57 protein-coding genes, 2 tRNA genes and 1 other RNA gene (1 of these 60 cut by a window edge) are annotated in these 54,000 nt (G+C 64.1%); 30 read left to right on the top strand and 30 right to left on the bottom strand.

What is annotated here, in order from left to right:
• Window positions 1-227 carry the 3' portion of a GlcG/HbpS family heme-binding protein gene (locus ACVNHC_RS20985; protein WP_050473862.1) on the top strand. Its footprint begins 205 nt before the window's first position, so only the last 227 of its 432 coding nucleotides appear in the window; its start codon lies beyond the left edge, outside the window; the stop codon is at window positions 225-227.
• Window positions 228-571: 344 nt separating this feature from the next.
• On the opposite strand, the gene phaR is transcribed toward ACVNHC_RS20985, so the two are convergent.
• Window positions 572-1,174, bottom strand: a complete 603-nt coding sequence (gene phaR / locus ACVNHC_RS20980; protein WP_050473863.1) for a polyhydroxyalkanoate synthesis repressor PhaR — start codon at window positions 1,172-1,174, stop codon at window positions 572-574.
• Between the two features lie 332 nt (window positions 1,175-1,506).
• Between phaR and ACVNHC_RS20975 the strand changes: the two genes are divergently transcribed.
• The 3 genes from ACVNHC_RS20975 (at window position 1,507) to ACVNHC_RS20965 (ending at window position 4,354) form a co-directional block, all read left to right on the top strand.
• Window positions 1,507-2,688 carry an acetyl-CoA C-acetyltransferase gene (locus ACVNHC_RS20975; RefSeq protein ID WP_019965308.1) on the top strand — a complete coding sequence of 394 codons (1,182 nt, stop codon included), beginning with the start codon at window positions 1,507-1,509 and terminating at the stop codon, window positions 2,686-2,688.
• 123 nt (window positions 2,689-2,811) lie between these two features.
• Complete coding sequence (gene phbB, locus ACVNHC_RS20970; RefSeq protein WP_457169242.1) at window positions 2,812-3,540, top strand: acetoacetyl-CoA reductase; 729 nt, start codon at window positions 2,812-2,814, stop codon at window positions 3,538-3,540.
• Window positions 3,541-3,703: 163 nt separating this feature from the next.
• A complete protein-coding gene (locus tag ACVNHC_RS20965) occupies window positions 3,704-4,354 on the top strand; it encodes a septation protein A (protein ID WP_058898532.1) in 651 nt (216 codons plus the stop codon).
• A 132-nt stretch (window positions 4,355-4,486) separates the two neighbouring features.
• Here ACVNHC_RS20965 and ACVNHC_RS20960 read toward each other — a convergent pair whose 3' ends face one another.
• The 3 genes from ACVNHC_RS20960 to mtgA form a co-directional block, all read right to left on the bottom strand.
• Window positions 4,487-4,906 (bottom strand): hypothetical protein, encoded by a 420-nt coding sequence (locus ACVNHC_RS20960; protein ID WP_050473865.1) that lies wholly within the window; start codon window positions 4,904-4,906, stop codon window positions 4,487-4,489.
• 183 nt (window positions 4,907-5,089) lie between these two features.
• Entirely contained in the window at window positions 5,090-5,275 is a 186-nt protein-coding gene (gene rpmF / locus ACVNHC_RS20955; protein WP_026355869.1) for a 50S ribosomal protein L32, read from the bottom strand.
• 145 nt (window positions 5,276-5,420) lie between these two features.
• Entirely contained in the window at window positions 5,421-6,119 is a 699-nt protein-coding gene (mtgA, locus tag ACVNHC_RS20950; protein ID WP_050473970.1) for a monofunctional biosynthetic peptidoglycan transglycosylase, read from the bottom strand.
• A 308-nt stretch (window positions 6,120-6,427) separates the two neighbouring features.
• On the opposite strand from mtgA, the gene ACVNHC_RS20945 reads away from it, so the two are divergent.
• Complete coding sequence (locus tag ACVNHC_RS20945; RefSeq protein ID WP_457169239.1) at window positions 6,428-7,330, top strand: polyprenyl synthetase family protein; 903 nt, start codon at window positions 6,428-6,430, stop codon at window positions 7,328-7,330.
• A 44-nt stretch (window positions 7,331-7,374) separates the two neighbouring features.
• Here ACVNHC_RS20945 and ACVNHC_RS20940 read toward each other — a convergent pair whose 3' ends face one another.
• Complete coding sequence (locus ACVNHC_RS20940) at window positions 7,375-9,303, bottom strand: putative bifunctional diguanylate cyclase/phosphodiesterase (protein WP_457169237.1); 1,929 nt, start codon at window positions 9,301-9,303, stop codon at window positions 7,375-7,377.
• A 435-nt stretch (window positions 9,304-9,738) separates the two neighbouring features.
• On the opposite strand from ACVNHC_RS20940, the gene ACVNHC_RS20935 reads away from it, so the two are divergent.
• Complete coding sequence (locus ACVNHC_RS20935; RefSeq protein ID WP_457169235.1) at window positions 9,739-10,920, top strand: hypothetical protein; 1,182 nt, start codon at window positions 9,739-9,741, stop codon at window positions 10,918-10,920.
• Between the two features lie 112 nt (window positions 10,921-11,032).
• Here the strand turns inward: ACVNHC_RS20935 and ACVNHC_RS20930 are convergent, their stop codons facing one another.
• From ACVNHC_RS20930 to pheA, 3 genes are all read right to left on the bottom strand, one after another.
• Entirely contained in the window at window positions 11,033-11,968 is a 936-nt protein-coding gene (locus ACVNHC_RS20930; protein WP_050473869.1) for a prephenate/arogenate dehydrogenase family protein, read from the bottom strand.
• Between the two features lie 77 nt (window positions 11,969-12,045).
• On the bottom strand, window positions 12,046-13,152 hold the full coding sequence (hisC, locus tag ACVNHC_RS20925; RefSeq protein ID WP_457169233.1) for a histidinol-phosphate transaminase: 1,107 nt from the start codon (window positions 13,150-13,152) through the stop codon (window positions 12,046-12,048).
• Window positions 13,153-13,215: 63 nt separating this feature from the next.
• The gene (gene pheA / locus ACVNHC_RS20920) at window positions 13,216-14,085 is read right to left on the bottom strand and encodes a chorismate mutase (protein ID WP_058898538.1); all 870 of its coding nucleotides are present in this window, start codon (window positions 14,083-14,085) and stop codon (window positions 13,216-13,218) included.
• Between the two features lie 248 nt (window positions 14,086-14,333).
• Here pheA and metX point away from each other — a divergent pair, with 248 nt between their 5' ends.
• Window positions 14,334-15,584, top strand: a complete 1,251-nt coding sequence (metX, locus tag ACVNHC_RS20915; RefSeq protein ID WP_457169230.1) for a homoserine O-acetyltransferase MetX — start codon at window positions 14,334-14,336, stop codon at window positions 15,582-15,584.
• Window position 15,585: 1 nt separating this feature from the next.
• A complete protein-coding gene (gene metW / locus ACVNHC_RS20910; RefSeq protein WP_058898539.1) occupies window positions 15,586-16,218 on the top strand; it encodes a methionine biosynthesis protein MetW in 633 nt (210 codons plus the stop codon).
• 3 nt (window positions 16,219-16,221) lie between these two features.
• Here metW and ACVNHC_RS20905 read toward each other — a convergent pair whose 3' ends face one another.
• A complete protein-coding gene (locus tag ACVNHC_RS20905; protein WP_055455823.1) occupies window positions 16,222-17,004 on the bottom strand; it encodes a class I SAM-dependent methyltransferase in 783 nt (260 codons plus the stop codon).
• A gap of 135 nt (window positions 17,005-17,139) precedes the next feature.
• Here ACVNHC_RS20905 and gloB point away from each other — a divergent pair, with 135 nt between their 5' ends.
• Window positions 17,140-17,913, top strand: coding sequence for a hydroxyacylglutathione hydrolase (gene gloB / locus ACVNHC_RS20900; RefSeq protein WP_163001455.1), 774 nt, complete (start codon window positions 17,140-17,142; stop codon window positions 17,911-17,913).
• Between the two features lie 3 nt (window positions 17,914-17,916).
• Window positions 17,917-18,354 (top strand): cupin domain-containing protein, encoded by a 438-nt coding sequence (locus ACVNHC_RS20895; protein WP_457169227.1) that lies wholly within the window; start codon window positions 17,917-17,919, stop codon window positions 18,352-18,354.
• A gap of 216 nt (window positions 18,355-18,570) precedes the next feature.
• On the opposite strand, the gene recQ is transcribed toward ACVNHC_RS20895, so the two are convergent.
• The 4 genes from recQ to ACVNHC_RS20875 form a co-directional block, all read right to left on the bottom strand.
• Entirely contained in the window at window positions 18,571-20,457 is a 1,887-nt protein-coding gene (gene recQ / locus ACVNHC_RS20890) for a DNA helicase RecQ (RefSeq protein WP_457169225.1), read from the bottom strand.
• 111 nt (window positions 20,458-20,568) lie between these two features.
• Window positions 20,569-21,465, bottom strand: a complete 897-nt coding sequence (locus ACVNHC_RS20885) for a GNAT family N-acetyltransferase (protein ID WP_122522758.1) — start codon at window positions 21,463-21,465, stop codon at window positions 20,569-20,571.
• Window positions 21,466-21,629: 164 nt separating this feature from the next.
• Complete coding sequence (locus ACVNHC_RS20880; RefSeq protein WP_374629086.1) at window positions 21,630-22,007, bottom strand: MAPEG family protein; 378 nt, start codon at window positions 22,005-22,007, stop codon at window positions 21,630-21,632.
• A gap of 64 nt (window positions 22,008-22,071) precedes the next feature.
• Complete coding sequence (locus ACVNHC_RS20875; protein ID WP_094463641.1) at window positions 22,072-22,971, bottom strand: LysR family transcriptional regulator; 900 nt, start codon at window positions 22,969-22,971, stop codon at window positions 22,072-22,074.
• A 125-nt stretch (window positions 22,972-23,096) separates the two neighbouring features.
• On the opposite strand from ACVNHC_RS20875, the gene ACVNHC_RS20870 reads away from it, so the two are divergent.
• The gene (locus tag ACVNHC_RS20870; protein WP_457169222.1) at window positions 23,097-24,023 is read left to right on the top strand and encodes a DMT family transporter; all 927 of its coding nucleotides are present in this window, start codon (window positions 23,097-23,099) and stop codon (window positions 24,021-24,023) included.
• A 3-nt stretch (window positions 24,024-24,026) separates the two neighbouring features.
• Here the strand turns inward: ACVNHC_RS20870 and ACVNHC_RS20865 are convergent, their stop codons facing one another.
• Window positions 24,027-24,962 (bottom strand): LysR substrate-binding domain-containing protein, encoded by a 936-nt coding sequence (locus ACVNHC_RS20865; protein ID WP_457169220.1) that lies wholly within the window; start codon window positions 24,960-24,962, stop codon window positions 24,027-24,029.
• Window positions 24,963-25,097: 135 nt separating this feature from the next.
• Here ACVNHC_RS20865 and ACVNHC_RS20860 point away from each other — a divergent pair, with 135 nt between their 5' ends.
• On the top strand, window positions 25,098-26,306 hold the full coding sequence (locus ACVNHC_RS20860) for an acyl-CoA dehydrogenase (RefSeq protein WP_457169218.1): 1,209 nt from the start codon (window positions 25,098-25,100) through the stop codon (window positions 26,304-26,306).
• A 140-nt stretch (window positions 26,307-26,446) separates the two neighbouring features.
• Here ACVNHC_RS20860 and ACVNHC_RS20855 read toward each other — a convergent pair whose 3' ends face one another.
• The gene (locus ACVNHC_RS20855) at window positions 26,447-27,292 is read right to left on the bottom strand and encodes an N-formylglutamate amidohydrolase (protein WP_457169216.1); all 846 of its coding nucleotides are present in this window, start codon (window positions 27,290-27,292) and stop codon (window positions 26,447-26,449) included.
• 286 nt (window positions 27,293-27,578) lie between these two features.
• Between ACVNHC_RS20855 and ACVNHC_RS20850 the strand changes: the two genes are divergently transcribed.
• From ACVNHC_RS20850 to ACVNHC_RS20830, 5 genes are all read left to right on the top strand, one after another.
• Entirely contained in the window at window positions 27,579-28,769 is a 1,191-nt protein-coding gene (locus ACVNHC_RS20850; RefSeq protein WP_457169214.1) for a pyridoxal-phosphate-dependent aminotransferase family protein, read from the top strand.
• 121 nt (window positions 28,770-28,890) lie between these two features.
• An RNA gene (gene ffs, locus ACVNHC_RS20845) (signal recognition particle sRNA small type) lies at window positions 28,891-28,988 on the top strand.
• Window positions 28,989-29,194: 206 nt separating this feature from the next.
• Window positions 29,195-31,111 carry a DNA polymerase III subunit gamma/tau gene (locus ACVNHC_RS20840; RefSeq protein ID WP_457169292.1) on the top strand — a complete coding sequence of 639 codons (1,917 nt, stop codon included), beginning with the start codon at window positions 29,195-29,197 and terminating at the stop codon, window positions 31,109-31,111.
• A gap of 17 nt (window positions 31,112-31,128) precedes the next feature.
• On the top strand, window positions 31,129-31,944 hold the full coding sequence (locus tag ACVNHC_RS20835; protein WP_457169212.1) for a helix-turn-helix transcriptional regulator: 816 nt from the start codon (window positions 31,129-31,131) through the stop codon (window positions 31,942-31,944).
• Between the two features lie 99 nt (window positions 31,945-32,043).
• On the top strand, window positions 32,044-32,592 hold the full coding sequence (locus ACVNHC_RS20830) for a YbhB/YbcL family Raf kinase inhibitor-like protein (protein ID WP_457169210.1): 549 nt from the start codon (window positions 32,044-32,046) through the stop codon (window positions 32,590-32,592).
• 82 nt (window positions 32,593-32,674) lie between these two features.
• Here ACVNHC_RS20830 and typA read toward each other — a convergent pair whose 3' ends face one another.
• On the bottom strand, window positions 32,675-34,495 hold the full coding sequence (gene typA, locus ACVNHC_RS20825) for a translational GTPase TypA (RefSeq protein WP_123195339.1): 1,821 nt from the start codon (window positions 34,493-34,495) through the stop codon (window positions 32,675-32,677).
• Window positions 34,496-34,716: 221 nt separating this feature from the next.
• On the opposite strand from typA, the gene ACVNHC_RS20820 reads away from it, so the two are divergent.
• The 4 genes from ACVNHC_RS20820 (at window position 34,717) to folK (ending at window position 37,889) form a co-directional block, all read left to right on the top strand.
• Window positions 34,717-35,157 (top strand): MarR family winged helix-turn-helix transcriptional regulator, encoded by a 441-nt coding sequence (locus ACVNHC_RS20820; protein ID WP_457169207.1) that lies wholly within the window; start codon window positions 34,717-34,719, stop codon window positions 35,155-35,157.
• Window positions 35,158-35,264: 107 nt separating this feature from the next.
• A complete protein-coding gene (locus ACVNHC_RS20815; RefSeq protein WP_457169205.1) occupies window positions 35,265-36,461 on the top strand; it encodes a multidrug effflux MFS transporter in 1,197 nt (398 codons plus the stop codon).
• Between the two features lie 102 nt (window positions 36,462-36,563).
• Window positions 36,564-37,385, top strand: a complete 822-nt coding sequence (gene folP / locus ACVNHC_RS20810) for a dihydropteroate synthase (protein WP_457169203.1) — start codon at window positions 36,564-36,566, stop codon at window positions 37,383-37,385.
• Entirely contained in the window at window positions 37,386-37,889 is a 504-nt protein-coding gene (folK, locus tag ACVNHC_RS20805) for a 2-amino-4-hydroxy-6-hydroxymethyldihydropteridine diphosphokinase (RefSeq protein ID WP_122522782.1), read from the top strand.
• A gap of 2 nt (window positions 37,890-37,891) precedes the next feature.
• Here folK and ACVNHC_RS20800 read toward each other — a convergent pair whose 3' ends face one another.
• The 3 genes from ACVNHC_RS20800 to ACVNHC_RS20790 are packed head-to-tail and all read right to left on the bottom strand — an operon-like array spanning window position 37,892 to window position 39,251.
• Window positions 37,892-38,206, bottom strand: coding sequence for a HigA family addiction module antitoxin (locus ACVNHC_RS20800; RefSeq protein ID WP_094463648.1), 315 nt, complete (start codon window positions 38,204-38,206; stop codon window positions 37,892-37,894).
• On the bottom strand, window positions 38,178-38,462 hold the full coding sequence (locus tag ACVNHC_RS20795; protein WP_094463649.1) for a type II toxin-antitoxin system RelE/ParE family toxin: 285 nt from the start codon (window positions 38,460-38,462) through the stop codon (window positions 38,178-38,180). The genes ACVNHC_RS20800 and ACVNHC_RS20795 overlap by 29 nt, the downstream gene beginning before the upstream one ends.
• A gap of 54 nt (window positions 38,463-38,516) precedes the next feature.
• Window positions 38,517-39,251, bottom strand: a complete 735-nt coding sequence (locus tag ACVNHC_RS20790; protein ID WP_082206042.1) for a glycoside hydrolase family 25 protein — start codon at window positions 39,249-39,251, stop codon at window positions 38,517-38,519.
• A 236-nt stretch (window positions 39,252-39,487) separates the two neighbouring features.
• Here ACVNHC_RS20790 and xth point away from each other — a divergent pair, with 236 nt between their 5' ends.
• The 3 genes from xth to ACVNHC_RS20775 all read left to right on the top strand — a co-directional run bounded on the left by xth (window position 39,488) and on the right by ACVNHC_RS20775 (window position 42,902).
• Window positions 39,488-40,297, top strand: coding sequence for an exodeoxyribonuclease III (gene xth / locus ACVNHC_RS20785; RefSeq protein ID WP_457169199.1), 810 nt, complete (start codon window positions 39,488-39,490; stop codon window positions 40,295-40,297).
• Between the two features lie 63 nt (window positions 40,298-40,360).
• Window positions 40,361-41,800 carry an oligosaccharide flippase family protein gene (locus ACVNHC_RS20780; protein WP_457169197.1) on the top strand — a complete coding sequence of 480 codons (1,440 nt, stop codon included), beginning with the start codon at window positions 40,361-40,363 and terminating at the stop codon, window positions 41,798-41,800.
• Window positions 41,793-42,902 carry a GNAT family N-acetyltransferase gene (locus tag ACVNHC_RS20775; protein WP_457169195.1) on the top strand — a complete coding sequence of 370 codons (1,110 nt, stop codon included), beginning with the start codon at window positions 41,793-41,795 and terminating at the stop codon, window positions 42,900-42,902. Before ACVNHC_RS20780 ends, ACVNHC_RS20775 begins: the two co-directional genes overlap by 8 nt.
• Window positions 42,903-42,964: 62 nt before the next feature.
• Here the strand turns inward: ACVNHC_RS20775 and ACVNHC_RS20770 are convergent, their stop codons facing one another.
• Window positions 42,965-43,867, bottom strand: a complete 903-nt coding sequence (locus tag ACVNHC_RS20770; protein WP_186392388.1) for a hydrogen peroxide-inducible genes activator — start codon at window positions 43,865-43,867, stop codon at window positions 42,965-42,967.
• 105 nt (window positions 43,868-43,972) lie between these two features.
• Here ACVNHC_RS20770 and ACVNHC_RS20765 point away from each other — a divergent pair, with 105 nt between their 5' ends.
• The 3 genes from ACVNHC_RS20765 to ACVNHC_RS20755 all read left to right on the top strand — a co-directional run bounded on the left by ACVNHC_RS20765 (window position 43,973) and on the right by ACVNHC_RS20755 (window position 46,031).
• Window positions 43,973-44,620 carry a peroxiredoxin gene (locus ACVNHC_RS20765; protein ID WP_457169193.1) on the top strand — a complete coding sequence of 216 codons (648 nt, stop codon included), beginning with the start codon at window positions 43,973-43,975 and terminating at the stop codon, window positions 44,618-44,620.
• A gap of 67 nt (window positions 44,621-44,687) precedes the next feature.
• Window positions 44,688-45,125, top strand: coding sequence for a TIGR01244 family sulfur transferase (locus ACVNHC_RS20760; RefSeq protein ID WP_457169191.1), 438 nt, complete (start codon window positions 44,688-44,690; stop codon window positions 45,123-45,125).
• 24 nt (window positions 45,126-45,149) lie between these two features.
• Window positions 45,150-46,031: an MBL fold metallo-hydrolase gene (locus ACVNHC_RS20755; protein WP_457169189.1), complete on the top strand. Its 882-nt coding sequence runs from the start codon at window positions 45,150-45,152 to the stop codon at window positions 46,029-46,031.
• Between the two features lie 43 nt (window positions 46,032-46,074).
• Here ACVNHC_RS20755 and ACVNHC_RS20750 read toward each other — a convergent pair whose 3' ends face one another.
• The 6 genes from ACVNHC_RS20750 to ACVNHC_RS20725 all read right to left on the bottom strand — a co-directional run bounded on the left by ACVNHC_RS20750 (window position 46,075) and on the right by ACVNHC_RS20725 (window position 50,204).
• Window positions 46,075-47,703 carry an AMP-binding protein gene (locus tag ACVNHC_RS20750; RefSeq protein ID WP_457169187.1) on the bottom strand — a complete coding sequence of 543 codons (1,629 nt, stop codon included), beginning with the start codon at window positions 47,701-47,703 and terminating at the stop codon, window positions 46,075-46,077.
• A gap of 100 nt (window positions 47,704-47,803) precedes the next feature.
• Window positions 47,804-48,265, bottom strand: coding sequence for a TspO/MBR family protein (locus ACVNHC_RS20745; protein WP_457169185.1), 462 nt, complete (start codon window positions 48,263-48,265; stop codon window positions 47,804-47,806).
• Window positions 48,266-48,356: 91 nt separating this feature from the next.
• Complete coding sequence (locus ACVNHC_RS20740; RefSeq protein ID WP_457169183.1) at window positions 48,357-48,761, bottom strand: YchJ family protein; 405 nt, start codon at window positions 48,759-48,761, stop codon at window positions 48,357-48,359.
• A 76-nt stretch (window positions 48,762-48,837) separates the two neighbouring features.
• On the bottom strand, window positions 48,838-49,425 hold the full coding sequence (locus tag ACVNHC_RS20735) for a mobile mystery protein B (RefSeq protein WP_457169181.1): 588 nt from the start codon (window positions 49,423-49,425) through the stop codon (window positions 48,838-48,840).
• Window positions 49,425-49,907 carry a mobile mystery protein A gene (locus tag ACVNHC_RS20730; RefSeq protein WP_058898561.1) on the bottom strand — a complete coding sequence of 161 codons (483 nt, stop codon included), beginning with the start codon at window positions 49,905-49,907 and terminating at the stop codon, window positions 49,425-49,427. The genes ACVNHC_RS20735 and ACVNHC_RS20730 overlap by 1 nt, the downstream gene beginning before the upstream one ends.
• Before the next feature lie 221 nt (window positions 49,908-50,128).
• Window positions 50,129-50,204: transfer RNA gene (locus ACVNHC_RS20725), tRNA-Ala, on the bottom strand.
• 237 nt (window positions 50,205-50,441) lie between these two features.
• On the opposite strand from ACVNHC_RS20725, the gene ACVNHC_RS20720 reads away from it, so the two are divergent.
• On the top strand, window positions 50,442-50,732 hold the full coding sequence (locus tag ACVNHC_RS20720; protein WP_186392395.1) for a YggT family protein: 291 nt from the start codon (window positions 50,442-50,444) through the stop codon (window positions 50,730-50,732).
• Window positions 50,732-51,055 carry a DUF167 family protein gene (locus tag ACVNHC_RS20715; RefSeq protein ID WP_050473900.1) on the top strand — a complete coding sequence of 108 codons (324 nt, stop codon included), beginning with the start codon at window positions 50,732-50,734 and terminating at the stop codon, window positions 51,053-51,055. Before ACVNHC_RS20720 ends, ACVNHC_RS20715 begins: the two co-directional genes overlap by 1 nt.
• Window positions 51,056-51,076: 21 nt before the next feature.
• On the opposite strand, the gene ACVNHC_RS20710 is transcribed toward ACVNHC_RS20715, so the two are convergent.
• The 4 genes from ACVNHC_RS20710 to ACVNHC_RS20695 form a co-directional block, all read right to left on the bottom strand.
• Window positions 51,077-51,280, bottom strand: a complete 204-nt coding sequence (locus ACVNHC_RS20710) for a Trm112 family protein (RefSeq protein WP_019965359.1) — start codon at window positions 51,278-51,280, stop codon at window positions 51,077-51,079.
• Window positions 51,281-51,304: 24 nt separating this feature from the next.
• Window positions 51,305-51,982 carry an LON peptidase substrate-binding domain-containing protein gene (locus tag ACVNHC_RS20705; RefSeq protein WP_457169290.1) on the bottom strand — a complete coding sequence of 226 codons (678 nt, stop codon included), beginning with the start codon at window positions 51,980-51,982 and terminating at the stop codon, window positions 51,305-51,307.
• Window positions 51,983-52,041: 59 nt separating this feature from the next.
• Complete coding sequence (gene trxA, locus ACVNHC_RS20700) at window positions 52,042-53,040, bottom strand: thioredoxin (RefSeq protein WP_457169178.1); 999 nt, start codon at window positions 53,038-53,040, stop codon at window positions 52,042-52,044.
• A 98-nt stretch (window positions 53,041-53,138) separates the two neighbouring features.
• Window positions 53,139-53,660, bottom strand: a complete 522-nt coding sequence (locus ACVNHC_RS20695; protein WP_019965362.1) for a prolyl-tRNA synthetase associated domain-containing protein — start codon at window positions 53,658-53,660, stop codon at window positions 53,139-53,141.
• Window positions 53,661-53,919: 259 nt separating this feature from the next.
• Here ACVNHC_RS20695 and ACVNHC_RS20690 point away from each other — a divergent pair.
• Window positions 53,920-53,994: transfer RNA gene (locus ACVNHC_RS20690), tRNA-Gly, on the top strand.
• Window positions 53,995-54,000: the final 6 nt, after the last annotated feature.

Genomic DNA, 54,000 nt, shown 5'->3' with positions numbered 1-54,000 from the left:
GCTCGCGCTGGCTCAACACGGCAGCTGCCGAGCGGCCGCATTTCGTCCAGGCGCTCAACGGCATTTCGGGCGGTGCCATCGTGCCGGTGCCCGGCGGCGTGCTGATCCGCGATGGCGCAGGGGAAATCCTCGGCGCCGTGGGCATCTCCGGCGACACTTCGGACAATGACGAGGCCTGCGCCGTGGCAGGCATCGAAGCAGCCGGTTTCAAGCCGGACTGCGGCTGAGGAGCCGGCTCTTACCATCGGACGTAAGGGGGAGCACCGCATTCTCCTTTTGCCGCAGAGCCCCTCTCCCCCCTTGAGGGGGAGATGTCTGCGCCAGCAGACAGAGGGGGGTATCAGCGTCTCAACTGGGTTCTGCCTCTCGCATAAATGGACAGTCCGTTACCCCCCTCTGCCCCCTGCCGGGGGCATCTCCCCCTCAAGGGGGGAGAGGAGTTGGTGCCTGGCCGGCAGCCCGGTTCAAACACTGCCGTCTGAGAGGTACCCGCGGCCCTTGCCGTCTCACGTCCAGGGTATTTCGCGGACGTGAGCGCGGTCTGGTGAGACGGCGCGCCGGGGGGGCTGCCTCAGTCCTTGCTGCCGCTGATCGCGTCGAGCTTTTTCTGCATGGCGGCCAGCTGCTTCTTCATGTCGTCCAGATCCGATCCGGCGGAGGCGGCCGGTTTTTCCGGTGCGGCGGCGGGCGCTGCGGCCGTGCCGGGGGTGGCTGCGCCGGGCAGCGAGAAGGGCATGAACATCTTCATCGCCCGCTCGAACATTTCGGTGTTGCGCTTCACCTGCTCTTCCATCATCTCGAAGGCGCTGGCGCCGAAGGCTTCGCTCATCTGGGCGCGCAGCTTGTCCTGCTCCTTGGTCAGGGAGGAGATCGAGAACTCGAGATAGCTCGGCACCAGGCCCTGCATGCTGTCCCCGTAGAAGCGGATCAGTTGGCGCAGGAAAGTGATCGGCAGCAGATTCTGCCCGCCCTTGCCTTCCTGCTCGAAAATGATCTGGGTGAGGACGGAGCGGGTAATGTCTTCGCCGGTCTTGGCGTCAAAAACCACAAAATCCTCTTCGCCCTTCACCATCACGGCCAGATCCTCAAGGGTCACATAGGTGCTGGTGCCTGTGTTGTAGAGGCGGCGGTTGGCGTATTTCTTGATGATCGTGGGCTCGGTCGTCTTGGCCATCTCGTCTGTCGCTCCCGGTTGCCTTTCCTGCCTGCCCGGACATGCGGGGCCGGTGGCGGCAAGTTCCTCTTTTGCTGCAACATCTTCCCCGTGTTGCAGCGTCCTCCGCGACAAGACTATGCCAAAGCCGGGCACCCATGCCAGCCTTTTCCTGCTGCGGGGCGAAAGCGGGTGTGCGGTGCACGCTATACGGGTTGTTGCGGGCGCGAAGAGCGGTTGACTTGTCGCGTTTCACAGTCTCTAGTCTGACGGAGCGGGGAGTGTGGTCCTGTCAGAAAAAACAAGCGGCGGACCCGCCATATCCCGGGAGGAATCAGTTTCAGGAGGTCTTCATGAGCGCTTCTACAGACGTCGTTATTGTCAGTGCCACCCGCACGGCCGTGGGTTCATTCAACGGGTCTTTCGCCAATACACCGGCCCATGAGCTGGGTGCCACCGTCATCAAGGCAGCGCTGGCAAAGGCAGGCGTGGATGCCGCCGACGTCAACGAACTGATCTTCGGCCAGGTGCTCACCGCCGGTCAGGGGCAGAACCCGGCCCGTCAGGCCGCCATTGCCGCCGGCCTCTCCCAGGATTCCACCGCGTGGCTGCTCAACCAGGTCTGCGGCTCCGGCCTGCGCACGGTGGCCATTGCTGCCCAGCAGATCATGTGCGGCGACGCCAGCATCGTGATTGCAGGCGGCCAGGAAAACATGTCGCTCTCGCCGCACTGCGCACCGATGCGCGCCGGCTACAAGATGGGCGACTACAAGATGATCGACACCATGATCAAGGACGGCCTGTGGGATGCCTTCAACGGCTACCACATGGGCCAGACGGCGGAAAACGTCGCCCAGAAGTGGCAGATCAGCCGTGACGAGCAGGACGCCTTCGCCCTCGCCTCGCAGAACAAGGCGGAAGCTGCCCAGAAGGCCGGCCGCTTCAAGGACGAGATCACGCCCGTCACCATCGCCGACCGCAAGGGCGACAAGGTGATCGAGGATGACGAATACATCCGCCATGGCGCAACGCTGGAAAGCATGTCCAAGCTGCGCCCGGCCTTCAACAAGGAAGGCTCCGTCACCGCAGGCAATGCCTCGGGCATCAATGACGGCGCTGCGGCGCTGGTGGTGATGAGCGCGGCCGAAGCTGCCCGCCGCGGCCTTACCCCGCTCGCCCGCATTGCGTCGTGGGCAACGGCAGGCGTTGATCCGGCCGTCATGGGCTCCGGCCCGATCCCGGCCTCGCGCAAGGCGCTGGAGAAAGCCGGCTGGAGCGTTGCCGACCTCGATCTGGTGGAAGCCAACGAAGCCTTCGCGGCGCAGGCCTGTGCCGTCAACAAGGACATGGGCTGGAACCCGGACATCGTCAACGTCAACGGCGGTGCCATCGCCATCGGTCATCCGATTGGTGCATCGGGTGCGCGCGTTCTCGTCACGCTGCTGCACGAAATGGGCCGCCGTGACGCCAAGAAGGGCCTTGCGACGCTCTGCATCGGCGGCGGCATGGGCGTGGCGCTCTGCGTCGAGCGCTAAGCCTTTGCTGTGAAGCGGGCCGCAAGAGCCTGCATGTCCAGTTTCTTCCCGGCGGGCTATCTGCCGGGAAGTTCAATCGGGAACAGGGCTGAAGAAACAGGCCCGTAGTCTGGGGAGAGATGAATGAGCAAGGTTGCGTTGGTCACCGGGGGCACCCGCGGTATCGGTGAGGCCATTTCTCTGGGTTTGAAGGCGGCAGGCTACACGGTTGCCGCCACCTATGCCGGCAACACGGAAAAGGCCGAAGCCTTCAAGGCGGCCACGGGCATTCACGTCTACAAGTGGGACGTGGCCAATGAGCAGGAATGCGCCGAAGGCATTGCCAAGGTGGAAGCAGAGCTCGGCCCGGTCGAGATCCTGGTGAACAACGCCGGGATCACCCGTGACGGCATGTTCCACAAGATGACGTTCGACCAGTGGCGCGCGGTGATGTCCACCAACCTCGACAGCATGTTCACCATGACCCGCCCGGTCATCGAGGGCATGCGCAACCGGGGCTGGGGCCGCATCATCAACATTTCCTCGATCAACGGCCAGAAGGGCCAGATGGGCCAGGCCAACTACTCCGCCGCCAAGGCCGGTGTGATCGGCTTCAGCAAGGCGCTGGCGCAGGAAAATGCCTTCAAGGGCATCACCGTCAACACGGTCTGTCCGGGCTACATCAACACCGATATGGTCGCCGCCATGCCGGAAAAGGTGCTGCAGCAGATCGTCTCGGGCATCCCGGTCGGCCGTCTCGGCCACCCGGAGGAAATCGCCCAGACGGTGGTCTATCTCGCTTCCGACGCGGCTGCCTTCATGACCGGCGCGGTGATGACCATCAACGGCGGCCAGTACATCGCCAACGGCTGATAGAGCGTGATGTTTTGACCCAGCCCCGCCGTGGCCCTGAAGGCTGCGGCGGGGTTTTCTATTCCGAAACTCCACCGGCAGGGCGCTGCGCCCTTGACCTTGTGACCCTGCTGTTCCTATCTGCAGGCAGGCATAATTACAGCCGGTGGCTGGTGGAGTGAGCATGGAATTTGAACGGGCCCCGAACGACCCTGCACACAAGGACATGGCGCCGCTGCTGAAGCTGGCGCTGGAACTGGGGCCGCTGGCGGTCTTCTTCCTGTTCAACACGCGCGGCGAGCAGATCGCGGCGGCCTTTCCGGCGCTCAGCGTCTTTGGTGCGCCGATCTTTCTGGCGACCGCCGCCTTCATGGTGGCCATTGCCATTTCGCTGGCCGTGTCGCTCTATCTGACGCGGCGCCTGCCGGTCATGCCGCTCGTCTCCGGTATCATCGTTTTCGTCTTTGGTGCGCTGACCCTGTGGCTGCATGATGATCTCTTCATCAAGCTGAAGCCGACGATCATCAATACCCTGTTCGGCGTCATCCTGCTGGGCGGGCTTTTCTTCGGCAAATCGCTGCTGGGTTATGTCTTCGACAGCGCCTTCCGCCTGACGGACGAGGGCTGGCGCATTCTCACCCTGCGTTGGGGGCTGTTCTTTCTGGCGCTGGCGGTGCTGAATGAAGTGATCTGGCGCAGCTTCTCGACGGATTTCTGGGTCAGCTTCAAGGTGTTCGGCATGATGCCGATCACGCTGATCTTCACCATGACCCAGCTGCCGCTGATCCAGCGCCATGCCTTGCCCGAAGAGGGCAGCGGCAAGACGGACGCCTGACAGCCAGTCCGGAGCGCGTGCTGGCGGTTTATGCCAAGGCTCTGAGATGCTGACGCACCACGCCTTGAAAAGGCTCAAAGGCCGCACGGGCTTCACCAATGCTCGATAAGTCAAGCTCATCGAGCGTTGGTGTTAGTCCCGCCCGTCGAGGCTGATGTCCCGGCGGGCGCCGGTGAGACTGACCGTGAAGCCTGCAATCACGTCGATCATCGCGATCACCGTCAGGATGAAGAAAACCGAGCTGGCGGCCTGCGGCACGGTCAGGAACTCCACCAGATAGACGGCAAAGACCATCATCGACAGGATGTGGTCGGAGAGAGCTGCCGTGCCGGTGCGGGTGGCCTTGAGGATTTCAAGGAACAGCACCACCAGCCCGCAAAGGATCATCAGGTCACCCGAGACCAGCGAGAACCTTGCGCCCGATACCAGCTCCAGCGTCAGCATCGGCTGGAACCACGGATCCCCGGCAGGGCTCCCGAAGAAGCCGAAGGCGGTCAGATTGTAAAGCGCGAGGGGGATGAGCGTCAGGGGAAGGGACAGGAACCTGGACATGCGCCTCTCCTTGGAGACTCGATTCTGCAGTGATGCAGCCTGTCTTATACCAACTCTTTCGCTGCCGGCGCATCACGCCTTGCATTGCCGGCGTCAGCCGGCCTGATCCGCTCTCCGGTGCACACGAAAAAGGCCGGTGTTGCCACCAGCCTTGATCTTGAGATCGCAGTCGCGATCCTTGCCTCAGACGTCGGCCTTCGGCTGCAGGATCTGACGGCCCCGGTACATGCCGGTCTTCAGGTCAACGTGATGCGGGCGGCGCAGTTCGCCCGAATCCTTGTCCTCGACGTAGGTCGGCTGCTTCAGGGCGTCCGCGGAACGGCGAAAACCGCGCTTCATGCGCGAGGTTTTTCTCTTCGGAACGGCCATTTTTTTGTTCTCCGTGGTCCATAGTCAGCGCGGCCCGGACCGGGATTGCCCGGGGCGTGGCATCACGCAGCGTGTAAGAATGGGCGGGGTTATACAGGCAACTGAAGGCTTTTGCCAGTCCATAACAGAATTTTTCTTCACCGCCTCAGCGGCTGGCCAGAACGCAGCCGAAAATGTTGCCCGCATTCGCGATCCGGCGCTGATTCGTGTCGGCCAAGCGGGCGTGTCCCCGGCCGGGTCTGGCGGGATTCCTGAGGATCGGATTGGGCAGGGCCGTGGCAAGGCGCGAGGCCTCGGCCTGCGTCAGGTCTGCGGCTGACTTGCCGAACCAGGCCTGCGCGGCCGCTTCCGCCCCGAAGATGCCTTCGCCCCATTCGGCGACATTGAGATAAAGCTCCATGATCCGGCGCTTGGTCAGGATCTGGTCGATCATCAGCGCGGTGGGCAGTTCCAGCCCTTTGCGGATGAAGCTGCGGTCGCCCCAGAGAAACAGGTTCTTGGCCAGCTGCATGGTGATGGTGGAGGCCCCGCGTGCTTCCTGGCCGGCATTGAGCTTCTGGATCTGCCCATGCAGGGCATCCCAGTCCACGCCCCGGTGCTCGCAGAAGCGGGCGTCCTCGGAGGTGATCACGGCCCGCACCAGATGCGGGGAAATCTGATCGAGAGACCGCCATTGCCGGTCCACCCAGAGGCCTTGCGCATAGCGGCCGATCATCAGCGTGCTGATGGGCGGGACAACGGAATAAATGACTGTCAGCAGCGGCGGCGCTAGGACAAGCAGCAACAGCGTCCAGACGATGATCCGGGTGATCTTCAGGCTGCGTCTTGTCCGGTTGCGCGGCATTCTTGCGGCCTCATTCCCATCACTGGTTCCGGGCGCGTCTGTCTCGCGCACACCCGTGTCCAGCGTGCCCGGATGCCGCGTTTCCGGCGGACTGGTCGTGCTGCCTGGCAAGCCATCTTCCTGGGCCAAAGGAACGCTGCTCCTCACCATTGCGGCGGGTGCATGCCGCCTCGTGCCTTCCTGCCGTTTCTACATGCGGTTGGGTCCTGCGTCAAAGCCGGGCGGAAGATGTGCAAGCCGTCTTGACGGCGGACCGGTTTCGGGTGACGAGGGCATCCGGTTGGAGCCTTGCGTGAAGGGCAGATGCAATGACGTGGCTTGAGGACAGCCTGCGCCAGATGGTGCAGCAGATGGATGCGGTTCTGGGCAAGGTGCTGTCGGACGCGCCGCGGCCGGGCGAGGTTCTGCGGCCGGAGCGCCTGCTTGCGGCCATGCGCCATGGCTCGCTCAATGGCGGCAAGCGTCTGCGTCCGCTGCTGGTTGCCGAAACCGCCGCTGCCTTCGGCCGCAGGGACGAGGGCGTTCTACTGGCGGCTGCCGCGCTGGAATGCGTGCATTGCTATTCACTGGTGCATGACGATCTTCCGGCGATGGATGATGACGACCTGCGCCGGGGCCAGCCGACCGTTCACAAGGCCTTTGACGAGGCAACCGCCATTCTGGCGGGCGATGCCTTGCTGACGCTGGCCTTTGATCTGATTGCGGCTCCTGAGGTCCATGCCGATCCTTCGGTGCGGCTGCAGCTGTCGCAGGAACTGGCGCGCGCGTCCGGTGTTGGCGGCATGGCGGGCGGGCAGATGCTGGATCTGGCGGCAGAGCACCGGCAGTTGTCCGAGGACGAGATCCGCACCCTGCAGGCGATGAAGACCGGCGCGCTGCTGCGCTATGCCTGCCGTGCCGGTGCCATTCTGGCCGGGGCAGCCCCTGACGATGTGGCGCGCATGACCCGGTTCGGGGAGATCATCGGCCTGGCCTTCCAGCTGGCGGATGATCTTCTGGACCTGGAGGCCTCGCCGGAAGTCATGGGCAAGGCGACGGGCAAGGATGCCGAGGCGGGCAAGGCCACCTTGGTCAGCCTCTATGGGCCCGAGCGCACCCGCGCCATTCTCAAAGGCCTTGTCGCCGAGGCGGAGCATCTGGTGGCGGGCGCCGGCGAGGGCGGCAGGCGTCTGGCGGAAGTCGCAGCTTTCGTTGCCTTCCGCGACCGCTGATCGTCAGGCCTGAGCCGTGCCCGGCCCCCGCAGGTTGCGGGGCCTCAGCTTGAGGCCGTTTTGGGGCAGGCTTTTGGGCCGGGCGCGGCGCTGGAGGCCGTATCCTGACCCGTGTTCATCGCCTTGGCCATGTCCCGCAGCATCACACCGGGAATTTCCGCTGCGGTGACGGGCCTGCCGAACAGGTAGCCCTGCACATTGTCGATCTCCAGATCCCGGATGACACGGGCCTGAAATACGGTCTCGATGCCTTCGATCGTCACCTGCAGCTTCAAGGCCCGGCCAAGGGCCACGATGGCCTTGAGGATCTGCTGGATGGTCTCGCCCGAATGGGAATAGGCCTCCATGAAGCTGCGGTCGATCTTGAGTTTGTCGAAGGGGAAGCGCCACAGATAGCTGAGGCTGGAATATCCGGTGCCGAAATCATCCATGACGATGCTGACACCGAGCGCTTTCAGATCGGTCAGCTGCTGCAGGATGGCGCCGGTGTCTTGCAGCAGGATGCCTTCGGTGATTTCCAGTTCCAGCCGGCTGGCCTGAAGCCCGGAGGCCTGAAGAGCGTCAGCCACCTTCTGCGGCAGGTTGCCAGAGGCAAACTGCGTGGGAGACAGGTTCACGGCGACGGCAATGTCACCGCCCCAGCCCACCGCTGCTCCGCAGGCCTGCCGCAGGGCCCACTCGCCAAACTCCGGCAGCAGGCCCAGTTCTTCTGCAACGGGAATGAAGAGTGCAGGCGAGACAGGGGCGCCGCTCCCGTCGCTCATCCGCATCAGGGCTTCAAAGCCTGAGATCCGGTTCTGTGACAGACTGAGGATCGGCTGGAAATTGAGGCTGAGGAGATTGTTCTGGATTGCGGAGCGCAACAGCTGCTCCAGCTGGCGGCGGCTGTTCAGCTCCTCTTCCATCGTGTCGCTGAAGAAGCCCGAGCCACGGCTGCCGGTGGACTTGACGAACTGCAGCGCCATGCTTGCCTTTGTCATCAGCTCATTGGCAACAGTCGTGTCCGCCGGGGCGAGGCTGGTTCCGGCGCTGACAGAGATCTGAACTTCACGGCCCTCCAGGGCGTAAACTTCAGAAAGCTGTTCAACGAGCCGCGCGGCCATGGCTTCTGCCTGTTGCGCCGACGTGATGCCGCATTGGGCCACGATCAGTTCATCACCGCCCAGACGGGCAACGAAGTCGCCCGGCCGCACCATTTCGCTCAGGCGCAGCGCCACCAGCCGGATCAGCCCATCGGCGCCATCTTCCCCCAGTTCGTCGTTGATCCGCTTGAACCGGTCGATGTCGAGATGATGCAGCGCGATTGAACGGCCCCGGTCCAGTTCCGACAAGGCTGTTTCCAGGCGGGCCTGGAAGGCCGTGCGGTTCAACAACCCGGTCAGCCGGTCGTGGCTGGCCAGGAATTCGGCCCGTTCTTCCGAGGCATTGCGGGCGCGCACCGCAGTCATGATCCAGGAAAAGCAGATGGCAAAGGCCAGCCCCAGCAGGCATGCCAGCACGAGGCTTGCAAGGATCAGATCCTTGCGGAAGCCTGCCGCCAGTTCGGATTCGTCGATGACTGTCTCAAGCAGTGCAACCGTCCGGCCTTCCTGCTGAACGGGCAAGGTCGTTACCGCCGTGATCGATATCCGGCCTGCCAGCAAATTTCTTTCGACCGTTGTGTGAAGACGGTCCGGGGTCTTGGCGGCCGTCAGCCGGGTCTCTGGCGCGGATGGGCCACGCAGAAGCTCGACCCGCCGGTCTTCGACCCGCAGGACAGGATCTCCATCCGGCGTTGCCAGAATGATACGTGTGGTCCGGCCGAGAGCCTGCATCAGCGCAAGGGCTTGAGTTTCCTGTTGTGAGGGGGCCGTGCCGCTGACAATTCCGGCAAGATCAGGCAGCTTACCGGCCAGTGCTTCTGCAAGTGCTGCGCTCTGGATCCTGGCATCCTGCCGGACCCAGTGGCTGACCGCCGTTCCCAGCACAGACATCGCGATTGCGACAAAGATGAGTGCAATAAGTATAGACCCGCCAATCAGCTGAAAATCTGCAGATCTTTCCGGCTTTCTCATCATCACCCCCGCTCCACCCCGGAAGAAGCTAGACAGAAACTCCCTAATTTTCCCTATCCAGAGCGTGATGCCTAGAGTGGTAAATGCCGAGGCCTTCCTCTGCCCATGGTTGTAAAAAGTTAATGCTTTGTTAAGAATTGGATTGATACAATTCAAGATGGTTTCAGTTGCCAGGCTGCCGCAAATTTCTGCTGTTGCGCCGGAATTATGACTGGTCCTGCTTCCATCCTCCAGCCGCAGCCTTTGGATGAATGAACGCGGTTCCAAGGAGAAGACGCAATGCTTGCATCTCTCGCCGCCACTGCCAGCCCGGCGGCTGGGCTTTCTCAGCGGGCACCGTCCAGGCCTCAGTCCATGACGATCATGGAGCAAAAGGGCGGGACGTCCAGCAATGTGGCGCAGGGCCGTCTCGACAAGCAGGATGCGAAGCTCCTGTCGATCGCCAAGGACGGGATTCTTGGTGAGTTCTCCGAGGAGTTCCTCAAGGAGGTCGAGGGCTCCCTGCAACTCGGCAACTCGCTGCAAGACGCCATGGCCAAGGCCAAGGACGACCAGCGTGCGGACAAGATCGCCCGATTGCAGCAGCGCATCGATGCCCTCAAGGAACGGCTGAAGTTTGCAAGCCCGGCGCAGGCCAAGGCCCTGATCCGCGAGTTGAAGAAACTGGGCCAGGATTTCAAGCTGGCCGCCCAGTCCCTGTCGGATGGCGGCAGCAAGGCGGTGGCCGGACAGGCCACGGCCGGTTCTTCCATCACCCTGTCTGCATCCTCTTCCGAAGCTTCTTACTCCGAAGCATCGGCTTCAGCTGTCCTGCTGGAGGGCTCTGCCGCATTGGAAGTGGCGTCCGTTCTGACGGGAAAGCCCATAGAACAGAGTGCTTCTGCGAAGGCGCAATCCGGCACGGCTGCTGCAACCGGCAAACCGGCGGAGCAGGCAGATGCAGCATCCGGGCAGGACGCTCCGGCCACGGACAAGACTTCCGGCCATGCCGCCGCTGGCCAGCAAGCCGCCGGGGAAGATTCTGCAGAAGATTCGGGAGAAGAGTCTGGCGCAGAACAGGAGCCCTCGGCCCGGCTTTTGCTGGAAGTGCGCGAGGCCATCGCCTCCTACAACAGCACGCAGGTGACGGTGAAGGCCTATGGCAGCGCCTATGACGGCAGCGCCCGCAAGCAGGCCGACTATGACAAGCTGCGCGACATGGAAAAGCAAATCGATCTTCTGGCGAAGCAGATCGAAGGCCTTGCCGACAAGAATGACAGGGAAGAGCGCAAGGAACTGGCCAAGGCCAAGCGCGAGATCGAGGAAGGCCGCAAGGCGCTGAACGAGTTCCGCGCGTCGCAGCTTCAAGAGCAGGGCATGCCGGGCGTTGAGGGAAGCGCGGGCGGCATTGCCAATCTCTTCCCCGGAATGGGCACACCTGCGGACAGCGCGATGCCGGCCGGAACGGTGGGCGTTTCGGTGTCCATCAACACGACGGCCGTCAACCTGTCGTCCACATCCGTCAGCCTTGTGCTGCAGACGGATGTGACGGTCTGAGGACGTGCCCTTAGACCAAGTCTGACGATGCTGACGCATCACGCCTTGAAAATGCTCAAACGCCGCACGGGCTTGACCAAACCTGGATGAGACATCTCATCAAGGTCTGGTCTTATTCGCCTGCGCCGGGGGCTGCGGCCTGACGGCCGAAGTCCGGCGCCGGGGTTTCCTGGCCGGCCTCGATGATCGAGCGGCGGATGCCGCGCGTGCGGGTGAACAGGTCGAACAGAGCCTGTCCGTCGCCCCAGCGGATGGCCCGCTGCAGGGCGGAGAGATCCTCCGAAAACCGCGACAGCATTTCAAGGATCGCATCCTTGTTGTGCAGGCACACGTCGCGCCACATGGTGGGGTCGGACGCAGCCAGACGGGTGAAGTCGCGGAAGCCGGAAGCGGAATATTTGATCACTTCCGACTTGGTGACCGTCTGGAGATCATCGGCGGTGCCGACGATGTTATAGGCGATGATATGCGGCAAGTGCGACACGATCGCGAGCACCAAGTCATGGTGCTGCGGGTCCATGGTGTCCACATTGGAGCCGCAGGCGGTCCAGAAGGCCGCGAGCTTTTCAATCGCCCCGGCATCCGTGTCCGGCATCGGCGTCAGAATGCACCAGCGGTTCTGGAACAGCGCGGCAAAGCCTGCATCCGGGCCGGAATGCTCCGTACCTGCAATCGGGTGGCCGGGGATGAAATGCACACCCTCCGGCACATGCGGGGCCATCTGCGACACGACCGAACCCTTGGTCGAGCCCACGTCCGTCAGGATCGCGCCCGGCTTCAGATGCGGCGCGATGGTTTTCGCCACCTCTTCCGAAGCGCCGACCGGCACGCTGACCACCACCAGATCCGCATCCTTCACCGCATCCGCTGCCGAGAGGCAGTATCGGTCCCCAAGCCCCAGCTCTTCCGCACGGGCCAGCGTCGGCGCCGAGCGGGTCGAGATGGTGATGGTCTCCGCCAGACCCTTTTCGCGGATGACGCGGGCGAGGGAGGAGCCGATGAGGCCGATGCCGATCAGGGCAACGCGCTGAAAATGGGGATCTGACATGTCTCGTCTGGTGTCTTCAAATGGGTTTGGCCCGGCTGCCGCTGGGGCTGGGCCGGGCCATCAGGGGCTTGGCGCTTTCAGCGCGCCATGAAACCGGCAAGAGCGGCAACCACCGCCTTGTTGGCTTCCTCGGTGCCGATGGACAGGCGCAGCGCGCCCGGCAGGCCGTAATTGGCGACCATCCGCAGGATCAGGCCATGCTCCGACAGATAGGCATCTGCATCGGCGGCGCGCTTGCCGTCCTCATCCGGGAAGTGGATGAGCAGGAAGTTGCCGACGCTGGGCGTGGTCTTGAGGCCGAGCTTTTCGATCTCCGCCGCCGTCCAGGCCATCCAAGTCTCGTTGTGGGCGATGGCTGCGTCCACGAAGGAACGGTCGCGGATCGCGGCAATGCCGGCCGCCATGGCCGGTCCCGAGACGTTGAAAGGCCCGCGGATGCGGTTCATGGCGTCGATCATCTCTGCCGGGCCGAAGCACCAGCCGAGGCGCAGATTGGCGAGGCCGTAGATCTTGGAGAAGGTGCGCGTCATGATGACATTGTTCGAGGTCGCCACCAGCTCGATGCCGCTCTCGTAGTCATTGCGCCGCACATATTCCGCATAGGCCGCGTCCAGCACCAGCACCACATGGGAGGGCAGGCCCGCGTGCAGGCGGCGCACCTCGTCAAAGGGAATGTAGGTGCCGGTCGGGTTGTTCGGGTTGGCGAGGAAGACCATCTTGGTCTTCTCCGTCACGCGGGCAAGGATCGCGTCCACATCCGTCGTCAGGTTCTTTTCCGGGGCGACAACGGGCGTTGCACCGGCAGCGCGGATGGCAATCGGATAGACGAGGAAGCCGAACTCGGAATAGATCGCCTCATCGCCCGGCGCCAGATAGGTGTTGGCGATGAGCGTCAGGATCTCGTCCGACCCGGCGCCGCAGATGATGCGCTCCGGGTTGATGCCCACCACCTCGCCGATGGCGTCACGCAGGGCCGTGGACGCGCCATCCGGATAAAGCTCCAGCTTGGAGGCGGCTTCCGCATAGGCCTTCTTTGCCGCTTCGCTGGCGCCCAGCGGGGATTCGTTCGAGGACAGCTTGTGCACCTTGCCGGTGCCCGAGGCCTTGGACTTGCCGGGAACATAAGGGGCAATGTCGAGAATGCCTGCGCGCGGTTGGGGGCGGGATTTGCTGGCGCTGTCCATGGAAGTTGTCTCTGTCTCTCGTGTGTTTGGCCGCTGTCTGTGAAAGGCCTGCGGGGCAGGATATCAGTCTTGGTCTTCGCTGAAATCGTCAAGCTCGTCCGCCTCGCCCTCATCGATGTCGATGGGAGCGGCATAGCCGCCGACAAAGCGCAGCACGTCCGGCTCGGCCCCGGCCTCTCGGCAGAGCGTCAGAACCTCGTCTTCGCTGATGTCGCCGGAGGCGGCCAGCAGGGCGTCAACGCCGTCAGCATGGCGGAAGAAACTCAGGATTTCGAGGCCCGAATCCATCAGGCTGCCGGGCAGAACGCCGCGCCAGCGGGCATCATAGACCGCCGTGTCCGGCGTGCCGGAACCCGGAATGGGACGGCTGATGACCATGGAAGCCAGATCCGCCGGGCGCTCCTCGGCCACAAAGAAGGGCAGGCGGGCGATGATCTGTGCCCCGTCCTGTCCCAGACCGCGCCACCAGGGCAGTTCAGCCCGCTCGGTCAGGGCGATGACGCCAAGGTCCGAATGGGAGGCGGCAACCGTGCCGACCACATCCGCCGGATCGCCTGCTGTTTCCATCTCCACGGCAAAGCCGAAGTAGAAGCGCGCGGCATCGCGCATGGCAGCAATGTCGGCGGATCCGTCCAGATGCACCTGAAACTCGCCCTGAAGGCGGGTGCAGGCAGTGATGATCTCGCGCCAAAGATGCTCGGCGCTGGTCAGCGGCAGGCTGCCTTCGTGGCGCTCGACCATGCGGCGCATCATGTCGGCTTCCCGGTCCGGGCGGAACATCACGCCGTCTGCGCCGCTGGCGCGCTTGGCCGCAACGATGCCGTCGATGACGCGCACCCGCTCCATCAGCAGACGGTGCAGCTCGGCGTCGAGCACGTCGATGCGCTGGCGCAGGCTGTCGAGAGCGGTGCCTTGGGTGTGGTCACTGGCCATGGGCGGGAAATGCCTTCCTGAAACATGCGATGCATTCGGCGATAGTCATAGGCAGCAAGCGGGCGGAAAGCAAAAGAAAACGTTGACACCATGGCCCCGCGAACCCTAGCTAACAACCCCTTGAAGATGGTGGCGCGCTGTTGCCGCAGCGAGGCTTCCGCCGCCCGGCAGGGCAGGCCTCTCTCGGGAAAATGGCGCGTGAGAACGGCCCTTGAAGCGGCCAGTGAAAACGGGATGATGCGTCCGGCATGACCGATACACCTCAGACTTCGATCCCGCAGGACGGTGCAGCTGCCGGTGCTGCCGCCGTGGCCGCGAGCCTTGCCGATCTGGAAAAGGCACAGCGCCGGGAAATCGACACGCCCAGCAGCCAGTGCCTGCGTTTCGGGCCGGATCAGGCGCTGCCGCTGGATGCCGGCGGCACGCTGGCCAACTGGCAGATCGCCTATGAAACTTACGGCACGCTCAATGCGGACCGCAGCAACGCCATTCTCATCTGCCACGCGCTGACCGGCGACCAGTATGTCGCCTCGCGCAATCCGGTGACCGGCAAGCCCGGCTGGTGGACGATGCTGGTGGGTCCCGGCAAGCCGGTGGATACGGATCGTTTCTTCGTCATCTGCGCCAATGTGCTGGGCGGCTGCATGGGCACCACGGGCCCGGCCTCCACCAATCCGGAAACCGGCCAGCCCTATGCGCTGACCATGCCGGTGGTGACCATCCGTGACATGGTGCGCGCGCAGGCGCGGCTGGTGGATCATCTGGGCATCGAAACCCTGTTTGCCGTGGTCGGCGGCTCCATGGGCGGCATGCAGGTGCTGCAATGGGCGGCGCTGTTCCCCGAGCGCGTGTTCTCCGCCGTGCCGATTGCCACCGGCGCGCGCCATTCTTCGCAGAACATCGCCTTCCACGAGGTGGGCCGTCAGGCCGTGATGGCAGATCCCGACTGGCGCGGCGGCAGCTACCTTGCCGATGGCACCCGCCCGAGCAAGGGGCTCGCCGTGGCGCGCATGGCCGCGCATATCACCTACATGTCCGACATGTCGCTGCATCAGAAATTCGGCCGCAACCTGCAGGACCGTGAGGCTTTGACCTTCGGCTTCGATGCGGATTTCCAGATCGAAAGCTACCTGCGCCATCAGGGCATGACCTTTGTCGACCGGTTCGATGCCAATTCCTATCTCTATGTGACGAGGGCGATGGACTACTTCGATCTGGCGGCGGAACATGACGGAGCCCTGAGCAAGGCCTTCCTGCATACGCCGACCCGCTTCTGCGTCATGTCCTTCACCTCGGACTGGCTGTTCCCGACATCGGAAAGCAAGGCGGTGGTGCGGGCGCTGAATGCGGCTGCGGCCAACGTCTCCTTCGTGGAGATCAGCAGCGATCGCGGCCATGATGCCTTCCTGCTGGATGAGCCGGAAATGTTCCGCACCGTGCGCGGCTTCCTGACGGGAGCAGCAGCGGCACGTGGCATTGCCGGACCGGGAGGAGCGTAAGATGGCAAACGGCAACACGGGCGGAACACTGAACCAGCCGCGCGGCGATCACCTCGTAATGTGCGACCTTGTGCCCGAGGGCGCGCGGGTGCTGGACGTGGGCTGTGAGGATGGGGCGCTGCTGCAGCTCCTGGCCGAGCGGCGGCGTGTCGACGGGCGCGGAATGGAATTGTCGCAGGGCGGCGTGAACAAGGCCGTGGCACGCGGGCTGTCCGTGGTGCAGGGCGATGCCGACACGGATCTTGCTGACTATCCGGACAATGCCTTCGATGTGGTGATCCTCAGCCAGACGCTGCAGGCCACCCGCGATCCGAAGGGCGTGATGGAGCAACTGCTGCGCATCGGCGGGCAGGTGGTCGTCTCGATCCCGAATTTTGCCTATTGGCGCAACCGCATGCAGCTTCTGCTGCGCGGGCGCATGCCGGTGACCAAGTATCTGTCCTACCAGTGGTATGACACGCCCAACATCCACTTCTGTTCCATCCGCGACTTCGTGGCGCTGGTGGAAGAGATGGATGCCACGGTGGTGAAGGCCGTTGCGCTCGACGGGCAGGGCGCGCGCATCACCTTCAATGCGCCCTGGTGGCTGTGGAATCTGGTGGGCGAGCAGGCGGTGTTCCTGCTGCGCCGCTGAGCTTCAGCGGGTGCGCGGCGGCGTTCTGTCGCGCCGGTTCGGATTGAGGCCGGGGGTGACACCGGCCTCCGGCACGAAGACGGGTCTCAGCACCCTGAGCACGCTGCGTTTGCCGCCATCGGCCTGGGCAGGCTTGTAGAGCCGTTTCTGCGCCTCGATCACCAGAAGACCTGCAAAGGCCGGCCAGAGCGCGCGGCCCACGGTTTCCCAGGTGCGGGCCGAGCGCAGGATGACCTTCGACTTCACCGGGGGAATGTAGAGCGTTTCTTCCCTCGAGATCACGTCGAACTGGCAGCTCTGCAGCAGCGCCTGGATCTGGCTCTTGGAGAAAGGGCGGCCATAGCCGAAGGGCGAGGTTTCCGCCCGTGCCCAGACACCGCGCCGGTTCGGCACGATGACGATCAGCTTGCCGCCCGGCACCAGCACACGCCAGGCCTCGCGCAGCAGGGCGGCAGGATCGCCCGCCATGTCCAGCGCATGCACCATGATGGCGCGCTGGAAGAAACTGTCGGAAAAGGGCAGCTGATCCGCTTCCACCAGAACCGAGGCATTGGCCCGCTCGCGCGGCCAGTGGACGACGCCCTGCGCCGCCGGCATGGCCGCCACACAGCGCTCCGCCTCATCCATGTAAGGGCGCAGGAACGGTCCCGCATAGCCGATGCCAAGCAGGCTTTCGCCTTTCGCGCTGGGCCAGAGAGAGCGCACGCGCGCGCCGATGAGGCTGCGCAGCAGGCGGCCAAGCGGCAGGTCGTAAAAGGTTCTGAGATCAGCAACGTCGAGATACATGGCCTGCCCGGTTCAATTCGGCGCGATTGAACCTTGCCTTGACCCAAGACGCAAGGGCTGATGACCCGATCGCCCTTGCCCCTGCCTGCGGCATTTGCCACTCTGCAGGCCGGATTCATCAACGGGAGAGACAAGATGGCGCGGCTTCAGATCAGGCAGTTTCCCTGCCTGTCCGACAATTACGGTGTGCTGGCACGCGATCCGGAGAGCGGATCGGTGATCGCCATCGATGTGCCGGACGCCGCGCCTTATCTGGCGGAACTGGCCGAAACCGGCTGGCGCCTCACGCATATTCTCATCACCCATCATCACTGGGACCATGTGCAGGGGCTGGTGCCGCTGAAGGAAGCCACGGGCGCGCGGGTCATCGGCCCCGGCCTGTCGCGCGACAAGATTTCCGGCCTCGATGAAGTGGTGGAAGACGGCGACATCTTCCACATCGCCGAGCTGAAGGTGGAAGCCATCTCGACGCCGGGCCATACGCTGGACCAGATCTCCTGGTGGTTCGAACAGGCGGGGGTCATCCACACGGGCGACACCCTGTTCTCGCTGGGCTGCGGGCGCGTCTTCGAGGGCGACATGGAAATGATGTGGGCCTCGCTCGACAAGCTGAACCGCCGCCTGCCGGATGATGCGGTTGTCTACTGCGGCCACGAGTATACTCTGTCCAATGCCCGTTTCGCGCTGAGTGTTGATCCGGATAACGCTGCGCTCAAGGAAAGGGTAGCAGAGGTGGAGCGGCTGCGGGCGGAGCATATGGCCACCCTGCCCACCACGATGGGGCGGGAGCGGGCCACCAATCCGTTCCTGCGGGCGGGTGATCCGGCCCTCGCCGCAGCCCTCGGCATGGCAGGGGCCAGCCCTGCCGAAGTCTTCGCGGAACTGCGGGGACGCAAGGACAGGTTCTGAGCCATGAGACCGCTGACCGGATTCACTGCCGCCGAAATCATCGAAACGCTGGGCATGCAGCCGCATCCCGAGGGCGGCTATTATGCCGAGACCTTCCGCGATCCGGTCTGCGATGCATCAGGCCGCCCGGCCTCGACGGCGATCTATTTCCTGCTGCCGGAGGGCGTCTTGTCGCGCTGGCACAAGGTGGATGCGGTGGAGGTGTGGCACTGGTACGGCGGCGCGCCGCTGGAGCTTCTGATCAGTGACGGAGAAGGGCCGGTTGAGCTTGTGACCCTCGGGTCCGATCTGGCCGCCGGGCAGCGCCCGCAGGCGGTGGTGCCGCGCCACGCCTGGCAGCAGGCGCAAAGCCTCGGTGACTTCACCCTCGTGGGCTGCACGGTCGCCCCCGGCTTCACCTTCGACGGCTTCGAAATGGCCCCGGAAGGCTGGCAGCCGTGAGGGGGGATGGGGGGGAATTAAGACCCTTCCGTGCTGTTTCAAACCCCTCCATCGTCATCCCGGACGCGCCCTGCGCGATCCGGGACCGGTGAGCCAAGGTCTGCCGGCTCTGGCTCTTGGGACAACCAACTTACACCTCTGCTCACCGGTCCCGGATCTCCGCTGCGCTTCGTCCGGGATGACGATTGAGGGGTGGAAAATCAGGCGTTGCCCGGCTCACACGCCCGCTTCAAAGGCCTCGACCAGATCGATGATCTGCGAGCCGTAGCGGTCGAGTTTCGACTGGCCGACACCGGAGACGGCGAGAAGGGCATGGGAGGTCACGGGCCGGGCGATGGCGATGCCGGCAAGGGTCGCGTCCGGAAACACCACATAGGGCGGTACTTCGTTTTCCCGGGCGATCTGGGTGCGCAGACGGCGCAGACGTTCAAACAGCAGCCGGTCTTCCGGATCAAGATCATCGGCCAGGCTGGCCGACCGTTCCCCGCGCGAGGCTCTGAGGCTGGCGGCGGCGCGGTCGCGGCGCAGCAGCACCTTGCGCTCGTTGCGGAACACGGCGCGGCATTCGTCCGTCAGCACCAGCGCGCCGTAGTTGGCATGATCGACGCCGACGAGGCCCATGGCCACCAGTTGGCGCGCCACCGATTGCCAGGTCTTCGGCGAGAACTCCTTGCCGATGCCATAGACCGACAGCTTGTCGTGGCCGAAGCGTGAGATCTTGTCGTTTTCCTTGCCCAGCAGCACATCGATCACATGGCCCGCGCCAAAGCGCTGGCCGGTGCGGTAGATGGCGGAGAGGAACTTGGCGGCAGCTTCCGTTCCGTCCCAGGTTTCCACCGGTGACAGGCAGGTGTCGCAGTTGCCGCAAGGCTTGGGATAGGTCTCGCCGAAATGGGCCAGCAGCGCCTGACGGCGGCATCCGGCGGTCTCGCAGATGCCGACAAGGGCGTTGAGCTTGGCGGTTTCTGCCCGCTTCACCTCTTCCGGCGCTTCGCCTTCGGCAATCATGCGCCGGCGCTGCACCATGTCGGCCATGCCATAGGCCATCCACGCCTCGGCCGGTGCGCCATCACGGCCGGCACGTCCGGTTTCCTGATAATAGGCCTCGACGGAAGACGGCAGGTCGAGATGGGCGACGAAACGCACATCCGGCTTGTCGATGCCCATGCCGAAAGCAACGGTCGCCACCAGCACGAGGTTTTCCTCCAGCAGGAAAGCGTCCTGATTGGCCTCGCGGATCTCCCGGTCGAGCCCGGCGTGATAGGGCAGGGCGCGGATGCCCTTCTCCGTCAGCCAATTGGCGATGTCCTCCACCTTGGCGCGGGACAGGCAATAGACGATGCCGCTCTCGCCCTTGTGGCGCTTGAGGAAATCCAGCAGCTGCTGGCGCTGGTTCACCCGCTCGACGATCTCGTAGCGGATGTTGGGCCGGTCGAAGGAGGTGGTGAAGACCTGCGCCGTCTCCAGCTTCAGGCGGACGCGGATGTCCTCCTGCGTATGCGGATCGGCGGTGGCGGTCAGGGCCACGCGCGGCACACCGGGATAACGGTCCGCAAGGCTGGCCAGCTGCAGATATTCGGGCCGGAAATCATGCCCCCACTGGCTGACGCAATGGGCCTCGTCGATGGCAAAGAGCGAGATGGCCGCACCATCCAGGAGGCGGGAGAAACCGGCCGTCGCCACCCGTTCGGGTGTGACATAGAGGAAGTCGAGCGTGCCGTTGCGCAGCTCTGCGGCAATGCGCGCCTGCTCTTCCGGCGGAACGGAGGAATTGAGCGCGGCAGCGCGCACGCCCGCGCCCGTCAGCGCACCCACCTGATCCTTCATCAGCGCAATGAGGGGAGAGATCACCACGCCCGTGCCGGGGCGGCAGAGGGCGGGGATCTGGAAGCACATGGATTTGCCCGCGCCTGTGGGGAACAGCACCACCGCATCGTCCCCGGCGATCAGCGTGTCCACCACCTCGCGCTGGCGGCCGCGGAAACTGGGGTAGCCGAACACATCCGCCAGAACCTGTGCAGGATCCTTCGCTGCGGGCCTTGCGGTGCCCTCAGACGCTGCTGTGTACTCTGTCCCGGCGAGACGAGGCTGTGCTTGCGGCATGAACAGGTGATTCCTTCGTCGCCGCACCATCCCCTATTCGCCCGCCCCGGGCAATGTCAGCCTGTGGATGACCTGTGCAAGACCGCGAGGTTTTTTGCAGCGGGAGGGGCTTCACAGGCTGAACCGCGCATCCGGATCCTGCGCCAGGGTCTCGGCGCAGTGGATGCGGAGTTTGTTGGTGACTTCGGCAAGGTCGCCGTCCAGCTGGCCGGGTGCCAGCGGCTCGCCCACGTGGAAGCGGAAGTGCGCGCCCTTCTTGTTCAGAAGCTCGTTGAAGACGGTCATGTCGCGCAGCTCGATCGAGACCTTTGCGAGGAAGTAGAACAGGCGGGAGTTGCGCGCGCCCATGTGAATGGGAATGACCGGCACCTGATGGCGGCGGGCCAGAGCCAGTGCCGACGTCATCCACGGCCGCTCCGTCAGCTTGCCATCCTTCATGTAGGCAAGGCGGCCGGAGGGGAACAGCACCACGGCGCGGTTGCGCTCGAAGGCGGAGGCGGCGTTCTTCAGGGTTTCACGCGTTTTTTCGCGGGTCTTGAAGCCTGCGCGCCATTCCACCGGCACGATCATGTCGGCAAGGCGCGGATTGACGCGCACCGCATCCCGGTTGGCGAAGATGGAAATGTCCCTGCGGCGGCTCTTCACCGCGTCATAGAGCGCCACACCATCAGCGATGCCTGTCGGGTGGTTGGAGACGAGGATACAGGGCCCTTCTGCCGGAATGCGGTCCAGTCCCTCAACGGTCAGCTTCACCTGCAACAGATTGGACAGATAAACGAAGACCTCTTCCGCCGGCAGGTTGGAGATGGCGTCTGCCATTTCCAGCGCATCGAAATAGCGCAGCATGCGGTAGGCGAGGGGCCGGAACAGCGGCCACCACGGGGCGGCCATCACGTGCTTGCCCCGTTCGGCAATCAGCACATCGACGATATGGCGGGCGGAGCCGCTGGTCTCATCTGTGTGGCTCTGTGTCAGGAGGGCCGAATCAGGGTGCTGGAAACGCGGCACGGGCACAATCCTCAAGGCGGGCGAAATATGCCCTTAATGGCCTGATGGTTACAGATCCAGACGGCAACCTGCAATGGCCATGAACCGTCAGCCTCGCAGAGCCCTGTGACAGCATTCTGTCACAAAGCGGGCATTTTTTGTCGCGGTGGGCGCCCGTCCGCCCATCAGCTCCAGACGGGACTGGTGAAGATGGCAACTGCACAGGCTGTTGCCGCAATCCATACGAGCGAGCGCAGGGTGGCCTTGTCCATCCAGTAACAAAGCACATAAAGGACGCGCAGCCCGATGAAGGCCGCCGCCAGCACATCGATCCAGAACGGGTCGCCGCCCTGCTGATAAGCCACGAGTACGGCAACGGCAAAGAGTGGAAAGGCCTCGAAGCCATTGGCTTGCGCGCCTTGCGCCCGTGCCCTGAAGCCTTCTGCCCAGAAGGCCGGGTCACGCGGGCGGGCATTGCTGAAGTCTCTGGTGAGCTTGGCGGGAAACACCGACAGGATGGGCAGGAATGCGGCAACGAGCACGCACCAGATTGCGACGGGCATGGGATGATCCTTTTGGCGTTTGCTGGAATTTCTGTGTGGAGAGGTAACGTTTTAAGCGGCCCGGTCAATCTCTCAAGGTGTCACGCAGCACATCGCCAATGAACCCGGCGAAGGCGCGAACCTTGGCCGGGACGTGGCGGCGCGAGGGATAGACGGCGTTGATCGTTACCTCGCTCATGCCCCACTCCGGCAGCAGCCGGACAAGCGTTCCCGCTGCCAGGTCCGCCGCCACATAGGCCTGCGGAATGAGGCTGAGGCCGAAGCCGGCGCGCAGGGCATCCATGACGGCTAGGCTGGAGGAAACCTTGTAGCGCCCGGCCACCCGCTGCCGGTGCTCCTTGCCATTGCGGAAGAAGGTCCATTCGTCCGCGTGGCCGGACAAGGTGAAACGGATGCACTCGTGCCGGGCAAGGTCGGCAGGCTCTTGCGGCGTGCCGGCGCGGGCAAGGTATGCGGGCGAAGCGCAGAGAACGTGTTTCAGCGCCCCGAGCCTCTTGACGATCAGCTCCCGGTCCTCATCCCGGCGTCCGCCGCGCAGGGCCATGTCAAAGCCGTCTCGGACAAGGTCCACGCGCCGGTCGTCCAGGTCAAGGTCGAGCGAGACTTTCGGGTAGCGTGCCAGAAACTCCGGGATGCGGCTGGTGATGAGGACAAGGCTGGATGTCATGGGCGCACTCACTCGCAGCAGGCCAGAAGGTTCTGAACTGAGATTGCCGACAGACTGCTGCGCCTCTTCCAGATCCTCCAGCACCCGGCGGATCTGGTCGAGATAGAGCGTGCCCGCCTCCGTCAGGCTGAGGCGGCGGGTGGTGCGGTGGAAGAGCCTTGCGCCAAGATCGCCCTCCAGCTCCGACATGGCCTTGCTGACGGCGGCCGGAGACAGGCCGTGGCTGCGCGCAGCGGCGGCAAAGCTGCCGAGTGTGGCAATGCTGCGGAACAGGCGGAGGCGGAGAATGCCATCCATTGATTATTCACTTCAGGTTACGGATGAATGGTTCAACTTGCATATTATCATCTTCTGCCGGGTGAATTACCACTGATCTCCAGCGGCGGCCATCCCGGGCCGGGCCGCTCTGCACTGGACCTGACATGATTTCCCGCCTGAACTCACGCCTGAACGCCCACATGACGCTGCTCCTCACCGCGCTTGCCCCGGCCATCTGGGGCAGCAGCTATATCGTCATCACCGAGATGCTGCCGCTGGACCGGCCCCTGACGCTGGCGCTGCTCAGGGCGCTGCCCGCGGCTCTTCTTCTGCTGCTGATCGTCCGGCAGCTGCCGCGCGGGCGCTGGATCTTCCGGGTGCTGGTGCTGGGGGCGCTCAACTTCTCCATCTTCTGGGCGCTGATGAATGTGGGGGCCTACCGCTTGCCAGGCGGTGTGGCGGCAACGCTGGGGGCTATGCAGCCGCTCATCGTGCTGGTGCTGGCGCGTTTTCTGCTCAACGGGCGGCTGACATGGCTGGCCGTGCTGGCGGGTGTTGCCGGGGTTATCGGCGTCGGCATGCTGATGCTGAAGCCTGCGGCGGCGCTCGACCCCATCGGCCTTCTGGCGGCAGGCGCCGCCGCGGTCTCCATGGCGCTGGGCACGGTGATGACCCGCTACTGGAAGCCGGAGGTGAGCCCGCTCACCCTGACCGCCTGGCAGCTGGCCGCCGGTGCCCTGCTGCTTGCTCCTGCAGCGCTCCTGACGGAACCTGCATTGCCGCCGCTGACGGGCTGGAACATTGCGGGCTTTGCCTACATGACCTTCATTGGCGCAGGCCTGACCTATCTTCTGTGGTTCCGGGGCATTGGGCTGCTTGGCCCTTCGGCAATCGCGCCGCTGGGCCTGCTCAGCCCATTGATGGCGGTAATCCTCGGCTGGGCCATTCTGGATCAGACCCTCAGCGCGGTGCAGATCGCAGGGATGGTTCTGGTGCTGGGCAGCGTTCTCGTTGGCCAGCATGCCGGGCAGCTGGCCCAGCGGCGTCCGGTTTCCCGTCCTGAGGGTACGCCTGCAGGCAAGCCGGGCTGAGGGTCAGCCCGGCAGCTGGCTTTCGCGGCTGGTGCGGGAGATCCGGGCCTCCTCATGCAGCCAGGTGCGGAAGGCGGCGACGACCGGGCGCAAGGTCCGGTCCTGCGGATAGACGAAGTGATAGGCGGTCTTCTGGTCCAGCGGCTGGCCGAACAGGCGCACCAGACGGCCGCTCGCCAGTTCCTCGTCGATGAAAAGCCGGGGCATCAGCGCCACGCCCAGATGATGGGCGGCGGCTTCCGCGATCATGCCGAACTGCTCGAAGCGTGGGCCCTGATAGGCGCTGTCCGTCTCCACCCCCATGGCGGCGAACCAGTCGCGCCAGGCCATGGGCCGCGTGGAGAGCTGGAGGCGCGGCACCTTCAGCAGGTCACGCGGCTCGCTGATCATGTGCCGGTCGCGAAAGGCGCGCGAGGCCACGACCACGGATTCTTCGGGAAACAGCGGCTCGACAATGGCCCCCGCCCAGATCGGATCGCCGTGGTGGATCGCGCCGTCGAAGGGCTCTTCCGTAAAGTCGAAAGGCCGCAGCCGGATGGAGAAATTGAGCGCCGCCTTTGGCGTGCGCCGCAGGAATTCGGCCAGGCGCGGGGCAAGCCAGCGGGCCCCGAAGGTGGGCAGAACCGCCAGATTGAGCACATCGGCGCTGCCGGCAAAGGACATGACCTGCCGTGTGGCATCGCCCAGCTGGTCCAGTGCGCCCCGGACTTCATGCAGGTAAAGCCGCCCAGCATCGGTCAGCACCACACGCTGGCGGATGCGCGCAAACAGCGGCACGCCCAGCCGCTGCTCCAGATGGCGGATCTGCTTGGAAATCGCGCCCTGCGTCAGATGCAGCTCTTCCGCCGCGCGGGTGAAGCTCTCATGCCGGGCGGCGCATTCGAAGGCGATGAGAGCATCGGCGGGCGGCAGAAAGGCGCGTTTGACCATCAGGTTCATTCCACTGGCTCATGACTTGCGGAGAACTTATCTCTTCCCGTGTCTTCTGTCAGCAGGCATAGTCCGCGCAATTCCGGCGTTTACCCCGGCTTCGGGCGGGATGCTGATGACTGATACATGAGACGGAGGAATGTGATGGCGGCTCTCAAGTCCGATCCCACCGGTGGCGGCACCTTTGCCTGGGACGATCCCTTTCTGTTGCGCGAACAGCTGAGCGAGGACGAGATCCTCATCATGGAAACCGCCCGCGCCTATGCGCAGGACAAGCTGCAGCCGCGCGTGCTGGAAGCCTATGCCCATGAGAAGACGGACCGCGAGATCTTCAACGAGATGGGCGAACTCGGCCTGCTCGGCGTCACCCTGCCGGAAGAATATGGCTGCGCCGGTGCATCCTACGTTTCCTACGGTCTCGTTGCCCGCGAGATCGAGCGCGTCGACAGCGGCTACCGCTCGATGAACTCGGTGCAGTCCTCGCTGGTGATGTACCCGATCTATGCCTATGGCTCGGAAGAGCAGCGCAAGAAGTATCTGCCCAAGCTCGCGTCCGGTGAGTTCGTCGGTTGCTTCGGCCTGACCGAGCCGGATGCAGGGTCTGATCCGGCCGGCATGCGCACCCGCGCCGAAAAGATCGACGGCGGCTACCGGCTCAAGGGCTCCAAGATGTGGATCTCCAACTCGCCGATCGCCGATGTGTTTGTGGTCTGGGTCAAGTCCGAAGCCCATGACGGGGCCATCCGCGGCTTTGTGCTGGAGAAGGGCATGAAGGGGCTGTCCGCGCCGAAGATCGGCGGCAAGCTGTCCCTGCGCGCGTCCATCACTGGCGAAATCGTCATGGACGGGGTGGAAGTCTCCGAAGACGCACTGCTGCCGAATGTCTCCGGCCTCAAGGGGCCGTTCGGCTGCCTCAACCGGGCCCGCTACGGCATTTCCTGGGGTGCGATGGGGGCTGCGGAAGACTGCTGGCACCGCGCCCGTCAGTATGGCCTCGACCGCAAGCAGTTCGGCCGTCCGCTGGCCCAGACGCAGCTGTTCCAGAAGAAGCTCGCCGACATGCAGACGGAAATCTCCCTCGGCCTGCTGGGCTCGCTGCGGGTCGGGCGTCTGTTTGACGAGGGCAAGGTGGCGCCGGAGATGATCTCCATCATCAAGCGCAACAACTGCGGCAAGGCGCTGGATATCGCCCGTCAGGCCCGCGACATGCACGGCGGCAACGGCATTCAGGAAGAATATCACGTGATGCGTCACGCGCAGAACCTGGAAACCGTCAATACCTATGAAGGCACGCATGATGTGCATGCCCTCATCCTGGGCCGCGCCCAGACCGGTCTTCAGGCATTCTTCTGAGAACGGCCGGCGTATAGCGGCATTGCCTGTGCCGCTTGCCTCATTCCGGCCGGACGGCCCTGTGTTCTGGTCCCCACCACCGGAACCCGGACTGCTCCGGCCGGAAGCTTTTTCCGTTCACGGACCGGCCGGGCGGGCTTTCAGTCCTCCAGAAGGTCGGGCAGATGGTCCAGCAGCACGCGGGCGGGGGCCTTGCGCTTGCCATTGGCCCATTCGATCAGCTTCTGGCAGAAATTGCGCAGGGCAAGGCGGGTCTGGCGGCAGCGTTCCCTGTCCATCTCGAAGGGCGGGTTTTCGTGGCGGATGTAGGACCTGAGCGCCAGCGCCAGCGTCAGCACATGCACGCCGCCCGAGGGGTTGCCATAGGTCTGGGCGATATAGCCGCCACCCACCGCATCATTTTCCGAAAATGTCTTGTCGGTGAAGTCATGCAGCATGGTCATGCTGAGGCTGGCCACATCCTCGTGGCAGCTGCGGCCGTGCAGCGTGCCGATGTTGACCAAGGGCAGATCGCCCGGATAACGCCCCTTGATGCGGCTGCGCATGGATTGCAGGCTGATCACCGTGATGCGGCCATGGATGGCGCGCAGCCGCCGGATCTGGGCGCTGAGCGCATCGTGGAACGGGGCATGATAGAGCCGCCGCCGCTCGTCCATCTCGAAGCGGCCCGGATCTTCGTCAGGCAGATAGACGCGCTTGCCCTCCAGTGTCAGCACCGGGCAGATGGACAGGGCGCCATCCTCGAACGGGCGGCCAAAGCTGGCCGGGTCGCCATCCACATCCACGACAAGCCGGGAAATGGGGGTCGAGACCACCGTCGCCTGAATGTCTTCGTCAAAATCCACCAGCTGATCCATGTGCCAGGAGGCATCGGCCTGCAGCCGTCCCGTTGCCGAAAGACGCTTGTCGATAGCCGGTGGAATCCGCAGGCCGGAATGGCCAATGCAGAGGATCAGCGGTGCAGAACGTTCCTTTACGGCAATCATGGGTGATGGGCCTGCCGGGATGGGGTCACCACAGCGCCGTAATGCGCGGGGCACTGCGGGCAAGGGTGTTTATTTTAAGCTTTTTTTAACTTTTGCCACGTCTGCCGCAAACCGTCGCAGGTGAGCTTGATTTCCCGCAGCGTAATCCCCAGAAACTTCGCACCCGGCAGATCTGTATGATTTTAGCAGTCTCTCGCCGGACGGATGACATGCAGCTTGAGTTCGCCGGGCGGAAAGTTATTCTGCCTGTCTCACCTTCCGGATAATTTCTTCAAGGCAAATAAAAATGACGCTGCGTTATGGCAAGGAATTCCTCATGATCCCGGGTCCGACAAACGTGCCGGACGAAGTTCTGAGGGCCATGCACCGCCCGGCTGTCGATATCTATGAAGGCCCGCTGCTGCAGACGACGGATGACTGCCTGAAGGGCATCTCCCGCGTGTTCCGCAGCACCACCGGCAAGCCCTATATCTACATCGCCAACGGCCACGGCACCTGGGATGCGGCGCTGTCCAACACCCTGTCGCGCGGTGACAAGGTGCTGGTGCTCGAATCGGGCCGCTTTGCCATCGGCTGGGGTGAGGCGGCAGAGCTGATCGGCATCGAGGTTGAAATCCTGCCCGGCCATTGGCGCAAGGCGGTCGATCCGGCGGCGCTCGAAGCGCGGCTGCGGGCTGACACGGAAGGCGCAATCAAGGCCGTTCTGGTGGTGCAGGTGGACACGGCCTCCGGCGTGCTCAACGACATTCCGGCTCTGCGCCGTGCCATGGATGCCAGCGGTCATGGGGCCTTGCTGATGGTGGACTGCATGGCCTCGCTCGGCTGCGTGCCGTTCGAAATGGAGGCCTGGGGCGTGGATGTCGCCATGGCCGGTTCGCAGAAGGGGCTGATGTCGCCTCCGGGCCTTGCCTTTGTGGTGGCTGGCCAGAAGGCGCTGGCCGCCCACAAGACCGCCGGGCTGCGTAATTCCTATATGGACTGGACCTTCCGCGATGGTCCGGAACATTACATGAAATACTGCGGCACGCCGCCGGAGCATCTGCTCTTCGCCTTTCAGAAGGCGCTGGAGCTGATCGAGGAAGAAACGCTGGAAGGCGTCTGGCGCCGCCATGCGATCCTCGCCGAAGCGGTGCGTGCTGCTGTCGAGGTCTGGGGCCGCAAGGGCGTTCTGGAGATGAACATTCTCAAGCCTGAAGAGCGTTCGGACAGCGTGTCGGTCATCTGCTTCAACGGCGTCGATCCGGCGCCGCTGCGCAGCTTTGTCAAGGATGTCTGCGGCATCACCATCGGCATCGCCATTGGTGATCTCGCCGGCAAGGGCATCCGCATCGGCCACATGGGCCATGTGAATGCGGCGATGGTGCTGGGCACGCTTTCCGCCATGGAACTGGGGCTGCGGCGCCTCGGCATCCCGCATGAAAGCGGTGGTGTGGAGGCGGCCATTGCCGTGATCGACAGGGCGCTGGCCGGAAGCTGAGCTGTTTCATCCCTGTAACTCATTGTCTAGAAAGGATATATTTCTTTCCGGACACGAAGTTTGCCCCTTTGGCATATGAGGCCTTGCCAAAGGGGCGTGTGCTTCTGATATAAGGGGCTCGGGAGGTTGGTGGTGGACGAGCCACTCGCCAACCGGGTCAGGTCCGGAAGGAAGCAGCCCCAACGAGTTCCGGCACGGGTCGCCGTGCCAGCCTCCCACCCTTTTCCCCCGCGCAGATGCACCACGGCGTCGCGTCGCGTGCCTCAGGCGCGGCGGGGCTTCCGGCTGTCTTTCGTGAAGGCGCCGGCTTCATGAATTCAAGACGGGGACAGGCGGGCTGGATGAGCGGCATGGACGGTGACAGCCCCGGAGGCAACGGCCCCGAGCACGCAGCTGAGCATGAGCGGGATGACCTGACGATCTCCATGTTCGGCGATGCTCCGGCTGAACCTGCCCCTTCTGCTCCCGCACCTGCGCCTGCTGGCGAAGGGAAGCAGTCCGGTGCCTACCGGGTGCTGGCGCGCAAGTACCGCCCCCAGACCTTTGACGATCTCGTCGGTCAGGAGCCGATGGTCCAGACGCTGGAAAACGCCTTTGCCACCGGGCGCATTGCGCAGGCCTGGATGCTGACCGGCGTGCGCGGTGTCGGCAAGACGACCACCGCCCGTATTCTGGCACGCGGTCTCAACTACGAAGTTCCCGGCGAGGTGGAGCGTCCGACGGTGCAGCTCACCCGCGAGGGCACCCATTGCCGCGCCATCATGGAAGGCCGCCATGTCGATGTGATCGAGATGGACGCCGCCTCGCACACCGGCATCAACGATATCCGCGAGATCACGGACGCAGCGCGCTACCGCCCCGCTTCGGCGCGCTACAAGGTCTACATCATCGACGAAGTGCACATGCTCTCCAACGCGGCCTTCAATGGCCTGCTGAAGACGCTGGAAGAGCCGCCGGAGCATGTGAAGTTCATTTTCGCCACCACGGAAATCCGCAAGGTTCCGGTGACGGTGCTGTCCCGCTGCCAGCGGTTTGACCTGCGCCGCATCGAGCAGCCCAAGCTCGTTGGCCTGCTGCGGCGCATTTCCAACGCCGAATCCATCGACATTTCCGACGAGGCGCTGACGCTGATCGCCCGTGCCGGTGAAGGCTCGGCGCGTGACAGCCTGTCGCTGCTGGATCAGGCGATTGCCCATGGCGGCGGTCACATCGATGCCGGTCAGGTGCGGCAGATGCTGGGCCTTGCCGACCGGGCGCGGGTGATCGACCTCTTCGGTCATCTCATGTCCGGCCGCATTGCCGAGGCGATGGAAGAGCTGGCCGGGCAATATGCCATTGGCGCAGACCCCGCCGTCGTGCTGACGGATCTGGCCGATTTCACCCATCTGGTGACCCGGCTGAAGATTGTTCCCAAGGCGGGTGAGGAAGTTTCCGTCACCGAGACCGAGCGCCTGCGCGGCCGGGAGTTTGCCGAAAAGCTGTCGATGCGCGCCCTGTCGCGGGCCTGGCAGATCCTGCTGAAGGGCATTTCCGAAGTGCAGGCGGCGCCCAAGCCGCTGGCAGCTGCCGACATGGTGCTGGTGCGCCTTGCCTATGCGGCGGACTTGCCGGATCCGGAAGAGGCGCTGAAGCTGCTGAAAAGTGGCGGCTTTCCGTCTCTGCCCGCAGGCGCCGCGCCGCAGGGAGCAGGTCAGCAAGGTTCTGGCCAAAGTGGTGGCCAAAATGGCGGCATGCAGCCGCAGGCCGGTGGCCAGATGGGGCAGCCGGGCGGCCAGAGTGGGCCTGCAGGGCAGGGCGGCTATGCCGGCCCCACGATGAGCGGCAACGGCCCGCGCCTTTCGGCCATCGCCGGTGGCGCAGCCCAGTCAGTTGCTCAACCGTCTCCCCAGCCAGCCGCCGTGCAGCAGGCACCTGCTGTTCAGCTGCGCTCGCTGGCCGATTGCGCGGCACTTGCCTCCGAGCGGCGTGACATTCCGCTGAAGGTCTCCATCGAGCGGCAGATGCGGCTGGTGAAGTTCGAGCCGGGGCGGATCGAAATCCAGCCGACGAAGGACGCTGGTGCGGATCTGGCCGGTGAGTTCGGCCGCAAGCTGACCGAATGGACCGGCATGCGCTGGATCGTTTCCGTCAGCCGCGAGCAGGGCCGCCCGACGATCCATGAGGAGCGCGAGGCAACGCAGGCCCAGCTTCTCTCCGATGCCCGCTCGCATCCGACCGTCGCCGCGCTTCTGGCCGAATTCCCCGGCGCCCGCGTCGTCGATGTGCGCGTCAACGAGGAAGAGGAAAGCATCGACGATCCACTGCTTGCCGAAGCCCTCGGCACGGATGACGACGACCTGTGATAGGGGACATCGCGCCGGTGCCGCAGCAGACCCAAGCTCTGCCGGGTATTGACGAAGCCGGGCTGTCGGTCTTTCCCGTCACGCAGGCGACACGAGCGACCTTCACCGGCCTGTATTTCAGGCTGACGTTCCTCTTCTTCATTCAGGCCGGCTCGAAACGGGTCATCTGCCCCCGGAACGGCGAGCTGACCGGCGAGGCGGGAGACGTGATGATTTTTCCGGCAGGTTCCGTGGTCAACATGGAGAACCGGCCGGTTGCGGATGCGGACTACCGGGCCGAGGGCGTCAGCATCGCCTGCAATCTAGTGGACACGGTTTTCGGGGAGCATCCGGCGCGCAATGCTGCGCCCGGCATTCAGGTGCTGCGGGCGGTTCCTCACCATCCCTCGGACATGCTTGTTCTGATCAAGGATACGCTCTCCCGAGAGGGGTTGCCGGAACCGCTGCGCGCGCACAGGCTTCTGGAACCGCTGCTCTGGCTGCGCCACAATGGTGTCAAGCTTCCGGCAGGGGATGAGGAGCAGCCCTGGAGCAAGGTGCGCCGCCTGATCGAGAGCGATATCAGTTACCCTTGGCGCCTTCCCGAGATAGCCCGGCATTTCGCCATGAGCGAGGCAACGTTCCGGCGCTGGCTGGCAAGGTCCGGGCCCGGCTTCGCGCAGCTGCTGCTGCACACGCGGCTGGAGAGAGGTCTCTCCCTGTTGCAGGGAACGGACCTTCCGGTATCGCGCATCGCGCTCGACTGCGGCTTCCAGACGCCCTCGCATTTTTCCGATGCCTTTCGGAAAAGATTCGGAATCAAGCCTAGACAGATCCGGCAGCGCGAGGATTGATCGTTTTTCGATAGTTTTTGAGCGTGAGCCGGAAGCTGGCAGGGCTTTGCGGGGCTACTCCTGCGCACATGATCAACCGTCAAGAAAGGACACCGGATCATGTTTGCCAAGCTTTCTCTTTCCGGCCTGATGCTGGCCGCCGCCATGGTGACGGCCGCCAGCGCGCAGGATTTCAAGCTTACGAGCACGTCGATTGCCGAAGGCGCGCAACTGGCGCCCGCACATGTCTTTGCCGGGTTCGGCTGCGAAGGCGGCAACACCTCCCCGCAGCTGTCCTGGACTGGTGCGCCGGCTGGCACGCAGAGCTTTGCCATCACCGCCTATGATCCGGACGCACCGACCGGATCGGGCTGGTGGCACTGGACTGCGGTGAACATTCCCGCCTCCGTCACCTCGCTTGAGGCTGGCGCAAGTGGCGCCGGCAAGATGCCAGCGGGTACCACCGAGCTTGCCAATGACTATGGCGCGGCGGGATTTGGCGGCGCCTGCCCGCCTCCCGGCGAAGTGCACCGCTACATCTTCACCGTTCATGCCCTGCCGGTGGAACGGCTTGATCTGCCGGAAAACGCCAGCAACGCACTGGCCGGCTTCATGATCCGCGCCAACGCGATTGCATCGGCAAAGATCACGGCTGTCTATAACCGGTGATGCGATAATCGCCCACCGGCCATGAAAACGAAAAGGGCAGCCGGTTAGGGCTGCCCTTTGCTATTTTGAATGGCTGAAAGGCTCAGCTGCCCTTGGATGCAGCGCGTTCGGCGCGCTTGCGGTCGTTCGGGTCCAGCAGGGCCTTGCGCAGGCGGATGTTCTTCGGCGTCACTTCCACCAGCTCGTCATCAGCGATGTAGGACAGCGCCGCTTCGAGGGACAGGCGGATCGGGGTGGTCAGCTTGACGGCTTCATCCTTGCCGGCGGCGCGGATGTTGGTCAGCTGCTTGCCCTTCAGCACGTTCACTTCCAGGTCGTTGCCACGGGTGTGCTCGCCGATGATCATGCCCTGATACACCTTGACGCCCGGATCGATCATCATCGGGCCACGGTCTTCCAGGTTGAACATGGCATAGGCCACGGCCTCACCATCGCCGTTGGAGATCAGCACGCCGGTGTGACGGGTCGGAATGTCGCCCTTGTAGGGGGCGTATTCGTGGAACACGCGGTTGAAGATCGCCGTGCCGCGGGTGTCGGACAGAAGCTCGCCCTGGTAGCCGATGAGTCCACGGGTGGGGGCGAGGAACTGCAGACGGGTGCGGCCGCCGCCGGAGGGGCGCATTTCGCGCAGCTCGGCCTTGCGCTCGGACAGCTTCTGCACCACGACGCCGGAATGCTCTTCATCCACGTCGATGGTGACTTCCTCGATCGGCTCCAGGCGGTTGCCCTTCTCGTCGAACTGGAAGACCACGCGCGGACGGCCGACGCAGATCTCGAAGCCTTCGCGGCGCATGTTTTCGATCAGGATGGCGAGCTGAAGTTCACCACGGCCGGACACGATGAAGGCATCGCCTTCTGGAGTGTCCTCGATCTTCAGCGCAACGTTGCCTTCCGCCTCGTCCATCAGACGCTTGCGGATGACGCGCGACTGCACCTTGTCGCCTTCGGTGCCGGCCAGCGGGCTGTCGTTGACGAAGAAGGTCATGGACAGCGTCGGCGGATCGATCGGCTGAGCCATGATCGGGGTGTTCACGTCCATCGAGCAGAGCGTGTCGGCGACGGTTGCTTCCTGCAGGCCTGCGATGGAGACGATGTCACCGGCCTCGCCCTTCTCGATGGGCTGACGCTCAAGGCCACGGAACGCAAGCACCTTGGAGATGCGGCCGCTTTCAACAACCTTGCCTTCACGCGACAGGGCCTTGATGGGCATGTTCGGAATGGCTTCACCGGCAACGATGCGGCCCGTCAGGATGCGGCCCAGGAACGGGTTGCTCTCGATGGTGGTCGCCAGCATGCGGAAGGAGCCTTCCTCTGCCGTCGGTGCCGGAACGTGGCTGATGATCAGATCGAACAGCGGGCCCATGGATTCAGCCGGACCGGTCGGGTCATTGGCCATCCATTCCTGCTTGGCAGAGCCATAGACGACAGGGAAGTCGAGCTGCTCTTCGTTGGCGTCGAGGGCGGCGAAGAGGTCGAACACCTCGTCCAGCACTTCTTCGGCGCGCTGCTCCGGCTTGTCGATCTTGTTGATGGCGACGATCGGCTTGAGGCCGAGCTTCAGGGCCTTGCCGAGCACGAACTTGGTCTGCGGCATCGGGCCTTCGGCGGCGTCCACCAGCAGAACCACACCGTCCACCATGTGCAGGATGCGCTCGACTTCACCGCCGAAGTCGGCGTGGCCCGGGGTGTCCACGATGTTGATGCGGGTGTCGCCCCACACCAGCGAAGTCACCTTCGCCAGAATGGTGATGCCGCGCTCACGCTCCAGGTCGTTGGAGTCCATCATGCGCTCTTCCGTGCGCTGGTTCTCGCGGAAGGAGCCCGACTTCTTCAGAAGGACGTCGATTAGGGTTGTCTTGCCATGGTCGACGTGGGCGATGATGGCGATATTGCGCAGCTTCATTAAGGGCTCCAAAAGACACTGCGGGCAGGGTGCCCGCAGCGCTTGTCTTCAAATTGTGGCTGACGCCCGCTGGTGCTCACGGGCGGAAATTCGCGCCCTGTATAGTCTGCGGCGGCCATTTGTGCAACGCGGCAGCGCATCTTGACGCAAATCAGCTGCCATTCTAATTGTAAGTTAGCCTTACTATATGTCTGTCTTATGAAATCTGCGTGGTGCCTTGCGTGGCTGATCCGACCCTTGGTTTTCTTGTCGCCGACGTCGGCCGGCTGATCCGTCAGCGCTTTGAGGCGGCGCTGAGCGGCGTGGACTGCGGTCTGACGGCGGCAGAGGCCCGGACGCTTAACATGGTGCGGCAATTGCCGGATCAGCGCCAGAGCGTGCTGGCGGCGATCCTCGGCATCGAGCCGATGACGCTGGTGGGGCACCTCGACCGGCTGGAACAGGCGGGCCTGATCTGCCGGGAGGCCGATCCGCAGGACAGACGCGCCAAGATCATCGTTCTGGGCGAAGCGGCGCAGAGTGTGCTGGCCAAGATTGACGAGGCGCTTTTGCAAGTGCGCGCGGAAATCAGCCGCGGCATGACCCCGGAGGAAACCGCAGCCGCGGTGCGGGTCCTGCTTCAGGTGCGCAGCAATCTGGCGGAGGCGGCAGACCGGGCCTGAGGCCAGAAGCCTGCAGCCGGAAGCCAGAAGGATGGAATTCGGATTTCCCGGGCAGGGAGGGGCCCGCACAACGGATGGATCAGATGCGGGACAGCGTGACACCTCCCATGAGCGAAAGGCGCACCGCCCTGATCGGCGCGGCGCTGGTGGCCATCGGGCCAATTTCCATGGCGCTTTATACACCGGCCATGCCGGTGCTGGCAGATGCTTTCGAGACGACGCGCTCAATGATCAAGCTGACGCTGACGGCCTATTTCACCGGCTTTGCCCTGACGCAGCTGATCTGCGGACCGCTGACGGATGCTTTCGGCCGCCGTCCGGTCACCATTGCCTTTCTGCTGCTGTATCTCGCCTCCACCCTGCTGGCAGCCTTCGCGCCAAGTGTCGAGGGCATGATTGCCGCCCGTGCGCTGCAAGGGATTGGCGCGGCCATCGGTGTGTCCGTGTCCCGCGCCATCGTGCGCGACCAGTTCACCGGGCAGACCTCGGCACGGATCATGAATACGGTGGCGATGATGCTGGCCATCGGCCCGGCCATCTCGCCCACCATCGGCGGGTTGACGCTGGAGTTCTTCGGCTGGCGTGAGATCTTCTATTTCATGATCGTCTATGGCGCGGTCCTGCTGGCGGCGGTGTGGATCTTCATGACGGAGACCAACCGCTACATCGACCGGGCCAATCTTCAGCCTGCGCGGCTTGTCATCAACTATCTGACGCTGCTGAAAACCCCCTCCTTTCTGCGGCCCAGTCTGCTGGTGGGGTTTGGCATCGGCACCATCTACACGCTGGCCACTATCCTGCCTTTCGTGCTGATCGACCATGTGAAGCTGACGCCCAGCGAATTCGGCCTCGGCATGATGGTGCAGTCCGGTTCCTTCATGGCGGCAACCATTGTCGCCTCGCGGGTGCTGCGGCGGCATGATGCGGGCCTGCTGGTGCCGCCCGCGCTCTGCGGCATGGCGCTGGCTGCCGCGGCGATCATCGTCTCCCACGCGCTGTTTGCGCCGGGCTTTCTCAGCGTGATGCTGCCGGTGGGCCTGTTCTCCTTCTCGCTGGCCTGCCTTCTGCCCGCTGCCACCACGGCGGCGCTGCAGGGCTTTCCGCAGCTCGCGGGCTCTGCCTCCTCGCTCACCGGGTTTCTGCAGTTCGGCACCGGCATTCTCGGCAGTCTGGTGGCGGCGTGGCTGGGGGATCCGGTGCTGGCGCTGATCATCGTTGCGCCGGGCATGATGCTGCTGGGGGCGGGGCTCTACCTGGCTCTGACGCCGCTTGCGAGGGCGAAGGACGGTGAGGGCGAAAGCTGACCGGCGTCTTTGCGGCGTTTTCTGTGCCGCAACCGTCCTGCAGCTTGACCTCTCCCCGGCAAAGCGCGACATAGCGCCTTCGATCTTGCGGGAGCTTCCTCAATGACACAGGCTGCCTATCAGCTGCCGGACCTTGCCGGTCCTGCCCGCCCGCATGTGATGGGCATTCTCAATGTCACGCCGGACAGTTTCTCCGACGGCGGGCAGCACGCGGCAGCAGAAGCGGCCATCGCCCATGCCCGGCAGATGATTGCCGAAGGCGCCGATATCATCGACATCGGCGGCGAAAGCACGCGGCCGGGGGCGGCACCTGTTTCGCTCGACGACGAGTGGGCCCGCCTTGCCCCGGTTCTCGAGCCCGTCGTGGCGCTGGGCTGCCCGGTCTCCATCGACACCTACAAGGCGGAAACCGCCCGCCGCGCCTGCCGCGCCGGAGTGGCAATCGTCAATGACGTCTGGGGCCTGCAGAAGGACCCGGCCATGGCCGGTGCCGTGGCAGAAGCGGGCGTCCATGTGGTGATGATGCACAACCGCGAGGCCGCAGATCCCGCCATCGACATTCTCGCCGACATCGACCGCTTCTTCGAACGCTCGATGGAGCTGGCAGAGCGCGCCGGGATTGCGAGAGAAAAGTTGATCCTCGATCCGGGCTTCGGCTTCGGCAAGACGGTGGACCAGAATTTCCTTGTCCTCAACCGCTTCGCAAGCCTGCGCAAGCATGGCCTGCCGCTGCTGAGCGGCGCCTCGCGCAAGCGCATGATCGGCGCGGTGCTGGATGTGCTGCCACAGGAGCGGCTGTTCGGCTCGCTGGCGGTGCATCTTCTGTCGCTGGAACGGGGCGCGGCAATCCTGCGCGTCCACGATGTCCGCCCGCATGTGGAGGCGGCGAAGATCTTTGCCGCGATGAAAAGGGAAGCCGTCTGAATGAGCCTTGCTGACAACGCGGTGCGCGCGGCGCTGGGCCTCGGCTCCAACATGGGCGACCCGAAGGCCAATCTGGCCGCCGCCATCGCCCGGCTTGATGCGAGCGAGGGGATCTCCGTTCTGGCCGTTTCTTCCGCTTACCGCACACCGCCGTGGGGGCCGATCCCGCAGGATGACTACCGCAATGTCTGCCTCGTCATCGAGACGGTGCTGAGCCCGCGTGACCTGCTGGGCCGGTGCCTTGAGATCGAACGGGAACTGGGCCGGGTGCGGGACGTGCGCTGGGGCCCGCGCATCATCGACATCGACGTGCTGATCTATGGCGGTGAACAGGTGGAGGAGGAGCATCTTTCCATTCCCCATCCGCGCATGGGCGAAAGGGCCTTCGTGCTGGTGCCGCTCGCCGAAATCTGGCCGGATGCCCCGATCGGCGGCGGCCGCACCGCCGCGCAGGCCCTCGCCACCTGCGAAGGCCGCGAGGAAATTGTCCTGCTGGTGGATTGAGCCTATGCGGCGCGGGGACTGATCTGAGCCAGATCTTCTGCGATTTCACGGCGCCGCTGCATCAGGTCATAGTCTGCCTGAAGGCCAAGGAAAAAGCCTTCCGAGATGCCGAAATAGCGCGCAAGCCGCAGATCCGTGTCAGCGCTGATGGACCGCTTGCCGAGCACGATTTCATTGATGCGCCGCGGCGGCACATCCAGCGCGCGCGCAAGGGCATTCTGGCTGAGATCCATCGGCTTGAGAAAGTCCTCAAGCAGAACTTCGCCCGGATGCGGGTTCGGCAAAAGATCAGCTGTGGTAGTCGGTGATGGTGACATGTGCCGGACCTCCTTCCTGCCAGACAAAACAGATGCGCCACTGATCATTGATGCGGATGCTGAACTGGCCGGTTCTATCGCCCTTCAGGGCCTCCAGACGATTGCCCGGTGGCACGCGCAGGTCATTGATGACCCTTGCCTGATTCAGCATGCGGAGCTTGCGCAATGCAACGGACTGTATGGCGGACGGAAGGCGCCGGCTCACGCGCCCCGACCAGATGAGTTCCGTTTCAGGATCGGCAAAGCTCTGGATCATGGGTAACTATAACGCATGACGTTATATAGCGCCATGCGTTATTTCAGGCTGCGATCACTTGCGCCGCAGTTCGCCGCGCAGCCACTGCTGCCATTGGGACCGGGTGCCGAAGAAGACATTGCGGTCGACGGGGCCCTTGATGCCCTTGATGGTGCCTTGCGCGGTGTATTGCCAGAAGACCCAGTTGTCGCGCCGGTCGTATTTGTAGCTCGGATGGCTGGCGACCGACCTGAGCCAGAAGTCGTGGGCGGTGTATTTGCCGACCAGAACGTCCCGGTGGAAGTCGATGGTGGTGTAGACGATCGGGCGCTTGCCGTAGTGGGCTTCGACGGCATCCAGGAACACGCCAACATCTGCGGCAATCTTGTCGGCCGGGGGCGGTTTCGGGCAGTTCTTCGAGATGTGGTTCCACTCCATGTCGAGCACCGGCGGCAGGGCCTGCGGATCGCGCGGAACATTCTGGATGAACCAGGCGATCTGTTCTTCGACAGGGCGGCAGAAATAATAGAAGTGGTAGGCACCGCGCGGCACACCGGCCTCCTTGGCCGCATACCAGTTGGTCACGAACATCGGGTCGATGAAATCACCGCCCTCGGTCGCCTTGATGAAGGCAAATTCGACACCGTCCCGTTTGACCTCATGCCAGTTGATCTCCGCCTGCCAGCGGGACACGTCGATGCCGTGGACAGGGAAGTCCTGAGGCATGGGATCGCGGTACTCCACCCCCGAACAGGAGGACAGAAGCGCGGTAAGGGCAAGCATGGCAAGGAAGCGCGGGCGCCGGAACACGTGTTCCTCCGGGTTAACGAATTACAAACACCTAGCGTCAAATTGCGCGAAAAGTCCTAACGGATCGTAGAAAAATCGTGGCGGGAATGGGGCATTTGCGGTTACCCCGCCTGTGGTGCACCGTCTTTGCGCTCTGAAACCGGCTTGACGGGCGGGGCAACACCGGGTCACGTGCTTGTCCAGACTTGTCCCGCCCGCCGCACAACCCGTCCCGGCTCACACCTACGGACCTCTTCATGACCGAACGCCTGACCCTCGCCACCTGGAACATCAACTCCGTCCGGCTGCGCATGCCGATTGTCGAGACCTTCCTCATCACCCATGCGCCGGATGTGCTGTGCCTGCAGGAAACCAAGTGCCCGGATGCCAACTTTCCGTTCGGGGCCTTCCGCAAGCTGGGCTATGAGCATGTGGAGATCAGCGGTCAGAAGGGCTACCACGGCGTTGCCATTGTCTCGCGCCGCCCCCTGGAGGCTGTCGAGCGCCGGGACTTCTGCGGCAAGGGCGATGCCCGGCACATTGCCGCCAGCGTGCCGTTCAATGGCGGCTCGTTCCGCCTGCATAACTTCTACGTGCCGGCGGGCGGCGACGAGCCGGACCGGACGATCAACGAGAAATTCGGTCACAAGCTGGACTTCATGGCCGAGATGAAGGCGATGCTGGCCGGGGACGAGTCGTCGCGTCCGGCCGTTGTCGTGGGGGATCTCAACGTCGCGCCCTATGAGCATGACGTGTGGTCGCACAAGGCGCTGCTGAAGATCGTCAGCCATACGCCGGTGGAGACGGAACTGCTGGAAGCCATCCGCACCGGCGGCAACTGGGTGGATGTGATGCGCCAGCACGTGCCCATGTCCGACAAGCTCTACACCTGGTGGAGCTACCGGGCGAAGGACTGGGATGCAGCCGACAAGGGCCGCCGTCTCGATCACATCTGGATGACCCAGAGCCTTGCGCCGCACGCCCGCGGCATCGAAGTGCTGCGTGCTGCGAGAGGCTGGGAAAAGCCCTCCGACCACGTTCCGGTGATTGCGCGGCTGGAGGTCTGACGCCGGATAGAAGATCCGGCCTTGGCATAATCTTAAGTCCGCCGTGGCAGGATCGTGCGGTCAATGGATGTGCAATGGGGCAGGGACTGGGGGCTGGATCTGGTGCAGGCGCAAGACGGCGGCGGAAAGGCCGGGCAACAGGCAACGGGTCTTCAGCGGCTCTGGCTGCGCCTTGCAGGCGGGGGCGCCCGCAAGGCCGCGCTGGTGACGCTGGCCATCCGCGTTGCCGGTGCTGCGCTCGCCTATGTGGCACAAGTGCTGATGGCCCGCTGGATGGGCGCATTTGACTACGGCATCTATTCGGTCGTCTGGACCGTGGTGATGATCCTCGCCCTGTTCGCCTGCCTCGGCTTTTCCTCGTCACCCGGCCGTTTCATCCCGCTTTACCGGGGTGAGGGCGCGCTGGCGCTGTTGCGCGGTTATCTCACGGCCAGCCGGGTGATTGTCTTTCTGGCGGCCTGCGTCATCGGCGCGGCCGTGGCGCTGATGGTGCTGCTGCTGCGTCCCATCCTCGATCCGGCCTATGTGCAGCCCCTCATGCTGGCAATGCTGGCCCTGCCGTTCTTTGCGCTCGCAGGTGTGCAGGATGGCATTGCAAGAGCGCATGACCGGCCGGATCTGGGCCTGATGCCCAGCTTCATCTGGCGGCCCTTGCTGATTCTGCTGCTGCTGTTCCTCGCCCTTCAGGCGGGGCTTGCGGTGGATGCTGCCACCGCGGTGCTGGCCGGGGCCGTTGCCAGTGCTCTGGTGGCACTGGACCAGCTGTGGCGGCTGAACCGGGTGATTGGCCGGCAGCTGCCCGCGGGCCCGCGGGCCCATGCGCCGCGCCTGTGGCTGGCGGTTTCCCTGCCCATGCTGCTGGTGGAGGGCTTTCTGCAGCTCGTCACCAGCGCCGATGTGATCATGGTCAGCTTCTGGCAGAGCCCGGACGAAGTGGCGGTTTATTTTGCCGCCTCAAAAACTTTGGCGCTGGTGCATTTCATCTATTTCGCCGTGCGTGCCGCCTCCGCCCACCGCTTCGCCGCCCTGCATGGCGCCTCTCATGAGGCCGCGGGCCGCAGCGCCTTCGAGGCCTATGTGCGCCGGGCCGGGTTCTGGACCTTCTGGCCCTCAGTGGGGGCTGCCGGCGTGCTGATCGCCGCAGCGCCCTTTCTGCTGGCCCTGTTCGGGCCGGGGTTCGAGGCGGGCACGCCGCTGATTGCCGTGCTGCTCATCGGCGTGCTGGCGCGGGCCAGCGCCGGGCCTGCGGATGTGCTGCTCACCATGTGCGGCCTGCAGAAGGCCTGTGCGGCCATCTATTCCGGCGTCTTCGTGCTCAATGTGGGGCTGAGCCTGCTGCTGATCCCGCCTTTCGGGCTGATGGGCGCGGCTGTTGCAACATCCCTCGCCATCACCGGCGAGGCGCTGGCGCTGATCTTTGTGGCCCGCCGCCGCCTTGGGGTGCTGCCCTTTGCGCCCTTCGCCTTCTCCCTCGCGCTGCGCCGGGAGGGCCGCAATGGTTGAAACGGCTGAAAAACTGGAAGGCCTGCTGCTGCCGGTGGCCGATGCGCCGGAATGGGAAGCACTTGCCGGCGAGGCGCTGAGCCCCAACCCCTTCTTCTCCCCGGCCTTTCTTGTGCCCTATGCCGCCCATCTCGGGCCGGCGGACCTGAGGCTTGCCGTGGTGCGCAAAAGGGGTGGCGGGCGCTGGCTGGCAGCGGCTCCCGTTGCGCTGCGGCGCTGCGGTTTCCTCTTCCGGGAAAAGGCGATGTGGGCGGCAGAATATGGCCCGCTTGGCGTGCCACTGGTGCATCCGCAGGCGCCGGATGAAGCGCTGGCCTTGCTGCTGGAGACAGCTGCTGCCGGGTTTCCGGTCCTGCGCCTGCCGTTTCTGCCCGTGGCCGGTGCCGTGACGGAGCGGCTGAAGGCGGCTGCAAAGGGCTGGCGCTGGCTGGAAGGGCCTGTGGAAGAGCGCGCGTCCCACGATGGCGGTGCAGAGGGCGAGGCCCAGCTTGCCGCCGCCCTGACCACCAAACGCCGCAAGGAGATGGAGCGGCTGAAGCGCCGCCTCTCGGAAGAGGGTGAACTGGTCTTCGACAGCCTGATCGGCGCTGAAGCCTTGGCCGCAATGGCAGAGTTTCTGGCGCTGGAGCGTTCCGGCTGGAAGGGCAGGGGCGCGACGGCGCTGGCGAGCCGCGAGGCGACGCGCCGCTTTGCGGAAGGATTTGCCGCCCGGCTCGCGGGCCTGGATGGATTGCGGCTGGACCGGATGCGGCTCGATGGCAAGCCGCTGGCGATGCTCGCGGTTATCAAGGCAGGCGGCCGGGCCTTTGCCTGGAAGATTGGCTTTGACGAGGACTTTGCCCGCTTTTCGCCCGGCCAGCATCTAGCCCTGCATGCCATGCGGACGACGCTTGCCGATCCGGCGCTGCCGCTCGGCGGCGATTCCCTTGCGGTGCCTGGCCACCCGATGATCGAGCCCCTGTGGCGCGGGCGCATGGCCTATGCCCATCCCGTGCTGATGCGCGGTGCGGCGGGCGCTCTGCTGCACCGGCTGCACAAGCTGGATGCCTTCGCCTTCCGCGCCGCCAAGGCGCTGGCGCGGCGGGTTTTGCGGCGGCGTTAGAGCATCCGGAAAGCGGACCTGAAATATGGATCATAAGCCGGCAAAATATATGCTGGCGGACGTCACATGCGCTGTGCCGCGGCATGCACCTGCCTGAACAGGGCGGCCATCTCCAGAAAGATTGCCGAATGGGGAGAGCCGGGCCGCCATGCCAGCACCACCTGACGCGGGCAGGTGCCGGGCAGTGGAAGCAATGCAAGCTCATGGCCCTGTGTCACTCCGGCATCAACCGCCAGATTGGGCAGCAGGGTAATGCCGAGCCCTTCTTCGACCATTGAGACCAGCGTGGGCAGACTGGTTGCCGCGAAGCTTTCGTCCGGCCGCAGATCGATGCCTGGAAAGGCTGAAAGTGCATGGCGCTGCAGGCAGTGGCCGCGCTCGAGCAGCAGCAGCGGAGTTTGGGACAGATCCTCTGGGCTGGCCGGTCCTTGCGCCGCCAGAGGATGGCTTGTGCTGACTGCAAGCTGATAGCCGTCCTGGAACAGGGGCTCGACAACCGCATCACCGAGATCGTGTGGAAGGGCAGCCAGGATCACGTCAAGCCGGCCGTCTGCAAGCCCTGCTGCAAGGCTCTCCGTGAGTTCCTCGCGCAGGAAAACCCTCAAGTCCGGCCATTTGCGGCGGATCTGCGGCAATGCGCGGGGCAGAAGAAAAGGACCGACCGTCGGGATCGCACCCAGATGGACTTCTCCCTGCAGGGCGCCGCTGCGCTGCTGTGCCGCGGTCTCGATATCCTTGATCCCGGCGAGCACGATCCTCGCCCGGGCTGCAATATCTTTGCCTGCGGGCGTCAGCATCACGGACTGGCGGGTCCGTTCGGCCAGGACCACGCCAAGGCGCCCTTCAAGCTCCTTCAGGCCCGTGGACAGGGTTGGCTGCGTGACGTGGCACATTTCAGCTGCACGCGAGAAATTCAGCGTATCAGCAAGAGCGGTCAGGAAGCGGAGCTGGCGAAGGCTGGGCATATCATTGAAAATCTCAATAAGGCTTAGTCATATAATCAATTTCATATATTAGTGGGGGCCGTCTACCTCTTTGTCATCGACAGCATGAAACAGAGAGGTTCCCAGATGTCTTCCACCACCACGACGCAAGGCCTGCCCCGTCTCAACGAGCCTGCCCCGGATTTTGATGCCCCGACGACCCACGGGCGCAAGACGCTGGCGGACTTCCGGGGCAAGTGGCTGGTTCTGTTCTCGCATCCGGCTGATTTCACGCCGGTCTGCACCACCGAGTTCATCGGCTTTGCCAAACTGCAGGACCAGTTCGACGCGATTGACACCCAGCTTCTGGGCCTGTCCATCGACAGCACCCATTCGCACATCGCCTGGACGCGCAACATCAAGCAGAACTTCGGCACGGATATCGACTTTCCCATCATTGCCGACCTTAGCATGAAGGTTGCCCATGACTACGGCATGATCATGCCGGGGGCCTCTGACACGGCGGCGGTGCGGGCCACCTTCGTGATCGACCCCGAGGGCATCCTGCGGGCCATGCTGTATTACCCGATGAACGCGGGCCGCGCGGTCGCGGAAATTCACCGCCTTGTCGTGGCCCTGCAGACGGCCGATGCCAACAGCTGCGCCATGCCCGAGGGCTGGGTACCGGGACAGCCGGTCATTGTGCCCGCTCCGAAAACGCCGGAAGAAGCCGAAGCCCGCGCTGGCGAAGGCTACAACACCGTCGACTGGTACTTCTCGACCCGCAGCCTTTGATCTTGATGCGGAGGCGGTTCCGCCTCCGCCTCCGCCAGCCATCCGCCCTTCCGTGAGAACCCGAGAAATGACCCCAATCCGCATCACCAGCAAATTGTCTGTTGCAGGCCAGATCTCTGCCGCAGACATCCCCGAAATCCGGCGCCTCGGGTTTGTTGCCATAGTCAACAACCGGCCGGACGGTGAAGAAGCCGGTCAGCCCGCACAGGACGAAGTTGGCCGTGCAGCCACGGCAGCCGGGCTTGGCTATGTCTACCTGCCGGTGACGGACGCCACCTTGAGCGCAGAAGCGGCGCTTGGTTTTGGCGCCGCGCTCGACGCTGCATCTGGTCCCGTGCTGGCGCATTGCCGCTCAGGCGCAAGGTCCTTCACCCTTTGGGCCATCGGCGAAGTCCTGTCCGGACGCATGAGCGCCGGAGAACTGGCGGATCTGGCGGGCCGCGCAGGCTGCGATCCGTCTGGCGCCTTGAACTGGCTCGCCGCCAGCACCGCCGCCCATCCCTGAGCTTTTCCCGAAAGGAGCCTTTCCATGACCGTAAAACCCGAAGTGACCGGCTTTTTCGATCCCCGGACCTGGTCGGTGCAATATGTCGCCGCTGATCCCGTCACAAAAGACTGCGTCATCATCGACCCGGTCTATGACTATGACGAAAAGTCCGGACAGACCGGCACAGACCATGCCGATGAGATCCTGCGCTTTGTGGCTGACAAGGGCTACCGCGTAACCTGGATCCTCGACACCCATCCGCATGCTGACCATCTTTCTGCCGCCCATTATCTCAAGCAAAAGACCGGAGCGCCCACCGCCATCGGCGAAAAGGTGACCGCGGTGCAGAACCTCTGGAAAGGCTTCTACAACTGGCCGGATTTCCCTGCCGATGGCCATCAGTGGGACAGGCTGTTTGCTGATGGGGACATATTCATGGTGGGCTCAATCCCGGCCAGAGTGATGTTCTCGCCGGGGCATACGCTGGCTTCGGTCACCTATGTGATCGGGGATGCCGCCTTCGTGCATGACACGCTGTTTCAGCCGGACAGCGGCACCGCACGGGCCGATTTTCCTGGTGGTAACGCGGAGGCGCTGTGGGACACGATCCAGGCAATTCTGGCGCTTCCGGACGAGACGCGGATCTTCACCGGCCATGACTATCAGCCGGGCGGGCGTGAGCCGCAGTGGGAGTCCACGGTGGCAGCGCAGAAGGCCGCGAATATTCACATGGCCAAGTACCGGTCCAAGGCCGGGTTCGTGGCTGCCCGTGAAGCGCGGGATGCAACGTTGCCGATGCCCAAGCTGATCCTGCATGCCTTGCAGGTCAACATGAATGGCGGGCGCCTGCCTGCGCCGGAAGCAAACGGCCGACGCTACATGAAGCTGCCGCTTGATGTGCTTTCGGGCGCAGACTGGGGCTGATACCGGCCTTCAATGAGCCTGACACATCGCGCCTTGACCTTGCTTAACCGCCGTTCCTTGCCAGATCCCGCAGGGTGCGGCGGATGATCTTGCCGGTGGTGGTCATCGGCAATTCCTTGATGAAGGCGATCTCGCGCGGATATTCATGCGCCGAGAGGCGGTCGCGCACGTGGAGGCGGATGGCTTCTTCCAGCTCCGGCGACGGCTTGTGGCCGTCGGCCAGCACCACATAGGCCTTGACGATTTCCGTGCGCAGCCGGTCCGGCTTGCCGATGACGGCGGCCAGCGCCACCGCCGGATGGGTCAACAGGCAATCCTCGATCTCGCCGGGGCCAATGCGGTAGCTGGCAGAGGTGATGAGGTCGTCATCGCGCCCGGTGAAGTGGACATAGCCATCGGCGTCCATCTCGCCCTGATCGCCAGTGGTCATCCAGTCGCCGATGAACTTTTCCGCCGTGGCTTCCGGCTTGTTCCAGTAGCTGAGGAACATCACCGGATCGGGCCTGCGGATGGCGATCTGTCCCAGCGTGCCGGACGGCAGGGGATTGCCCGCCTCATCGATCACCGCCACCTCATGGCCGGGAATGGCCACGCCAATGGCGCCCGCCCGGCTGATGCCGAGCCCCGCGCAGGAGCCGAGCACCGCGTTGCATTCGGTCTGGCCGTAGAACTCATTCACGGGCAGGCCCAGCTCAGCCTTCGCCCAGTCATAGGCCTCACGGCCCAGCGACTCGCCCGCAGACCCGATGCTGCGCAGGGCAAGGCGGAAGCGCCTGCCGGGGCTGTCCACCGCCCGCAGCATCTTCAGCGCCGTGGGCGGGATGAAGGCATTGCGCACGCCCTCCCGCTCCATCAGGGCGAAGGCGGCTTCCGGGTCAAACTTGCGCGCTGCATTGGCAATCACCGGCACGCCCAGATGCAGGGCCGGGAACAGCGCATTCAGCAGCCCGCCCGCCCAGGCCCAGTCGGCCGGCGTCCACAGCAGGTCGCCCGGCTGGCCGAGAAATTCCTGCGACAGCTCGATGCCCGGCAGATGGCCCAAGAGCACCCGGTGGCCATGCAGCACGCCCTTGGGCTGGCCGGTGGTGCCGGAGGTGTAGATCATCAGTGCCGGATCATGGAGGCTGGTGTCCAGGGTTGCGAAACGGTCCCGCGCCCTGGCGCAAAGGGCGGAGAGGTTCTCGCTGCCGCTTTCCGGTGCGCCGGTGGTGATCAGCAGCTCCAGCCCCGGCAGATCCGCTTTGAGGGGCAGAACCTTGGCAAGGCCCTGATCATTGGTGATCAGCGCTCGCGCACCGGAATCGCTCAGCCGGTAGCGCAGGGCCTCGGGGCCGAACAGGGCCGCCAGCGGCACGGCAATGGCACCCATGCGGTAGATGGCGAGATGGGCAATTGCCGTCCAGGCGCATTGCGGCAGCAGCAGGGCCACCCGGTCTCCGCGCGATATGCCTTTTGCAGACAGCGCGTTGGCAAGCTGTGCGGAGGCGCGCTCAAGCGCCGAATAGCTCCAGTTCGTAGCCTTGCCGTCCTCGCCGATCTCGCGGATGGCCAGCCGCTCTGGTTCAGCGGCGGCCCATGCCTCGCAGGTGGAAGATGCGATGTTGTAGCGCTCGGGCAGCTGCCAGGTGAACTGGCGCCGCAAGCTGCCGAAATCTGCTGCCCGCTGAAGCATGGCCTTGTCCCGTCACAAACCGGAGGCGGAGCCTATCCCCCTCCGTGCTGCGGTGCAATAACCTTGGTAAAGCTGACAGTCCACCGGGCCAAAGGCGGGGTCAGTTCAGCTGCACCAGCGCAAGATTGAGCGCCGTGGCAAAGCCGACCCAGGCGGCATAGGGCACGAAGAGCAGGGCCGCCAGCCTGTCACGACGCCAGCCCACCGCAATGAAGGCGAGGATCGACGCCAGCAGCGCCAGGATGATGCCGAGCCCCGCATCCAGCCGGTGCAGGGTGAAGACGGTGGGGCTCCAGGCGAAGTTCAGCACCATCTGCAGCATCCACAGCCGGAACAGGGTGGAGCCTGCACAGGCCCCAAAGCTGCGCCAGCCGGCAATGCCGATGAGGATGTAGAGCACGGTCCAGGCCGGGCCGAAGAGCCAGTTGGGCGGGGTGAAGGAGGGTTTGGTGAGACCGGCATACCAGTCGCCGGGCAGGTTCGTGGCGCCGATCAGAAGTCCGCCGCCGGCGCTGATGAGAAGGAAGACGGTGAGAAGGGGGAGCGGTGGCTTGCGTGTCATTACGTGTCTCCAGAGGTTTGGAAATGGGGTTCGCGTCCCGTTCCGTCTGTTCCCTCAGATCAATCAGCACCAGTGTGGCGGGGTGCCGCGCTCATGTCTCCTCCATGGCCTCCACATAGTACCAGCGGCCGGATTTCTTGCGGAAACGGCTGAGTTCCCGGTGGATGTGCAATTGTGCACAAGACAGATACCGCGCCTCGAACAGCACCGTTCCATCCCGGTCATCCGGTCCGCCGCCGGTGGTCTGCAGCACCTTCAGTCCGGTCCACCGGCTTTCCGAGGCCCAGCGGGCGGTGGCCGCCTCATCAAAGCCCGGCTGATATTTCGGCCAGAGCGTTTCCTTCAGATAGGCGATGTCCTGCATCACATAGGCGCTATAGCGCGAGCGCATCAGCGCCTCCGCCGTCCCCGCCACAGCCTTGCGCGCCAGCACCGGCCCGCAGCACAGCGCAAGGGCCTGGCCGGAACCGCAGGGGCAGGGGGATGCATCAGTCATGAGGGGAAGTCCGCAATGGAAAGGATCAGGGGCTGATATCTAGCGCGGATGGGAGGGGGCGTCGAGGTGGGAGGTGTTACACTGCTCCCGTGAAGCGAAGGAGTGGTTCCATATCCATCGCATCTGCGGCCCGTAATGCTGAAATATAGGCGGTGCGGCGCAGGTTGTCTGCTTGCAGGTCGAAGCCGTTGGCCCACTCGACCGGGGGATGACCGAAACGCTTTTCCAGGTAGACATCTGTAGAGATGCGGGCGTGGCGGCCGTTGCCATTTGGAAAGGGATGGATCTGCACCAGCCGGTGGTGAAACCGCGATGCGGCTTCGAGTGGGCTGAATGTCGCATTTTCCGCCCAGTAAGCGGCGTCATCGAGCAGACAGCGCAGTTGCACGGCAATCTGCACCGGATCGATTCCAATGTTCTTCTCGCGAAGCCGGTAGGTTCCGGCCCATGACCAGACCTCCCCAAACAACCGCTTGTGAAGCGTGCGCTGGAAGTCATCGGTCAGCACATCGCCGCCGCGCCTGCGCGAAAGCCAGCGCAGGCCCTGGGTGATGTTGGCCTGCTCCAGTTCATCCAGCTCTCCACGCGTTGTGATATGCGTGAATTTGAGCCCTTCCATCTCGTCCGGATCGAGAGGTGTTGCGCCTTCAGGCTCCGCGAACATCAGGGTTTCTCCCAGAAGTCCGAAGGCCTTTCACGCAAGATCTCGCTGCTCAGCCGGCCGATCTCGGCCTGAATCTGGTCTTGGGTGAGGGATTGCTGTTCCAGTGCCATATGCGCACTGGCGCGGCGGATGATGCTTTCCGCCTTGCTGCGGGCCTGGGCTTCGAGCATTTCTTCCACGCTGCCCTCCGGCACGATGGCATAGACGAAGCGCCCGCCCAGAGCCTCGGCCAGCTTCTCCATGTGCTGCAGGGTTACGCCGCCCTCCAGTTCCTTGCGCTCTGCCTGATAGACCGCCGCCTTTGTCACGCCCAACCGCCGTGCCAGCGCCGGAGCGGACATGCCGAGAGCCTTGCGCATGGCCGCAATCCAGCCTCCGGCAGGAGGGGTCACTTGCCCGAGTTGTTCTCCCGCCCGGTCCAGAAGCCTTGCATACTGGCGCATCGCGGTGTCTTTGACGCTTGGCACGGTATATTCATCCATATTCTTTCTGATGCTGAAAGAGTATGGATTGATATCCATTTTGTGTCAAAGGGGATATATATCGATATATGAACGGTGATTGCGCCGTGCTTGGGCGTCAGAGAGCAATCAGATTCGCCTGTGAGCGCTTATGGCAGGCCGCGCAGAATGGGCGTGCAGGTGGCTGGACCTGCCGCGTCACAGATTTGAAACTGAAGGGAAAATCAAAATAAAAAACCTGCTGGTGGAGCCGAGGGGAATCGAACCCCTGACCTCTGCAGTGCGATTGCAGCGCTCTCCCATCTGAGCTACGGCCCCTGAGCAGGTGGCGGAATTTAGGAGGGGCTCCGAAGATCTGTCAAGCACGTGGTTTTACGCCCTGCCGCGTCCTGCTGGTGCGGGTGGGAGCGCGGTGCTGTCTGGTGCCTCTGGCGCGCAAGCCAGGGGCAGCGCAAGTGCCCGTCACTTAATCCTGTTCAACATGATGCCTTGCGGCGGCACCTGTGCGCCGCTACATCATGGAGAACGGAACGCCATCACAAAGCGGAACTCATTATGCGTGCAATTCTGGACGTGCTCATGCTGGTCCTTCAGCTTTATACCTACGTGATCATCGCCAGCGCGATCTTCTCGTGGCTCTATGCCTTCAATGTGGTGAACATGAGCAACCAGTTCGTGGCGACCATCGGCCAGACGCTCTATGCCCTCACCGAGCCGCTGCTGCGCCCGATCCGCCGCGTGGTTCCTTCCGTCGGCGGGCTGGATCTTTCGGCCATCGTGCTGCTGCTGCTGATCTTCCTGCTGCAGAACGTCATCATCCGCTACATCTATCCCGTCGTCTTCTGATGACGGGGCCGGAACGGCCCTGGCGTCCGGTCAAAGGCGGGGTCAGCGTCGATGTGCGCCTGACGCCGCGCTCCGGTCATGACCGGGTGGACGGCCTGTCCGCCCTGTCCGATGGCCGCCAGGTGCTGGCGGCGCGTGTGCGGGCCGTGCCGGAAAAGGGTGCGGCCAATGCCGCGCTTGAGGTGCTGATGGCCAAGACCCTTGGCCTGCCCAAATCCGCCGTATCCCTCGCGACAGGCTCCACCGCCCGCATCAAGACACTGCATGTGACCGGCGAGCCGGACACGCTGATGGCCGCACTTGAGGCGGTGTGTGGCGGTTAAGCTATTCTCGCCGAGCGATGGTCAGTCTTCGATCTTGCGCGCTTCGTCCGGCAGCATGATCGGAATGCCATCCTTGATCGGATAGGCCAGCTTGGCGGCGCGGGAGATCAGTTCCTGCGCATTCGCATCATATTCCAGCGTGGTCTTGGTCAGCGGGCAGACCAGAAGCTCCAGCATCTTGCGGTCGATCTGTCTGGCACTGTGTGAAGCGGCGGTTTCCGTCATCTGGGCGTTCCGGTCTTTCGGGTCTTATTGAAGGGTCGGGCCACCCTCATGGCCTGCACTGCGCGCCAGGTCAATCTCGGTGATGGCGACCAGCGTTTCGGCGCGGGTCTTGAGGTCGGCGGCTTCCAGCATGGCCTGCTTTTCCGCCGGGCCGTAGGGGCTCATCATGCACAGGGCGTTGACGAGCACTTCCGTTTCGGCCCGTTCCACACTGTCCCAGTCCGCTTCCATGTCATGGGCGTCGAGATAGGCGCGGAAGGCGCGCAGGAGGCCTTCCCGGTCCACCTCGCCTTCGCCGCGGCCGGTCTCCAGATCGGGCAGATAGGGCAGGAAGTCACAGGCCACCTGCCGGAAGGGCGTCATCGCCGGAAGCTCTTCGGTGATGCGGAAGCGGGCGATCCCCTGAAGCGAGATCAGATAGCGGCCGTCGCCGCTTTCCTGAAACGAGGTGATCCGCCCGGCGCAGCCGACGCGGGACAGCGCGGGCTTTGATCCGTCCTGCACGTCAGTGATGGATGGCTGCACCATGCCGATGAGCCGCTGGCCGGCGAGGGCCACATCCACCATGGCCAGATAGCGCGGCTCGAAGATGTTCAGCGGCAGCTGGGTGCGCGGCAGCAGCAGGGCGCCGGGCAGCGGAAAGACGGGCAGCGTCGCGGGCAGGTCCTTGATACTCGTGTAGCTCGCGTTTCCCGCCTTCATCGTGTCACCTCGCATGGATTGTCCCTTGGCGGACAAACGCCCGCCAAGGGACATATAGGTCAGGAGAACAGCACTGACGACAGCTTGCGGCGGCCATAATTGGTGGCCGGCTCCTTCGGGCCCCAGGCCTCGAAGAACTGCAGCAGCTGCTTGCGCGCGCCGTCCTCGTTCCAGCTGCGGTCGCGGCGGATGATGCCGATCAGCTGATCGACGGCACCCTGGTGATCACCGCGCCCGTTCAGCGCCAGCGCCAGGTCAAAGCGGGCCTGATGGTCGTCGGGGTTTGCCTCCACCTTCGTCTGCAGCCCGGCAAGATCGCCCAGCTGTTCGGCCTGTTCGGCCAGTTCCAGCGCGGCAAAGGCAGCTGCGACCGTCGCGTCCTTGCGGGCGTCTTCCGGGATCATCTCCAGCGCCTGCCGGGCGCGGGCCAGATCCCCGGCGCCCAGATAGCAGCGGGCAAGACCGGCAAGGGCGCGGGTGTTGGCGCCGTCCATCTGCAGCACGCCGCCGAACATCTGGGCGGCCTGACCGTAATCCTTGGCCTCCAGCAGGGTCTCGCCCTCGGCCAGATAGGTGTCCACCGGCGAGGCAGGGGCAGGGCCCGCCACACGCTCGATGAAGGCCTTGATCTGGCCTTCCGGCTGGGCGCCCATGAAGCCATCGACCGGTTGGCCGTTCTTGAAGGCAATGACGGCCGGGATCGACTGGATGCCGAGCTGGCCCGCCACTTCCGGATGATCGTCAATGTTCATCTTGGCCAGCAGCACGGCGCCCTTGGCGGCCTTGACGGCGGCTTCCAGCGCCGGGGTCAGCTGGCGGCAGGGGCCGCACCAGGGGGCCCAGAAATCCACCAGCACCGTCTGCGTGCGCGAGGCTTCCAGAACGGCCTTTGCAAAGGTGGGGGTGGTGACGTCGAAGATCAGATTGTCTGCGCCTGCCGCCTGAGCTGGCGCCTGAGACTGGGTCTGGCTCTGCTGGCTGCCATAGCCGGAGCCGCCGTAGCTGCCGCCAAAGGAGCCGCCGGCCTGACCGCCCATGCTGAAGTTTCCACCGCTCATCGTCGTTTTCCCTTGTCGTCACAAGGACGGCTCAACAGCATGGCGCGTGAGCCGTCAGGAGTTCGCTTTGTCTTTAACATGGCGCGGCGGCGGGGGAATTACAAACCCTGCGCCTTCGCCTCTTCCGTCACCGCCAGCACCTGCGGCTCATGCCCGCAGGCGCGGGCAAAGGCCAGCAGGCCGTCGCGGGAAATGGTGGTGGTGGCGTCGTTCGACAGCGGGTGGAAGTTCAGCACCTCGTGCTGCATCATCGCCGCGTCGAAAATGGGCGTCACGCGCTGCGCTTCCCGGTCGTTGTAGAGGCCAAAGGGCGTGACGGAGCCCGGCACCACACCAAGGCATTCCATCAGCTGGTCAGCATTGCCGAAGGAGACGCGGCCCTGTCCGCCGATCAGCGTGTGGATCTGCTTCAGATCCACCGTGGCATCATGCAGCACCACCACCAGAAAGATGCGGCCCTTCTTGTCCTTCAGGAAGAGGTTGCGCGTGTGGGCGCCGGGGATCATGGCATGCACGTCTTCGGATTCCGCCACCGTGAACACCGGCCGGTGATCCGTGGTGCTGGTTTCAAGCCCAAGATCATCCAGAAATGCCAGCAGCTCGCTGCGTGTTGCCATCATGCCGTCTCCCGCTTCCCGCCCGCCGCTGGGGCCGCAAAATCTCTCTCTTTCCATGCTTCTAGCTGATCAGGGTCTTGCGCGGCAAGGCTTCCCGCGGGCGGGCAAAGGGCGCGCTGCGGCCTTCTGTCCACAGCTCGTCCACACGGCGGAAAAAGCCGTAGCCGGGTCAAAAAAGCCTGTTGCATTCGCAGGCCGCTTGGTTCATATACAGCCCACCTCAGCGGCGGGCCTTCGCAAGACGGCTTTCTGCAGCGCTTAAGCGGGCGTAGCTCAGGGGTAGAGCACAACCTTGCCAAGGTTGGGGTCGTGGGTTCGAATCCCATCGCCCGCTCCAGTTTCC

The sequence above is a fragment of the Pannonibacter sp. Q-1 genome, from assembly GCF_054073275.1.
Note: the sequence above shows the minus strand (reverse complement) of the source record. Positions and strands in the feature narration are given on the sequence as shown.

Bases quoted from the DNA above. Each gene is read 5' to 3' on its own strand.
- phaR (WP_050473863.1), bottom strand. From the start codon at position 1,174: ATGGCCAAGACGACCGAGCCCACGATCATCAAGAAATACGCCAACCGC.
- ACVNHC_RS20975 (WP_019965308.1), top strand. From the start codon at position 1,507: ATGAGCGCTTCTACAGACGTCGTTATTGTCAGTGCCACCCGCACGGCC.
- phbB (WP_457169242.1), top strand. From the start codon at position 2,812: ATGAGCAAGGTTGCGTTGGTCACCGGGGGCACCCGCGGTATCGGTGAG.
- ACVNHC_RS20965 (WP_058898532.1), top strand. From the start codon at position 3,704: ATGGAATTTGAACGGGCCCCGAACGACCCTGCACACAAGGACATGGCG.
- ACVNHC_RS20960 (WP_050473865.1), bottom strand. From the start codon at position 4,906: ATGTCCAGGTTCCTGTCCCTTCCCCTGACGCTCATCCCCCTCGCGCTT.
- rpmF (WP_026355869.1), bottom strand. From the start codon at position 5,275: ATGGCCGTTCCGAAGAGAAAAACCTCGCGCATGAAGCGCGGTTTTCGC.
- mtgA (WP_050473970.1), bottom strand. From the start codon at position 6,119: ATGCCGCGCAACCGGACAAGACGCAGCCTGAAGATCACCCGGATCATC.
- ACVNHC_RS20945 (WP_457169239.1), top strand. From the start codon at position 6,428: ATGACGTGGCTTGAGGACAGCCTGCGCCAGATGGTGCAGCAGATGGAT.
- ACVNHC_RS20940 (WP_457169237.1), bottom strand. From the start codon at position 9,303: ATGTCTGTGCTGGGAACGGCGGTCAGCCACTGGGTCCGGCAGGATGCC.
- ACVNHC_RS20935 (WP_457169235.1), top strand. From the start codon at position 9,739: ATGACGATCATGGAGCAAAAGGGCGGGACGTCCAGCAATGTGGCGCAG.
- ACVNHC_RS20930 (WP_050473869.1), bottom strand. From the start codon at position 11,968: ATGTCAGATCCCCATTTTCAGCGCGTTGCCCTGATCGGCATCGGCCTC.
- hisC (WP_457169233.1), bottom strand. From the start codon at position 13,152: ATGGACAGCGCCAGCAAATCCCGCCCCCAACCGCGCGCAGGCATTCTC.
- pheA (WP_058898538.1), bottom strand. From the start codon at position 14,085: ATGGCCAGTGACCACACCCAAGGCACCGCTCTCGACAGCCTGCGCCAG.
- metX (WP_457169230.1), top strand. From the start codon at position 14,334: ATGACCGATACACCTCAGACTTCGATCCCGCAGGACGGTGCAGCTGCC.
- metW (WP_058898539.1), top strand. From the start codon at position 15,586: ATGGCAAACGGCAACACGGGCGGAACACTGAACCAGCCGCGCGGCGAT.
- ACVNHC_RS20905 (WP_055455823.1), bottom strand. From the start codon at position 17,004: ATGTATCTCGACGTTGCTGATCTCAGAACCTTTTACGACCTGCCGCTT.
- gloB (WP_163001455.1), top strand. From the start codon at position 17,140: ATGGCGCGGCTTCAGATCAGGCAGTTTCCCTGCCTGTCCGACAATTAC.
- ACVNHC_RS20895 (WP_457169227.1), top strand. From the start codon at position 17,917: ATGAGACCGCTGACCGGATTCACTGCCGCCGAAATCATCGAAACGCTG.
- recQ (WP_457169225.1), bottom strand. From the start codon at position 20,457: ATGCCGCAAGCACAGCCTCGTCTCGCCGGGACAGAGTACACAGCAGCG.
- ACVNHC_RS20880 (WP_374629086.1), bottom strand. From the start codon at position 22,007: ATGCCCGTCGCAATCTGGTGCGTGCTCGTTGCCGCATTCCTGCCCATC.
- ACVNHC_RS20875 (WP_094463641.1), bottom strand. From the start codon at position 22,971: ATGGATGGCATTCTCCGCCTCCGCCTGTTCCGCAGCATTGCCACACTC.
- ACVNHC_RS20870 (WP_457169222.1), top strand. From the start codon at position 23,097: ATGATTTCCCGCCTGAACTCACGCCTGAACGCCCACATGACGCTGCTC.
- ACVNHC_RS20865 (WP_457169220.1), bottom strand. From the start codon at position 24,962: ATGAACCTGATGGTCAAACGCGCCTTTCTGCCGCCCGCCGATGCTCTC.
- ACVNHC_RS20860 (WP_457169218.1), top strand. From the start codon at position 25,098: ATGGCGGCTCTCAAGTCCGATCCCACCGGTGGCGGCACCTTTGCCTGG.
- ACVNHC_RS20855 (WP_457169216.1), bottom strand. From the start codon at position 27,292: ATGATTGCCGTAAAGGAACGTTCTGCACCGCTGATCCTCTGCATTGGC.
- ACVNHC_RS20850 (WP_457169214.1), top strand. From the start codon at position 27,579: ATGACGCTGCGTTATGGCAAGGAATTCCTCATGATCCCGGGTCCGACA.
- ACVNHC_RS20840 (WP_457169292.1), top strand. From the start codon at position 29,195: ATGTTCGGCGATGCTCCGGCTGAACCTGCCCCTTCTGCTCCCGCACCT.
- ACVNHC_RS20830 (WP_457169210.1), top strand. From the start codon at position 32,044: ATGTTTGCCAAGCTTTCTCTTTCCGGCCTGATGCTGGCCGCCGCCATG.
- typA (WP_123195339.1), bottom strand. From the start codon at position 34,495: ATGAAGCTGCGCAATATCGCCATCATCGCCCACGTCGACCATGGCAAG.
- ACVNHC_RS20815 (WP_457169205.1), top strand. From the start codon at position 35,265: ATGAGCGAAAGGCGCACCGCCCTGATCGGCGCGGCGCTGGTGGCCATC.
- folP (WP_457169203.1), top strand. From the start codon at position 36,564: ATGACACAGGCTGCCTATCAGCTGCCGGACCTTGCCGGTCCTGCCCGC.
- folK (WP_122522782.1), top strand. From the start codon at position 37,386: ATGAGCCTTGCTGACAACGCGGTGCGCGCGGCGCTGGGCCTCGGCTCC.
- ACVNHC_RS20800 (WP_094463648.1), bottom strand. From the start codon at position 38,206: ATGTCACCATCACCGACTACCACAGCTGATCTTTTGCCGAACCCGCAT.
- ACVNHC_RS20795 (WP_094463649.1), bottom strand. From the start codon at position 38,462: ATGATCCAGAGCTTTGCCGATCCTGAAACGGAACTCATCTGGTCGGGG.
- xth (WP_457169199.1), top strand. From the start codon at position 39,488: ATGACCGAACGCCTGACCCTCGCCACCTGGAACATCAACTCCGTCCGG.
- ACVNHC_RS20780 (WP_457169197.1), top strand. From the start codon at position 40,361: ATGGATGTGCAATGGGGCAGGGACTGGGGGCTGGATCTGGTGCAGGCG.
- ACVNHC_RS20775 (WP_457169195.1), top strand. From the start codon at position 41,793: ATGGTTGAAACGGCTGAAAAACTGGAAGGCCTGCTGCTGCCGGTGGCC.
- ACVNHC_RS20770 (WP_186392388.1), bottom strand. From the start codon at position 43,867: ATGCCCAGCCTTCGCCAGCTCCGCTTCCTGACCGCTCTTGCTGATACG.
- ACVNHC_RS20765 (WP_457169193.1), top strand. From the start codon at position 43,973: ATGTCTTCCACCACCACGACGCAAGGCCTGCCCCGTCTCAACGAGCCT.
- ACVNHC_RS20760 (WP_457169191.1), top strand. From the start codon at position 44,688: ATGACCCCAATCCGCATCACCAGCAAATTGTCTGTTGCAGGCCAGATC.
- ACVNHC_RS20755 (WP_457169189.1), top strand. From the start codon at position 45,150: ATGACCGTAAAACCCGAAGTGACCGGCTTTTTCGATCCCCGGACCTGG.
- ACVNHC_RS20750 (WP_457169187.1), bottom strand. From the start codon at position 47,703: ATGCTTCAGCGGGCAGCAGATTTCGGCAGCTTGCGGCGCCAGTTCACC.
- ACVNHC_RS20745 (WP_457169185.1), bottom strand. From the start codon at position 48,265: ATGACACGCAAGCCACCGCTCCCCCTTCTCACCGTCTTCCTTCTCATC.
- ACVNHC_RS20740 (WP_457169183.1), bottom strand. From the start codon at position 48,761: ATGACTGATGCATCCCCCTGCCCCTGCGGTTCCGGCCAGGCCCTTGCG.
- ACVNHC_RS20735 (WP_457169181.1), bottom strand. From the start codon at position 49,425: ATGTTCGCGGAGCCTGAAGGCGCAACACCTCTCGATCCGGACGAGATG.
- ACVNHC_RS20730 (WP_058898561.1), bottom strand. From the start codon at position 49,907: ATGGATGAATATACCGTGCCAAGCGTCAAAGACACCGCGATGCGCCAG.
- ACVNHC_RS20720 (WP_186392395.1), top strand. From the start codon at position 50,442: ATGCGTGCAATTCTGGACGTGCTCATGCTGGTCCTTCAGCTTTATACC.
- ACVNHC_RS20715 (WP_050473900.1), top strand. From the start codon at position 50,732: ATGACGGGGCCGGAACGGCCCTGGCGTCCGGTCAAAGGCGGGGTCAGC.
- ACVNHC_RS20710 (WP_019965359.1), bottom strand. From the start codon at position 51,280: ATGACGGAAACCGCCGCTTCACACAGTGCCAGACAGATCGACCGCAAG.
- ACVNHC_RS20705 (WP_457169290.1), bottom strand. From the start codon at position 51,982: ATGAAGGCGGGAAACGCGAGCTACACGAGTATCAAGGACCTGCCCGCG.
- trxA (WP_457169178.1), bottom strand. From the start codon at position 53,040: ATGAGCGGTGGAAACTTCAGCATGGGCGGTCAGGCCGGCGGCTCCTTT.
- ACVNHC_RS20695 (WP_019965362.1), bottom strand. From the start codon at position 53,660: ATGATGGCAACACGCAGCGAGCTGCTGGCATTTCTGGATGATCTTGGG.